This is a genomic window from Tunturiibacter gelidiferens, assembly GCF_013410115.1.
GTDB classification, from domain to species: Bacteria; Acidobacteriota; Terriglobia; order Terriglobales; family Acidobacteriaceae; genus Edaphobacter; species Edaphobacter gelidiferens.
This window is the reverse complement of sequence record NZ_JACCCV010000002.1, coordinates 2,073,889-2,131,559: the sequence shown is the minus strand read 5'-3', so window position 1 is coordinate 2,131,559 and position 57,671 is coordinate 2,073,889. Positions and strand designations below refer to the sequence as shown.

Genomic DNA, 57,671 nt, shown 5'->3' with positions numbered 1-57,671 from the left:
CACTCCGAGCGGACAGGATGTCAGGGAAGTTCTGGAGCAGTATCGAAGTGCCTATGAGACTGAAGACTTGACGGCATTGCGTAAGCTCTGGCCGAGCATAACTCCCCAAAACATTAAGAACCTTCAGATCTTCTTCCAAACAGCGAAATCAGTAACGCTAAACTGCGCCGTTGTCGGTTCTCCCCAGGTGGGCGCGGACACCGCCACCATCAACTTCTTGGAAGAGCTCAGCTATACAACCGGTGGCAGAACCAAGAAGATCCCTTCGCAGAAAGCCACAATGAAGTTGAAGAGAGGACCCGAAAGCGGAGGCAGTTGGACGATCGATTCAATTCAGTAAGTCTCTCTTAGTAAGAATTCTTTTTGCGGTCCAGTACCAAAGTAGTTTTCAGGCATCCAGGTCCATCTTTGCATTCCGCGTATTCCACGAGCAAGACAGTCCATCTCATTGAGGAGACGAACATGACAAAGTTTGGCGCAATTTTACTTGTAGCACTTATCCTGTTTTCATCTGCGGCAGTATCGTCTTTAGGACAGGGCGCTAGCCCGTGCCCCACGCAGGTGTTGACCCCGAATCCCGCGAGATCAGGGGACCTGGTGTGTCTGGTTCCGCAGGTGTACGGACCAGGTGGACTTGTCGGTGCGACGAATGGCGGTCCGCTGGACGATACTCAAGGCCATCAGGTGCACTTTCAGGCCTCCAGCGTCAGGAGCTTCGGGCCGATCAACGCAGAAATCGGTGTACAACTTAGCCAACTCCCAATTGCTGCTCCAGTCGCTGGCTTCATCTTTTCGGGTGGTGTGGTCACACCGACAAATAGTTTTGGCCCGATCTTGACGGATCGAGCTGAGACCTTGGGCAGGAACAAGATATTCGTCAGTCTTAGCTATCAGTATTTTAACTTTGACAAAGCGGACGGTGTGAACTTAAAGAATTTCGGGGCGGTGTTTACTCATGAGCCTGAACCAGGGGTCTGCTCCATCGATCCCACCGACTGCCTCGACGGAGAGCCGATCTACACCAGAGACGTTATCGCCACCCAGAACCGAATAGATCTGAAGGTGCACCAGATAACGCTGGTAGGGACTTATGGCATTACAGATAGGCTCGACTTATCGCTTGCCGTCCCGATCCTTGATGTGCGGATGGGCATTAGTTCGAATGCGACAATATTCAATTTCGAGGCACCTCCCGTCAACCATAAATTCGCCAACGCCGCTAGCCCGTTTTATGGTCAATTCTTCAACACCGGATATTCCTTCGGCATGGGTGACATCACACTGCGTACCAAATATCTCGCACGACAAGCAGAGAAGTACGCCGTAGCACTTGGAGTGGATTTTCGTATACCCACCGGCGATCCTAATAACTTCCTGGGATCGGGAACCTGGGGCTTCCGGCCATTCGCAACATACAGTGCTCGAGTAGGCAAGATCTCGCCGCATGCATCGATCGGTATTCAAGGGAACGGCTCTACTGTGCTCGCCGGTGATGTGACAAGCCAGCCAGTGACCAAAGAGCACCTGCCAAACCTGCTAACTTACTCGGTCGGCGCGGACGGTTCCGTCTCCAAGAAAATTGGCCTATCGGCTGATTTCATTGGTGGAACGTTGCTTCATGGCTCAAAGATCACCACAAGCACTTTTACAGACTTTGGAGGGAACACCCACGCTGATATTTTAACTTCATTTGACACCATCAATTTGGCCAGCCTTGCCGCAGGCGTCAAGTTCAATCCGATCGGAAATTTCCTGATCACCGCAAATGGCTTGTTCCGTCTCAATGACGCAGGGCTTCATTCCAAACCTGTCCCACTATTTGGGCTGTCGTACACGTTCTAGTGAGCGGAGCAACACTGATCTAAGGCGCAGATATGTCAATAGTCGCAATCCCGTGGGTTCCATCGCTTCCGGTCGCGACGCTCGTTGCAGTCAGACGTAACAGGAATTTCTCTCCTGTGTCAGTGGGATTGGGTGTCTGTAGGACGATTGTAAGTGCGATATTGGAAGTATTGGGAGCTAGTGTGAAGTTATCCATGTCGTTATCTCCGTGTGTGCCGCTATCATCAATGTTTGCGCAGTCTGGTATGCCTTCACTGTCCTGAAGACAAACCAGCGACCAAGTAACGCCTTGGTTCATCAAGTCGAGCGAAACCGTAGCAGTGTAGATGTACTGAGTGTTGAGCGCGACGTGGCTGGCACCGGAGATCTGGACCGTTGGAGTGGGCACAGGGGTGATTTTCACTGTCGCAACGCCGAATACCGACGGGTTGACTGAGGACGTTGCTGTGACAGTCACGAAGGGATTTGGTGTCGGTATGGATCCGGGCGCCGTGTAATTGCCACCCGTCGTAATCACTCCGCAACCGGCGCCTGAACAATTTGCTCCGGCGATGCTCCAGGTGACACTCTGATTGCTGCTGTTGCTTACGTTCGCGGTAAACTGTTGACTCTGCCCCAGGATAAGATTTGTCGTGCTCGGGGTCACGCTCACCGAGATATCAGGCTGGATAGTCACGGAAGCTAGGTCGGACATGGAGGAATCCTGGTTCGATACAGCCTTGATCTGAACCGTCGAGGGAGTAGGCACAGCAGACGGACCCGTATATACGCCAAGATTCGAAATAGTTCCCACGGTTGAGTTGCCTCCTGGGACGTCGTTGACCTGCCAGGATACAGACGTATCGCTGGCGTGATCGACGGTGGCGTTGAACTGCTGTGTCCTGCCGACCTGGACATTGGCCGTCTTGGGGGAGACAGTAACGGAGACGGGCGGCGGAGCAAGTGAAAGAGTTACCGTGGCGGTTCCGCTCACCGTTTGATCCGCCTGCGAGACTGCGGATATGACCACTGTCGCGGGGTCCGGTACGACGCTGGGAGCTGAGTAGAATCCGGAGGCCGAGATATGCCCGACGGTCCCATCGCCACCAGTCACGCCTGCCACCTTCCAGATCACCGCGGTGGTACTGGCGTTTACCACTGTGGCGCTGAACTGTTCACTGGTGCCAGTCTGCAAGGCGCTGTTTGACGGCGTCACGCTTACAACTATCGCGGGCGGAAAGGCGATGGTGACGGAGGCCGTATCAGACCTATCAGGGTCCGTGTTCGATACTGCCGTGACACTTACAGTGGATGAGGCCGGTGATGTCGGGGGAGCAGTATACAAACCCAGAATCGAAATAGTTCCGAACGTTGAATTCCCTCCTTTGATTCCATTCACGAACCAACTCACCGACTTGTCTGAGGCATTGTCTACAGTGGAAGTGAATGCAAAGGTGCTCCCTGTTAGAACAGTTACCGCTTTCGGGGTGATCGCTACCGCTACAGGAGGTCCTATGGTAAAGTTTACGACTGCGGAGGCGGATGTATCCGCGGCCGCGGCAGCCAGAACCACGACGGTTGCCGGGTTCGGCTGCTCCAGTGGAGCAGTGTAGAGGCCTGAAGTTGTAATTGTTCCCAGAGTGGAGTTTCCCCCGGAAATCCCGTTCACTTCCCAGATAACGGTAGTATTGCTGGCATTGCTTACGCTCGCCGTAAGCTGAACACTCCTGCCTGCCTGCACGGTGGTTGTAGGCGCAGTCAGGCTCACAGTGATTGAGGGCTGTGGCTGTACAGGGGAGGTTCCGCTACAACCGGCCAATCCTGCGATTAGGAAGAGAGATAGCCCCGATGAAAGCAAGTTGCTGGACATGGCGATGCTCCTGCATCATCCATTACGAGCCCACTGGCATTCCGCTTGTTATAAGCAAGAATGCCGGTATGATCCGACATTCAGCAGGCTCTGTCAAATGCTGAGCAGATAATTCGCAGCGGATTGAGTAGTTCCGGAAGTCCTCATGTGTGTTGTAAGATACTTCGCAAGGTCCCGACGAACGGTTTGCTTTACCTCGGTTCACGCGCGGATGGCACTTTGACTTCGATGCGCTCAATCAGTAGGAGAAGCGATGCGAAGCATTCAAGAGATTTTCGCAGGGGTCGGACTCGGCGCGGCGGTCGGGATCCTTGTCGGGATGTCCACCGCTCCGGTGGTGGCGATCGTGGTCTCATCACTGGTCGCGCTGGTTGCTACCTTCTTTGGACTTTCTTCCCAAACAACTGAAGGCACCAAGGTCTTGAGAATTGCGTCTTTCGGTCTTGCGTGTCCAATGGCTGTATTCATCGGTTTGGGGGCTCGCTCTCACGGTTGGCTCACCCCTTCCATACAGCACCAGATAGCCGACTGGACAAATGCAGGCTACAGCCCTGCAGAAGCTCGGTCTTTTGTTGCATTTCGCGAACTTGGGTTGATCCCGGAGGGACAAAAGACAGCCGAACCCCAACAACCTCTTGGTATTCGTGGGGATTTGCCTAGCGAAACCAGACAAGCAGAATGTGACCATCTCCTGACCTCTCGATTTGCTAGTGGAGCCGATCGCATATACGCGATGCGGAAGGAGGGTGGCGCTTGGAAGGCTTTGGCCAATTCCTTAGGTGACCTTGATAGATCTCGCCAAAATGCTGTGGTTGATGCTGCCTATGGGTTGGCGTGTCAATGAAGTCATGAGCTGAATCGGTCGGCTTGTGGCGATCAGATTTGGATAGCGCCTCTAGCGGCTTTTATAGGGCCGGGTCGCGGCAGCGATCAGCTTTGAGGGTGAGCACTCATTATTCTTCCCCCCGAACATTCGACGAGGGGAACATGCAGCCATCTAATGACCTACTTCAAGAACGCTAAACTTGTTTGTCTCACGGACTCTTGCCCTTGAGCCTACGCATTGATGGGGCGTAGCCCCAACGCATCCAGCAGGTATCGAAGGATGCATTGATGATTGGTCAGGGCCACTGTATCCGGCGCTCCACAGGGGTACAGTACAAGGCGGGGTTCTAGCGGATGGAGGCATCAGAAATAATCGCAAGAGCGAAGTACTATTTCCTCATTCCAGGGTGGATTCCGCGCGGACGCGTACTGAACAAATACTAGAACAAGGGGGTTGATTCGTCGATCATTGACGCCATAGTTGGCCGCCGCAAGGCGCGACATACCATTCTGCGCACTCTGACGTCTTTGCTATGCCGATTGGACACGTGTATTTACGAAATTCTGGGCTCTAACCTTCATGCTCAAGCGTTGCCCCAGCCATGGCTTCGAGCGGGTCTTGATTTCGGACGATGTGGACTACTATCGGGCGCTGTCGCGAAGTCTTCATCAAACCCCCCGAGATGCCCGACCGCTACAACACTCCCATCAACTTCGGTCGCCCCTACGACTGCGGCCTCTGCCCCGACCACGAGCAACACTCCTGCCTTTCGCTCCTGGAAATCTGCGACGCCTGCAATCTTTCCTGCCCCATCTGCTACGCGCAGTCCGGAACCCACCGTACCGAGTTCAAGCCTCTCGACCAGATCGAGCGCATGCTAGACTGCATCGTCGCGAACGAAGCGCAACCTGACATCGTGCAGATATCGGGCGGCGAACCCACCCTCCACCCCCAATTCTTCGAAGTTCTGGACGCAGCCAAGCGTCGACCCATCCGCCACCTCATGGTCAACACCAACGGCATCCGCATCGCGCAGGATGAGGCATTTGCCGAGCGCCTCGCAACCTACATGCCAAGCTTCGAGCTATACCTTCAGTTCGACTCTCTTCGTCGCGAACCCCTCATACAGCTGCGCGGAGCCGACCTGCGCAACATCCGCGAGCGTGCACTCGAGCGACTGAATAAACTCGGCATCTCGACAACGCTGGTGGCCACAGTGGAACGCGGCGTCAACGACGACGAACTCGGCTCCATCGTCGAGTTCGCTCTGCAACACCCCTGTGTGCGCGGCGTCACCTTCCAACACGTTCAACAGGCCGGACGCCTCGTCAATTACACCAGCGACGCCCACCGCCTCACACTATCCGAAGTTCGCCGTCTCATCCTCAACCAGACCACCCACTTCAAGCCCGAAGACCTCATTCCCGTCCCCTGCCATCCCGATTCCCTCGCGATGGGATACGCCTTGAAGCTCGCTGGAAAGGTCGTCCCTCTTACCGGCCTCGTCTCGCCCGACGTCCTCATCAATGGCGGTCGCAATACGATCATCTACGAGCAGGATCCCGCCGTCCGCGCCAGCATTGAACGCAGCCCTGACCTACGCAATCAAATCTTCAAGCTCTTCTCGACCAACCACTCCCCCCAATCGCAAGCCAACACTCTACGCGAACTTCTCTGCTGCCTCCCACAGGTTCTCGCGCCCAAGAACCTCGGATACGACAATCTGTTCCGCATCCTCATCGTCCAGTTCATCGATGCTCAAACCTTCGATCTCCGATCGATCAAGAAGACCTGCATCCACATTGCCCACCCGGACGGTGAACGTCTCATACCCTTCGACACATACAACATGTTCTATCGCGATGCACTCGAACAGACCCGCCTTGGCCCACTTCGCGAAGAGGCAATGGCCGTTCGACGAGCAATTGTTTGAATATCGCGATATGCTCACCTCGGCCTACGCAGCGTTGACAATACGGGGCTAGGTATTGGTGAAACCGTCATTCCCGAGAAAGGTGTTATCGGCAACTACGACCGAACTTGCCGAATTCGTGACCTTCGGGATGCCTGCGAGAATGGATCCCCTAGAACGGGCAAGCTGTTACGCTGACGGTCATGCAGACGAAAACTATCTATGTCCCACTGCTGAACGAAGGGACCGATGTGTGGAGGCCTGTCACTGCGGAACCTATCGCTAAGGCGATATACCGCATCGTGAGCGAACCCACCGATCCAGATAATGAGGAATGGGTTTACCGAACAGGTCAGGAGGTCGTTGTCGAAGAGCGCGTATTCGTAGAGGGAGAGTGCGGTCTTGTAGCCGTTGGAGCAGCTGCACGCGCTCGACTGGACCTCACACTTGAGGAGGTCTGTATTGTCCAGAATGCACTGAACGAGGTTTGCAACGGGCTTCACCTTCAAGACGAGTTTGAGACTCGAATCGGTGCTACTCTCGTCGCCGCCCGCACTCTCCTTGAACGTGTTGCCGGAGTGCGACGGTAATCAGGAATGCAAACGACGGTATGGGAACTACGATTACGAAAAAGCGAAAGGGGCGTTTTCTCTTTCGAGATTTCGCCCCCTGCTTTCCGATTTTCGAAGACCCGGTTCGGATCTGGATCACAACTGATTGCCACTTCAGAATAATTTGGGGACTGCGAGCGAAGCCCGGGCTCCCAATATTGCTGTCATCACATTCGTTGTGAGAGCTTTCTCATCCCATCCATAAACATCCAGTTTCCTGAGTGCTCAGCAAGTCCCGTCGCCGGTTCTCCAGATGGACTTTGTCGACCCTCTCCTACTGGAAGATTTCTCCTCCGTTGATTCGTAAGATACTCGTGATCCGTTTGAAAAGCATCGAATGTCACGCCTATTTTTTTGTGCAAATAATGCCCGTATTGTGGAAATTGGATCGGGAATGCGTGAAGTGAGTGGACTGACTGCAGGTATTGGCGACATTGCGGGCAGTTCGGCCACCAGTAGCAGACACGGACTGGCCGCATAGATGTGAACTGTTCAAAAGTTGAAGAAAGCAGAGGTCACCTCTCTGAACTAACCAGCTACTGCTGAGAGCTAAACATTTCTTTTCTACTGGCCATCCAGCGGGTTACTAGCTCGCATGATGCTTCGGGCCAGCCGGGATAATGGAACTCGAATCCAGAGTCGAGAAGACGGCCAGGAACAACTTGGCGACTCTTGAGGATAAGTTCGGATTCTGTGCGCAGAAAAAAGGTGCCGATTTCGAGCATCCACCTTGCGGTGGGCAGACCGATGCGTGTGCCCCATGCCTGGCGAAGGGTACGTAGAAAGTCGCAGTTCGGCAGCGGATGGGGAGAGGCAAGGTTGACGGCTCCGGCAATATCCTGTCGCTCGATGAGGAATTCGATAGCGCGGATGAAGTCCGCCTCATGGATCCATGACACGTATTGGTTGCCGGGCAGGGTTGTGCCTCCGAGACCACGACGAACCAGACTGAGAAAAACATCAAAGACCCCGCCCCGATCGGGACTCAGGGTCATGGCACTGCGTAGCGCGACCTTCCTCGTGCCAGGAGTTGGGGTGGAGAAGAATGCTTCTTCCCAAGCTTTCGCCACCTGAATGGAGAAGTTCCAGGTATCGGGTGCGCCTGGTTCGTCGCCGCCGAACTCGCCGGTAGCTTCGTCCATGGGACGGTCGAGCGCGTGACGGTAGATCGTGGCGGTGCTGGCGTTGAGCCAGACGGAAGGAGGGTTCTCAACCGCAGCGATAGCTTGATTGAGTATCTGCGTTGATCGAACCCGCGATTCGAAGATGGTGCGACGATTTGCCGGAGTGTAGCGGCAGTTGACGCTCCTGCCCGCGAGATTGATGCAAGCGTCGCTTCGGTCGAGTTCCTCGATCCAAGGGCCTAGGGTGACACCGTCCCAGGGGATCACACGCCAGGGGGCGGCATGAGGACTGCGGCTGAGGACGGTGACAGAATGCCCTTGGTGATGAAAGTGGCGGGCAAGGATCTGCCCAACTTGACCCGTACCTCCGGGGATGACGATCCTCATCGCGGCACATCCTCTCGTAATTCTTCAGGGGAAGGCAGGTAGTGCCGCCAGTCGGATGACTCTGCGATCTGCTTGATAACAGCATTGCGCTCACGTACCAGGGCCAGCATGTAGCCCCGCAGAAACAGGGCTTCGGCCAAAGGTCCAAGAAAGGGAAGTGGGGCGGCGATCGCAAAGATGTCCTTCATTTCGGTTTCGCCGGATGGAAGGGTTCGAAACAGATGGTCGGCTTGCATGGAGCGGAAGATGCCCTGAATCATCGTGACCCGAAAATGGGATGGCGGCTCCAGGGCAGTCGTCTCGCTGGTCAGGTTATGCCATATGCCGAAGTGTTTGGCACGCCACGTGACCTGCTGGCCGAGACCGGCGAGGCCTGAGGTAATTTCACCAACTGCAAGTGCTTGTTCCCCGGAGTGTACATTCGCGATCAAGTGGACCTCGACGCTGCGGGCGAGGTCGAAACATCGCTGGATTGGGGCATCGATGACTGTGGTCTCTTCAAGTTTGATCATGGCCTTGAGCTCAACTCTCGGTCTGTGTGCTGCGGACTCATGTCCAACTCGCAACTGATCACGCGTGGACCTAAACCAGCCGCATCCAAGAACAACTGGACGAGTTGCCAAACGCACGGAAGACGCAGTGCCGCCCCGCACAAGGCCCAGCCAAGATGTAGATGCTCAAGCGCTCTGCCCATCGCACGAACACCATCGACAGTGCCGCTTCCGTATCCGGGCTCGTACCGCATCCGTTGGATCGATCCTGCGGGTAACGTTTCCGCATCGACGATCTGCAATCCCAAAGGCGATCTCGCTTCGAGCCAGGTCCGAACCTCGCTGCAAGGGCCACAACTACGGGCAATGAAGATGAGCGCGGGAGGTCCGCTATGGTACGGTCTCCACCTTGGCCACCAATTTCTGACGGCAGACCGGTAGTCCCGCCATTCGCTCCCGAAACGACGAGCCAGATCTTCTTCCTCGTCCCAGGCGGCGATCCCTGCACTGTAGACGACCGATACACCGGCGGCCAACAGCATCCAGCCGCTCCTGAGCACGCCAGCCCATGTCGCCATAACCAACGTGCAGGACAGCTGCATTGGGTTGGCGCAATATCGGTAGATGCCGCTCGTTACCAACTGTTGGGGCGGATCGTAAGGGATAGGTGTTCCAAATCCGCGCTCTGCAAACTCCGTAACCGCACTAATACCGGGTATCGCGAGCAGCAAGATCATCTGAAGACTGATCTGCCGGGCCCAACTCGATAAACCAAACAGTGGGCCCCACCCAGTTCCAGGCCGCAGCGCGAAGATGATCTCCGGCACGAGAAACAGAAACAACATGCCGGATGTGGTGATCTGAAGCGCCGCACGACGTCGAAGGTGCGTATTCTCGTAAGTCCAGCGTCCTATGCAAAGCGCAGGGATTAGTACCAGGCCGCTGCCCGCCGCCTCTCCCACCAGCCAATGAGCTTTTAAATATATTGCCGAACTGCACATCGGCATCACGATGCAGTCAAGAGCGACCATAACGACAGCGCACCAAATTATGCCTATGCGTGGAAGCGCCAGTTGAGGAACAAGGCCCCACAGGATAATCCACCCAAAGAAAAGCTCCAACGGCATCCCGCGAAACGCAACCTCTGAGCCCGCTGCGAAGCTCCACCAACCCGCATACTCATTTAAGCGTTGAAGAAGGAGCAGCGACGGTAGCGTCCACAAGACGCTGAGCAAGCACGCAGCGAACTGGCGCGGCCGTCGGCCGTAGAGCAGCCTCGCAATAATCGCGGCGGCCAGAGGTACGTATACGGCAGCTGCTCGTTCCCAATCGGCGTGGTCCATCAGTACCTCCGCACAGGTGTCGCGTTAGCGTCGATCAAGTACGCCGCCGCTTCCTTTACTGCCGCTCTCTCCCATGGAGTGAAATACCATGACGGATCGAGCTGCCGCATGAAGTCGATGCGCCATGTCACTGTCGTGTGACCCTCGTCCAGTGCCTTCCACTCCACCTCTGAACTGGTCCACTGCACCCACTGGGTGAGTTTGCTCTGGTCACTTACCGTCTCAAAGCGGGCGTAGCCGGGGTGACGCTCCGTCACTCGCATAACAAGGTCCCCTGGAGGGTCTCCCTCTGCCCCCGCGAAATGAATGGTCCTCGTGTCCCCAACTGCGAGACCCTCGCCCCATGTGCCAAGTGGGCTGGGGAAGCCGATGCGAAGAGCCAGCGGTAGGGGAGTATTGACATTGGGGCCATCTGCTAGCGCATGTTCAATCTCATTCGCAGGAGCAGCCACAACGCCTCGGGCCTCAACCGATTGGGCTCGATTGAATGTCAGCTGCGGGATCACCCCTTCAAAGCACATCGGCAGCAATAACAACACAACGCAGCCGAGCGTCGCATCTTGCTTTCTGCGCTGCCTGTCCATTGCAAGTCCGACCACTATGCCGACGATATAGAAGAGAGGCGAAGCGAAGAGAATGCACAGGTATCCCTCGCCCAACAAGGGAGCCACCACGAGGAGCGACAGAGTAATGCCCTTTAGGATTCCTCCAGTTGCGGTCTTCGCTTTCGGTGCCAGCGCCAGCAGGATAGCAAGAACAGCCGGTATCCCGAGGAACATCGCGGCGCTATGACCAAGTCGCTCATGCATCAGCAGCTTGTAGAGAAAGGCTCCGGCCGCGAAGGCTACGATGATCGCGACTACGCTCCACTGGGCTGGCTCGATCTTCCTGCTTTGCTCGTCGATATCGCTCATTGCCTCTCCATTCAGCCTTCAGGTAACAGATCTGCCTCACGCAACAGCGAGAGAATCCTTGTTCGAACCGGTTTTAGAATTGATAGTTTCGCGAGGCTCAGCAACTTTAGAGTCAGAGCTAGCGAACCATCAGCCAGACGCCGCGTCCGGAGCTGACCCTCGGACGAGTCGTAGAGAAACATCACCAAAAGGCCCATCTGAAGGGCCCACAAAGCGACGGGAAGAAGCTCCTGGAGATCCTTAGGCAACTTCTCTGACGCAATGGCGTTCCGGAAAACCTGTGTGCTACGACGGCGGATGTCGGCTGTTCCTCGCCCGAGACAGGAGAGCGGATGTTCGGGCTCACCGGTGTAACGAAAGACCACCCCGAGCAGTCTACGGTCGTTCTTAGCAAGTTCGAATTTCGAGTGCATGGCCGCCGTTAAGCGAACCTTCAGGTCCGTACTTTGTGCAAACACCTCTTCGCAGAGACGCTCCTGCTCGGCTTGCACCGTCTCGTAGTACGCCTGGATGATCGCCTCCTTGCTTGGGAAATAGTAGTAAGCCGCGCTCTTCACTACTCGGGCATGGGCGGCGATGTCTTGCATCGTCGCGGAGTCGAATCCCTTCTCCCGAAACAATTCGAGTGCGCTTTGGAAGATATGGCTCCGTGTTTGCTCCCCTTTACCAGTTGTCGGATCATTTTTGACCATGTTCAAATAATGATCATGATCAGTTGCCAAGTCAAGAAGTATTTGAACAAGGTCAAATTACGATGAGCCGAGTGCTGTACAGAAACGAACTTTCAGCGAGTAGATGCCGTTTGCCCTGCGGGGCAGGCATCTTGGATGAAGATGTCGCTGGACATCGGGTGTGCCAGTCGTGAATCAGGCCTTTGCGAAGAAAGACTCGCGAAAGAAGAAGCAATCGGCTGCCGCATTCGGACCGGCCAAGACGGACTGGCCCGTGGGTTATCGTGGTCTGGTTGCGAAGGGCACTCAAACCTAAAAATTCTTGTTCCACAAATTCACTTTGCAGTGTAAAGTGAACAACATGAGCGAACTCCATAAGGCGCTTGGTGACATCAGCAGCATACGCAGGCAGATGGCCCACAGTACTCAGTTTCGGGGTTATGGGCCTGCAACGCTTGCTGCTACGGGGACATTCGCATTTCTGGCTGCGTCACTACAATCAATGTGCTTGAAGGATCCGGCCGACCACATTCCGGCATACCTGAGCATTTGGGTCAGCACTGCTGCACTATCAGCTGCACTGACCGGAGTACAGATGTATACGCGGACCCGCCGCATTCATTCTGGTCTATCCAATGAGATGATCCGTATGGCCGTAGAGCAGTTCCTCCCAGCGGTCGGCGCGGGAATACTTATCACCGTTGTTCTCGTACGCTTTGTCCCTGCGGTCGTCTGGATGCTGCCCGCACTCTGGCAGGTGATCTTTAGTCTGGGGATCTTTTCGTCTTGCCGCTTTCTCCCACGCCTCATGATTGCTGCCGGGACTTGGTACCTGCTTACCGGGTTGGTTTGTATTGCGTTCGGAGATAGCCGCGCACTCGCTCCGTGGACCATGGGTCTTGCTTTTGGAGCGGGCCAGTTGCTAGTGGCTGGCATCCTGTTTGTTGCCACGCAGGAGGATGCAGATGAAAACTAAAGCTCCGTCAAGCGAAGGTCGCTTTGCGTATGAAGGCCTTGATCGAGTGATTCATGAGCGTGCACGTCTCAGTGTTCTGACGTCTCTGATCACAAATCCAAAGGGCCTGATCTTCAACGATCTTAAGCAGCTTTGCTCGCTAACCGACGGAAATTTGAGTCGTCATCTGCGAGTCCTGGAGACGGAAGGGATGGTTGAGATTCTGAAAGGCCATGATCGCAATCGTCCGCAAACGATCTGCCGCATCACGCACGAAGGACGAAAGCGTTATCTTGAATATCTTTCGACGCTTGAACGTGTAGTGAAGGACGCGACGAAGGGAAGCAAAGAGGTCCCTTCCGCCAACTTATTGCGCGGTCTAACCCCGTCTCGAGCTTAACCTTTTTTTCGGAGATAACTTTACGATGCAAAGCTCCCTGGCCGCGTCCACTTGCTTTGTATTGCAAAGTCAATTCTTGAACGTATCGAAGCAGCATTGAAAGCGACAGAGATTTTAAAGAGGAGATGAGATGAACCTTAGATTGGCGTTCAAGCTGCTGGTCATCGGCGTGGTGACAGGAGTTATCTTGATTGCCCTGGCGAGGGTGAACGGTACGATCACCGATCGACAGAAGTGCCGGGACGATGCGGTAAAGAGTATAGAGGCGAGCTACGCGGGGCCACAACGGTGATCGGCCCTGTATTGGTTAGGCCTTATACGCAGACGACTGTGACGATAGAGGATGGCGAGAAGGGGGTGAAAAAGAGAGTTGAGCATGTCGCTACGCTGACCGCAACGTCGTTCCCCCATGTGCTGGATGTACGTGGAAAGCTGACGCCAACGGAACGGCGGCATGGGCTATATACGGTGACAGTCTATGAATTTGCGGAGCACCTAAAAGGATCGGTGGAGATTATGCCACCACAGACGACCGGACAGGTGGAGTGGGGTGAGCCTTATCTGGCGATGTCTGTTGAGGACGTGCGCGGTATCGTGGGGACGCCGACGGTCGTGGTAAATGGGATTCCTCAGACGATGTTTCAAGGGACTGAATCGACTATGGGTTGGCAGCCCAATCTGCGAGTGCCATTACGAGGGGTGAAGGAGCTGCAAGGTCATATGGAATTTGCTATCGATATGGACCTGGCAGGGACAGAACAGCTGAGCGTGGCGCCAGTGGGAGATTCGAATCATGTAGAGCTGAGTTCGACATGGCGTTCACCGCTGTTCGCTGGACGCTTTCTTCCGCGGACAAGGCAGGTGGGGGGAAACGGGTTTTCAGCCGTATGGGATGTCTCTTCGTTGGCAACAGGGACGCAGGTGCAGATGGAGTCGAATCCGGTGAAGCCAATCGACCTAATGAATGTAAGTCTGCTGACGCCGATCGATCCGTACAAATTGAGCGATCGGGCGACGAAGTATGGAATCTTATTTGTTGTGCTGACGTTCGGTGGGTTCTTCCTATTCGAGATGATCAAGGAGTTACCGATTCACCCAGTTCAGCATCTGCTAGTCGGATTCGGACTAGCGATCTTCTTTTTGCTGCTGGTCAGCTTCTCGGAGCATATGGCATTTGCGCTGTCCTACCTGGTTGCCAGCGCAGCTTGTATAGGGTTGCTGACGTTCTACCTATCGTATGTCTTGCGAAGCGTGACGCGCGGCGTCGGGTTTGGCGCGATGCTGACGTCCCTTTATGCGGCGGTCTACGGACTGCTCATTAGCGAGGACAATGCGCTTATTCTGGGATCCCTGATGTTGTTCGCAGTACTGGCCGTGGTGATGGTGGTGACGCGGAGGGTAGATTGGTACAAGAATGGTTCGGATTTGATGAAGGCCTCCGTCCCATCGGCGCCACCGCCTCCTATGCAAGGACTGGGACTGTAGAGGCAATAAGGCATGCCCTAACGCCAGCAGAAAGCAAATAAGCTAGAGACTACGATATGAGCAGTTCAACGACATGCAGACCGGCTTTTGGAAAGGAAGTCTAGTCTTTGGCGCATAACCATCTCCGAGCGATTCGATTCTGGCTTGTTATTTTTATGACTGGGTTGTTTCTCAGCGGAGTCACTGCCTTTCCATTACAAACCGAAATGCGTTGGCTGGTGTCTATTCTCGAAGCTCCGCTCGTGCGAAGCTTCGCTGAAGCTATTCATCTGCTGCCCTGGATCGTTCGCGTGCAAAACGCTCTCTCCGCAACGAATGCACAGTATCCATTTCTGGCATATGGGACGGACTGGCTGGCGTTTGCTCACGTTGTGCTTGCTGTCTTGTTTATAGGACCTTACCGAGATCCCGTACGCAATAAGTGGATCATCACGTTTGGCTTGATCGCATGTGGAGGAGTGATTCCGCTCGCTCTCATAGCGGGTCATATCCGTGGCATCCCGCTCCCATGGCGACTCATCGACTGCAGCTTTGGCGTCTTCGGAGCTATTCCCCTTGTGCGTTGCGGAGTGCTCGTTAAAGAACTGGAGCAAAAGGAAACAGTGGCTCAAATCTAGTGGTAATTGGTGCTATAGATCCCGCTAATTTCAGTCTGCAATTGTCGACGAGGGTATTGTCTCCTCGCCAGACGATTGACTGTTATTAGCTAGTCAACGGATGGTAGACGAAATTTCGCCCGCGCCCATCAAGATAAGTGAGCGTTGCGCGAAAGGGGAGTAGACCAGGGGCGTCACGCACGCCAGCGCCAACCCATAGTTGATGTGGTGCAAAAGCAGGAAGGGAGCGAGAGACCACAGTACATCGAAGAGCAATAGAAAGGGCCAAATCTTCAGAAACTTCTCTCGCATTCCCGGCGCACGAAAGAGCACAGCGCAAAGCAGGAAGGTTCGGACAGGAATCAGGAGCACGGCAGTCAAAATCATGACGGTGAACGCCCAACTGGCAAACGAGAGCGATGAAAAGATGTCATTAATCTCCGTCAGATTGGCGAGTGCCCCAACATAGAAGCCCAGGTACATCAACTGCAGCAAAACGAATAGTGTCTGCACTACGGAGTGCGAACTCTTAGGCAGGTCGTCTGGTGTTGCCAGTACCCGGTCGAGAAATCCAGCTCTCGTCTGCTTGTTCGGAACGATCGGTGGCTCTTCCGAAACCTGAGCAACGATAGCCATGGAGGAGGTTTGTTCTAACGCAATGCGCTCCACAGGAGCTACGAAACGATAGCCGCGACGGGCCAGCGTTTCAACAAATCTCGGATTGCTCGCCTTGTCCCCAAGAGCTTCGCGGAGGCGATTCACTGCCGAGTTCACGCCATGTTCATAGTCAACAAACGTTCCATCGGGCCACAGCTCCCGACAGATCTCTTCTCGCGTCAGCATCTCTCCGGGACGTTCCAGCAGCATGAAGAGCACCTGGAAGGGCTGCGAGTGCAACTTGACACGCACGCCCTTCCGGCGCAGCTCGCCGGTGGTCGAGTCAACTTCGAAGACTCCGAAGCGATAGCGTCTGGCTGGCCGTATGTCCGTCATGTCCGATTCCAGTGTACCGAATACAACTCACGATTCAAGACGATTGCGTCCGCGAGGAATCCTCACAAGTCTAATTTTTACTGTGACTTACACCGTGAGGAACAATATTCACTGGGTGAGGTTCCTTGCATTGCTTGTCCGGCCCGAAACAGTGCAGGATGCGGTTTATGAAGAGACGCCACTCTGCACATCTTCGAAAAATGTCCCTTATCTGCGGCCTGTTGCTCCTAATGGGCGCACCACGCCTTCTGATGGGAGAGCCCACAGCCGCCGCAGTTTTCGCCTTCAACTCTTACAGCAAGGCAGTAAAATCCCGGCTCGCTCAACAGCATCGATCACCCAGTACCTTCCTCGCTCTCGCGGCTTCCAAGCCTGAAGACATGAAAATGCGCCTGCGAGAGGGGGAGTTCATCATTGAGAAGCTCACGCCCTCCGCGGACGCCAACTTCTCCGGAGCGCTCCTACACCACTGGCGCGGAACAGCCTTTGCTCCCGGAGCCAAGGCCGCAGACTTCGAGCGGCTGGTGCGCGACTTCAACTCCTATCCGCAGCACTTCTCTCCCCAGGTGATTCAGGCAAAAGTGCTCACCGAAGGCACAGACCGCATGCAGGCATGGATGCGTGTGCGCCAGAAGCACGTCATCACCGTGGTGATGGATACAACCTACGACATCACCTTTGGCCAACTGGATGTGCAGCACGGCTACAGCATCTCGGAGAGCACGCGGATTGCCGAGATTGAAGCGGCTGGTACCGGTGCCGAGCGCACGCTAAGTGCCAATGAGGACCACGGCTTCCTATGGCGGCTGAACACTTACTGGAGCTACGCGGAGCGGGACGGAGGTCTGTACCTGCAGATCGAGGCCATCTCGCTTACTCGCTCTATCCCCCGCGGCGTCGGTTGGGCGGTTCAGCCCTACGTTGAGAGCATCCCACGCGAATCACTCGAGTTCACGCTGCGCTCTGCATGCAATGCACTCCGGAAATAACCGCAAGGATGTCGCCTCATTTTGAAAGGACACAAAGATGAATATCCAGACCGTCATAACGAACCATGATGCAAACTTTATCCCGGCGCACCGGGTCAATCAGGCGCTGACCGCGTCGGCCGAGAAGCGCGTACTGCAGTGGATGGCCTATCGCGCCCCGCGATGGCTCAGTTCCGATCAGCTCACGATGCTTGGTCTGAGTGCGCAAATCGGAGCGGGCTTCGGCTATGCCTTATCGCGCTACAACCGCTACGCTTTATTGCTGGTGATTCTCTGCCTGGTGCTCAACTGGTTTGGAGACAGCATGGACGGCACGTTAGCCCGTGTGCGCTGCCAGCAGCGCCCTCGCTATGGCTTCTACGTCGATCACATGGTGGACATATTCGGATCTGTCGCGCTGATGTGCGGCCTTGGCCTCTCCGGCTTCGTACATTGGCAAACAGCGATCGCCATGCTGATCGCGTTTCTACTCTTGTCGAGTGAAAGCTATCTGGCCACTTATACCTTGTCCCGTTTTCAACTCTCGCAGGGCATCTTCGGCCCAACGGAGATCCGCATCCTGCTTATCCTTGGTAATCTCGCGCTGCTGCGCAGTCCGTACTCAACGATATTCGGACACAGAATGCTGCTATTCGATCTAGGAGGAACGATCGCATCAGTGTGCATGTTCGCAACTGCGATCCTCCTCACCGTGCGACATATGACCCAACTATACCGTGAGGAGCCGCTGGCATGAACACGCTCCTTCGTTGGGGGAAGTTCAATCTGGTGGGTGCAATGGGCATGGGGTTGCAGCTTGCCTTGCTCGCACTCTTCAACCGCTGGACGGCTGGCCACTACTTGTATGCCTCGGCTGCGGCCATCGAGCTCACGCTACTACATAACTTCGTTTGGCATCTGCACTACACGTGGCGCGACCGCCGCGCTAGCGACACACGACTCCGTCAGTTGGCACGGTTCCATCTCTCCAGCGGTTTGGTTTCGATGTTGGGAAACCTCACCTTGATGCGGTTGCTAGTCCATGAGGCACGCCTGCCGCTACTTGTCTCGAATGTCATCGCGATTATTTGCTGCTCGGTGGCGAACTTTCGCCTGGGGAACAAGTGGGCGTTTGCAGGACCGCGTAACGCAGAGGCTGCATGTCAGCCCGTACCACCGGCTCCCATATCTATTCATTTCCTCACGCTGGCTCTGCTGGTTTTCTTTGTCAGTGACGCTATGGTTCACGCACAATCTCGCCAAATGCTCGAAAGCGAAAGTGCTCCCACTTCGTCTTCGCAGACGTCTACTCTGGTTCCGGGGCAGACACCCACATCCCAACCGGGTTCCCCATCGGCATATCCCTCCAAACCGAACGACACTTATCTCTATCATGTCGGGGCCTTCTGCGGGATCGGTGCGAGCACCTCAACTGCAGCTTCCAAACCAGCGACAGGGTGCGGAGCCGGGATGACTCTTGTGCCCTTGCCTGTCTTTATCGAAGTGGGGATTATGGCGCCCCAAGCTAACCGTAGCTATCTTTCCGGATACATCAGTCTGGATAGCAGTTTCCCGCTTATGCGATCCTCGTCCAAGTATCTGCCAATGGCCATCGTCGGTTACAGCCGTCTCTTTGAAACGGGCCATGCCCTTGACTACGGCCTCGCGCTGGCACTGCCCCGGTTCAGCAAACATAAGGACGATAGCAAGAGTCTCCGCATCGAACTGAGAGATTACTGGACGTTCGCCAATCCTAACCAGCACAACGTAGTGCTTCGAGTCGGTTGGATGGGGGAGGAGGCTGATTGATGAGGTTTTCTTTGTACATCAGACTTCATCGGTCGGCAAGCAGTTAGGGTTCCAGAAACTCCAAAGTCATTTCGGCTTTGACGAAACCCTGATTTAACTTGATGAATAATCTCCGAGGCACTCAACGATAGCCTTTGCTCCACCGCGAACGCATCAGCGAGACTCACACATGTGAAGTTAGAAATAGAAAATGGGTTCTGCTGCAAGCTATTCAAAATAGAGGGACAAATGAACGGTCGGCCTTTGATCTTCCGCTTCCCAAATTCCGGACGAATGTCGACTGAACTAACTCGAGCCCAATCAGTTTCGGTTCAGGAGCTATGGCGTTCGGGACAGCGCCAGTACCGCAATCAGCTTTGAGTGTGAGCACTTATTCTTCCCCTTGACATTCGACATGAGGCGGGGCATTCTCTTGTAGAGAGTCGAGGGGAACGTGCCGCCATCTACTGATCTACTCCAAGGAACGTTAGACTTGCTTGTCTTAAGGACTCTTGCCCTAGAGTCGATGCATGGATGGGGCATAGCCCAGCGCATTCAGCAGGTTTCCAGGGATGCACTGCAGATTGGACAGGGATCACTGTATCCGGCACTCCACAGGTTGGAGTATAAGGGCTGGGTTCTGGCGGAATGGCGGGCATCAGAAAACAATCGCAGAGCCAAGTACTACTCGTTGACCCGAACAGGTCGAAGGCAGCTAGAAGCCGAACTGAAAGATTGGGAACGAATCTCGACAGCAATCGCTCTGGTACTCAAGTAGAGGACTCTGATGCTCAAAGAATGGCTAACCCGTCTTCGCTTCCTGATGATTTCCAAGTCTCCCGATGAGATCAATGAAGAACTGCAGTTTCACCTTGAGCAGCAGACTCAGGCGAATGTCGCCGCAGGCATGACGCCGCGTGAGTCCCGACGGCAGGCGATCATAGCGTTCGGAGGAATGGAGCGGACACGACAACAATCCCATGAGCAACGGCCCGGTTATGTCGCCGAGACTCTGCTTCAAGATGCTCATTACAGCATCCGCGGTTTCCGTAGCAATCCCATCTTTGCCCTCACCATTGTCGCAACTCTCATGCTCGGCATTGGAGCGACCACTGCGGTCTTCAGCGTGGTCGACCGCATCCTGTTCCGTTCACTACCTTACGCGAATGATGGACGGATCGTTTCTCTAGGTCTTGTCCAACCGCTTGAAACCCAGGAATTCCTGCTTAGCGGGTTTTACTATGACTGGCGCAGCAGGCAGAAAGTCTTCGCGTCGATGACATCCGAAAGCGCGAGCACGGGAGAGTGTGACCTGACGGAAGGCACACCCATGCAACTCGATTGTCCGTCCGTCGAAGGAAATTTCTTGTCCACACTCGGCGTTTCGCCCATTCTCGGGCGCAGTTTCCTACCTGAAGAGGCCCGACCCGGTGGTCCCAGAGTAGTTCTTATCTCATACGGCTTGTGGAATAGTCGGTTCAACCTCGATCCGGGGATTTTGAACAGGGCTATCAGAATTGATGGTGCACCAACCCGCGTCATCGGGGTACTTCCTAAAGACTTCGAGATGCCTCGACTACAGGCAGCCGATGTTTTGTTTCCCCTCGCTGTCGACGAGGCGGCTGATCGAGTAGCCAATGGCGGATTCGGCACTCCACGCAGAGTCTTCGCCACGCTCAACCCTGGGTTTACTGTTCAGCAAGCTGATACCGCCTTGCAGCCACTCTTCCAGCAGAGTAAGAACCAGATTCCTTCAGAGATCCGTTCCGACTTCCATCTTAAAGTACGTTCACTGCGCGACCGCCAGATGCAGGATGTGCGCCTTACAGCATGGGTCCTGCTTGGTGCCGCATTTGCTGTGCTGCTCATCGCATGCGCCAACGTCGCAAGCCTGTTGATGGCACGGGGTGCCGCACGACAGCGTGAACTTGCAGTCCGCTCTGCCCTCGGGGCCAGTCGGGCCAGACTGGCGAGCCAGGCGCTGACCGAATCTCTCTTACTCTCTCTGGCCGGAGCAACTGCAGGCTGCGTGCTTGCTGAAGGACTTCTTCGTGTCTTCATCGCCATAGCACCATCAAACATCCCATATCTAAGTATGGTTCACTTGGATCTTCGGATCGTCGGGTTTACTGTCATCCTTTCAATTTTGTGCGGCGTCTTCTTCGGCCTCGCGGTTGCTCTTGAGAAGCCGGAGGGCCGAATGCTGAGTGGCCGCACCCGTACCTCTGTCTCTAGCGCCAGCGTGCGCCAGTGGCTAGTTGTCGCGCAAATCTCAGCGAGCATGGTCCTGCTCGCCGTCGCCCTTCTCTTGGTGCGAAGCTACCGCAATCTCGAAGATCAAAACCTAGGCATTCGGGCCGACAACACCATCACCGCAAGGATTACGCTGGGGGAGCACAGTTACGCCACACCGCAAAGTCAACTCGACTTTTTTCAACGTCTGACTGCTCGACTTCGGTTCAGTCCGAGCATCAGTCTGGTCTCCATCAGCGACTCCGTCCCACCAGCCGAGAATCAGTTCAGTGGGCGTTTTCAGGAGATTGCTATCGAAGGAAGGCCCCTCTATCCTCCCGGTACTGGTGGTGTTGTCGCAAAACGCAGGGTTTCACCCGAGTACTTCAGCGCACTCGATATTCCTATCGTGGAGGGTGAAGGCTTCCGCGATGAGGATATGACCTCGACTCGTCGCCCTATCATCCTGAGCAAACGCCTAGCCTCGTTGCTATTCCCGAATCAGAGTCCTATTGGCCATCGCTTGCGCTTCGACCGACTCATGGCCTCAAACCCATGGAGCACCATCGTTGGGGTCTCGGCAGACGTCAAAAACAGCGGCCTCGCCAACGAAGATGTTCCAGAGTTCTATTTGTTACGAAGGAACCTTCCGGAAGACTGGAGAGCCGGTGGCGTCTGGGGTCGAACTTCCGTCGTAATCGTTCGTAGCTCCTTGTTGCCAGAACAGACCGCGCTCTTGGTTCGCTCACAGGTCGCGGCTCTCGATCCGACCCTGCCAGTCGACATCGCCACCCTGCGCGAACGAGTTAGCAAGCTCGCCGATCAACCAAAATTTCAATCCCTTCTCATGAGCTTCTTCGCCTCGACAGGCGTTGCCCTTGCACTCATAGGGCTTTACGGTGTTATTGCTTTTCTGGTGGCACAACGAACTCACGAGATCGGCGTTCGCTTGGCACTGGGAGCAGACAAGAGTGACATTCTGCGCCTGGTGATCGCACGAAGTTTGAGGCTAGTTATCGCGGGGACAGTTCTTGGCCTTATGCTTGCCCTGCTGGCTACGCGCCTACTCGCAAATCTTTTGTTCGGCGTCCGGGCTCACGATCCAGCCACGTTTGGCGTCGCAACGCTGCTATTGGTCCTCATTGCGCTTTTAGCGACTCTACTGCCCGCTCGAACTGCGAGCAGAGTAGATCCAACAGTCGCTTTGCGGTGTGAATAATCCTTGCCGTGCGTAGTTCATTGTTTTACATCTCTACCGTCTTAAACTGCAGGCGGCCTCCGTCTTCAGCATGGCGTAAGAAGCGGCTCTTCTGTCCAGCGGATCGAAGGTTCGTCATGAAAATCAAATACGATGACCTCCTGCTCACCACGTTCCAGTTTTAATGCGGCGGCCCTACTCTTGCTGATCGTGGCAGTCAAGAGCTTTGGCTCGTCAGTCCGATAACGCGGTATAAATGGAAATTTCGCGGCGGTCTTGCGGCCCAGACTCCACGAGAAGCCGAATATGTTTTTTGGGCCACAGCCTCGGTAGATAGTAATTTGTTCAGGCAGCGCTTCAAAGGCCACGCGCTCCTCATGGTTCATCATCTCCGGGATCGCGGACTCCATGTCCGGGACCCTCTCGGCGATTGCCCAGAACAGGTCGCCACTGCAAGGGCCGATGTTGTCGAATCCCGACCACAACTGGCCTAGAAGCACGAGCCAATCCTCGTCTGCCATGTCGTCAGCAACGTCGAGGAGGGCAGGCAGCCTCTCATAAGAGTCATAGTCTTTGCAAAGCGAAGTGTGAACGTCGTCGATAGCCAACGGTTTGGGATAGTTTGTATTGCTCATCTGTTACTCCAGTCTTCGATATAGGTGCGGAGCGCGAATGCCCTCACGTCTAATACCGCTCGGTCTCCCCCAATCCTGATTATCATCAGCCAAAATTGAGTTTTAAAGACGTCCATAGCCACGTCGACGTGAAGACCCTACCAGTCAATTTCATCCTCGAGCCTCTCTCGTGACTGCGACCAGAATCTCACCACAGCGGTGACCGATTCTTTATGAAGAACTCCTTCGAGCGTAAGCACTCCCGGCTCAGTCCGCCGTTCGCCGTCGTCGGCAACGCTTTCTGCATTCTGCGCTACTTCGTTTGTCCGCAGACATCCGCTTAGAGGCTTCCAGAAACGATCCCAGTCCTCCAATGAGTCATTCTTAAGTTGATCTTCTTCCCAGTAAAGGCCCTTCGATAGAGGTACTACGGATTCAGGAGCGAAGCAGACAAGGTGCTTGAGCTCAGCGCCAGGCGCACGTCTATATATAAATACTGGGAAACAGAAACAGAGTGAGTTCGGAAGTCCTTCCGGCTCGGGGTTCGAATATCCCACCAATAGATATTGTCGAGACCGCTTGTCGTCCGAGACACAGATTCCAGACACAGCCCTTGATGCCCACTGATACGCTCCGTGACTGAGATCTTTGAGGTGTTGCACGAGTATCGAGAAATCTACACAGTATTCGCAGTTGGGCTTGCCAAAAGGATATTCTCCTCTGATCCGCTCCAGGAAAGAATGGATCGGTTTGCGTGACTTGAGAAATCCTGCCTTGGGACGACGATGATATGGGTTCATGACCTTTCCTTCTTGACTAAGCTATGTCTAGGGACTCTCGATGCGCTTTTCACATGCTTGCTCGTGCGGGCCTACTTCACCTAACATCGACAACCTACATGGCTCGACCATCCAGAGTTGAACTTCAGGGAACGTCCAGGAATTATGTAGTCGTCATACATTCGAAAACTGGTTGGCAAATCCAGGGGTAGACATCACGCATCCTGTGGAGTTGCTCAGCCACAGTTTTATCGCGCCCACCTTCGAGCACACAACGAAGATAGCTATCAGTGCTGCAAGGTTAGCCGGTCCGTCCTGCAAAAGCTCGACTTCGAGCTTCTGCACCAAGTCACTTCATCTGGGGTGGCGAACCATACCTCCGAAGGTGCCTGATTTTCCGACTCCATTTCTGCTGGCACTTCCCGGAACAATAGACAGTCGTCGATCCGGATTGTCTGGCAGCTTCGCGACGCTCCTCCTTTATCAGTTGCTTGCAACGCTGGCAGACTACTGGAAGTGATGGCGGATCTGGAGGACGACGGGCAATCTTCTGCGATTCGTCAGCGTGGCCTATGTGGAACCAAGAGCAGTCAAAGCACTGATAGGCAATGATGAGATCACCAGTCTTCTGACTTTGTTTCCGCGCTACTTTCTCAGCTTGCCGGGAGTACTGATACGACTGTTTCCCGTCGCAGCGAGCTAGAGCTGGGTTCCTCCATGTTCCTCTGATGGTCATTTGAGTTGATCCCCTCGCGATCGTCTTCGGGATTACTGCGGCAGCTCGAACCTGAAAACGGCAGTTACGAACGGATGATGCGAACCTTATAGACGACTGGGAAAGTCGCTATTGCGGCGTAGATCTCATCATCGGGAGCATCTGGGTTCTTCACGTCCAAGGCCGCTGTGACTACGCCTGGACCTCTCACCACCCAATCTCCAACGTTCGTCTCAAAGCGCACCTCACCGACGATACCGGGGAAGATGTGCTCTTGAAACCCCTGCGCACGATTAGAAACGAGAGAGTAGGTGTCCTCCGCATGCTTGCGATAGTCCTGCAACGTGGCGGGAGAGCCATCCTCCCATCCCACCGAGTACGGTTCTTTGAGGCGGGGGGCCTGTTTCATTGTCCATTTTGCGATCAGTGTCTTATGAAGCTCTTTCGTTATTGTCATTTATAAATCCTATTGCTTGACTTGACGATAAGTCAAGCATGCCGATTACACGGCCATAGATTGCTAGTCTTGGTAGGTGAAACCCAAACCTCCAAACAAGCCGAAAGATCCGAACGCGGTAGCCCTCGGTCGCCGAGGAGGCAGGCGACGGGCTGAGGTCTTGAGTCCCGAGGAGCGAAATGCGATAGCGACCCAGGGCGGACTGCGTGGAGGACGAGCCCGAGCCGACGCTCTTTCAAAAAATCGCCGTAGCGAAATCGCTAGGAAGGCTGCAGAAAGTCGCTGGGCTAAGAGTAAGAAAGGTGTAGCGCCGTCCACCGAGGATTAGCTTAGTAGATCGGCTAATTGTAAGTGTGCGGTGTCTACGGAACACGAGAGGGAAGAAATGCTCCCCGTCCGCGGATGATTCAATTCCGCGGGCAGTTGTCGCGCTGTGGTCCGCTTTCAGCAACATAAAGTTTCGACTCGACGATGCCCGGTAATATCACCGGGCATTTGCAAGTCGAGAGCCTTCACCGAGCTATGCGGCAGATTTAGGTGGCTGGAGAGCTGCAGCCAATTCAATCATGAACAGCGCCACGGACTCCGGCGACGTCAACCTACGGTTCAGCTTCGGCTTCAGCTTCCTCACCATCTGCGTGATCTCTTCGTTCGAGGGCGAAGTAAACGACTCAGTGAGCCGCTTTTCGGGCTTCGGGTCGATTGAAACCTTCCACCTCTCAACGTACCGGTTTGCCGTAGCGCGTGGAATATTCTCGCGCCGCAAGAACGCCGCCCACCTTCCGGAGCGTCCGGGCCGAGCATGCAGCTGCTTCAATTCGAAGAGACGCTCGCCCAAGGAATTGCGGAGGGTTGCTAGTTCACCGCGGTTGCGGCGGAGTGCGTTATTCTTGCGCTCATGGGACGACCAGAGTTCTGTGATCTGTGTCTCCAGTGCAGCCTCCTGTACGACTTCATCGCCTGGGGGTCCTTCAGAGGTCGACTCGCTGTCATTCTCGCTCTGTAGCATTTCTGGCTGATGCGTTTCGCTATTCTCCGTCGCCGACGCCATCGTGGCGATTGAAGCAGAGTTCAGCGAGGGAACTGGCTCAGTGTTTGTACCGACTATGTCGGCCCGTTCTCCGCGACCGCCGCTCACAGAAGACTGCTTGCACTTCTCAGAGACGAGAGGCGGTGTCTGATTCGACTGCGAGATCGTACCCCGGGAAGAACCCTTCGTTCCGACTGAGGACGGAGACACAATCTTAAAAGGAGGTAGGTGAGTGGGTTTCTGATTGGACTTGGCGTCCTGTGTGGCTGCAACCACAGGGATAGGCTTACTGGTGAGATGTACTTCCATGGACATCTGGTACTCCGGTCTTCAATCTAGGTGCAGAGCGCGAGCGCCCTCACCTCTAATACCGCCGGATCCCCATTAATCCTAGTTATTGTCAGCCAAATCAAAGATTAAAAAACGACAGCCCTTGCGGCCCATCTGATCCGGCGGAGTCGCTGTTCGCAAACATTTAAAAAAAATGGCGGCAATAATTGGTTATCGGTGCTTTGACTGGGTATTGAGTTGTGTCGGGGGCGTTGTAAGGCCTTCACAATAGGAGCGACACAATGTCCCAGGTTTCATCTGCCAACGTCGTAATCACACCTGCATACGCCCAGCGTTTGCTCGATAACACCGCCGAGATCAATAAGAACAATCTGTCGGCGAGGAGGCACCGTAACATTTGCCAGCGGACGGTCAGCCTGTATAAGCGCGATATGATCAACGGAGACTGGGCCCTCAACGGCGAAGTCATCAGCCTTGATTCCGCGGGAGCAGTGATGAATGGTATGCATCGTTTGCATGCCTGCGTCGCCGCTGATGTTTGCTTCACTACTTTTCTCGCCAAGAACGTCGACTGTGCAGCCATCGACAGGTTCGACACCGGTTTGTCGCGTACATTCAGCGACGTTCTGCGGGGGAAGGGTGAGAAACACTCGAAGCTCTTGGCAGCGACTGTCTCTTACATCTGCCGGTATGAAAGTGGAACGCTGCAGAGTCCTCACCGCATCTCCAACTCCGAGTTGCAGAGGGTTCTTGAACGGCATCCTGGTGTCCGTACTCACGTGGCATATGTATCTGGGTTTTACCGTCGCTTACGTCTCTCAGCATTTGCTGCAGTTTCATACATTGCTTCGCTTCACAATACGACCATTGCTAGCGAGTTTATGAAAAAGGTAGACACAGGCTCCGGTCTTAGGAGGGGGGACATCCATGTGGTCGCGATGCGCGACTTCTTGCGTCCCGGAAGTTTTCGCGGCAGGGCGGCGCAGTACCGTCGTTTTGTTTTGGTAGCCAATGCAATGAACGCGGAAATGTTGCCTGAGCCGCCCAGGTCGTTTGGGCCGAAGCAGAGGGAGCGCTTCTCCGGTATCGCTGGCGTCCCTTATGGCCAGATCATCCAGACAAACCTTGAAAATTATGGACCAAGTCCTCTCACAGCATTCCAGCCATAACTTGAGCAGCCTCTGCGGAAAAGAACCCCGTGACTCGATGTCGGGGTTCAATCCCAATCGATATTTCAACTTAGCTGGTAGGCTCACGACCATTTATTTTTCAATTTCAACAAACCCGAGTGGGGGTTTGTAGGTTGGTTGTGTAAAGGATTATCGGATAAACAACAACCAAAGACAGAGAGGAACGATTATGAACATTGAACGGAACGACAAAGAACCAGAACAGATGCGCTGCGCAGCTTATCTGCGCGTTGCGAGCTACTCGGCGAGCGCGTCGTCGCTCGAAGATCAGAAGCAACACTGCCGGAGGTTTGCGGAAGAGCACGGCTGGATCGTTCCAGATGAGTATGTTTACACCGATGCGGGCAAGTCCGGAACTTCAACAGCGGGACGCGACGGCTTGGCCTCGCTAATCATCGCCGCGAAGGAGCAGCCGAGCCCATTTCGGATGGTTCTGGTCGAAGAAGCGTCGCGGTTCGCCCGCAATTGCAGCGACGTGTTCGACATTGTGAATGCACTCGCGCTTCACGGTGTTCACGTCTACTTCATCAATCAGGATCTCGACTCACGCAATGAAGACTTCCACATGATTTTGATGTTAACCGCAGTGGTTGAGGGAGAGTATATTGCCCGTTTGTCGGACAAGGTGCGGCGCGCACAGATGGGACGTGTCATCAGCGGGTTCACATCGGGCGGGCGTTGCTTCGGATATCGGAGTGTTCCCGTGGACGCTACGCCAAGCGACGACGCGAAGGGACGCTTAGAGGTCTTGGGTATGCGGCTTGAAATCGTAGACGCCGAGGCCGAGACGGTACGGCGCATCTACGAGATGTTCGCCCGCGGCGTGACCATCACCGAAATCGTGAAAACCTTGAATGCCGAACATGTTGCGGACGCGAAGATTGGGAAGCCGTTCTCTCCGTGGACCCGGACGCGCATTCGCCGCATCCTCGGACAGGAACGCTACATCGGGACCGTGGTGTGGAACCGGACGAAGCGGGTCACGAACCCACGCACCGGGCGGATGGAGTTGCATACGAATCCTCCCGCAGATGTTCTGCGCGTGTCTGCACCCCAGCTTCGCATTGTCACCGACGAGTTGTGGGGCCGGGTTCAGGCCCGGCTTCACCCGAGCCTGGCAGGGTCTCGTTCCGCGTCTAGGGAAAGCTGGAACAGCACGCCGCGTCAGTGTTGCTTGCGTACATCCCTAGGATTACCGGTCCCGAAAACATGGAACCAGAATGAATCAACGACGAAAATCCATACAGCATGAAACGGAGGAGTAAATGAATCTTAATCACGGCGCCCTCGCGGGCGCCAATACCAACGGAGTCGCAACTCGCGAGCGCAAACGCCTGACCCGCGTCGAAGTGCACCTTCATATTGATACGCCAATCCTGCTCCAGCCAACGTCGGACTCGCTGTTGCAAATAATCTCTCGAGGTTTGGGAAGACTCATCGCAACCCACATCTTGGGACAGCCGAATGTGCGCGATCGCCTCATGGCCAAGACCAAGCAGTCAAGGCAGAACAAGAACTCCAATTATGGAAAGGCAAGTAAATGAATAGAATTCTCTCCGAAGGAAGCTCAATCAAACGAGCTGCGTTTTACGGCCGCTACTCATCAACGATGCAGAGACTTGCCTCGCTGGAGGACCAGAAGCGGACATGCACTAAGTATGCGGACGGATCAGGTTGGATAGTGCTCCAAGATCACTGCTATACGGATGCAGCGAAAAGCGGAACCTCGAAGCATAAGCGCGAGGGCTTCCAAGCGCTCTTGAAGACGCTCGAAAAGGAACCTAAACCCTTCGATTACGTGCTCATCGACGACACATCGCGGTGTTCGCGTAAGCCCCAAGATATTATGGACTTCATCGACATTGCGAGACACTGCAAGATCGGGGTCCGTTTTGTGGCTCAGAATCTCGACACAGTGAATCCTCAGTTCGATATGATGTTGCAGTTACACGCCATGATCGACAAACAATATGTTGACCGTCTCTCAGTGAAGTGTTTCGAGGGACAGATGGGGCGTGTCCTAAACGGCTACCATTGCGGTAGTGAGGCTTACGGGTATCGGTCAGTTCGCATAGCTGATCCAGCCTCACTCAAGGGAGGCCGTCAGTCCGGGACACTTGGCTCTAAGCTGGTCATCGACGAAGAAGAAGCTGAGGTTGTCCGTCGCATCTTTCGGCTGTTCGCGGATGGGGAAAGCATGCTGGGGATTGCGAAGGCCCTCAATCGAGACAGGATCCCCTCACCTCAAAATTCTCGGGCTCGCAAAGAGGGGAGCCAGTGGTGCACCAGCGCCATTAAGGACATCCTCCACAACGAGAAGTACAAGGGCTTGTATGTCTGGAATGCCAGCTATCAGTCGGAACATCCCAAGACAGGGGAGTTGATCAAGGTCAAGAAGGCTGAGCACGAAGTCATCCGTCTTGAGCGTCCGGAGATTCGTATCGTGCCCGACATTCTTTGGAATGCTGCCGCCGCGAGACTTGCCCGGATGCAGGACAGGCAGGTCCAGAGGGTACAGGGTGGATACAACCGTGCCACCAATCGGCCCTATCTGTACAGTGGCTTTCTGTATTGTGGGGAGTGCGGCCAGAAGCTGATCGCGAATGGGCTTCAGGGCAAGGCTCGCTATAAATGCGAGAACGCTCGCCTGCACCGAGGGTGTTACAACCGGATGAGCATTCCGGAGCAGGTCGTGGCTGAGCAGCTTACGGGCATCCTCTCGACACAACTACTCGTTCCTGAGATCTTCGACGAACTTGTCAGGGACGTCATCATCGAGGTGGAGGCGACCGTTCTGCGCGAGAAAAGCGAAGCTCGCCGTTCCGAGCTGCCAGAGCTAGAGAAACATTTGCAGGCCTGCAACTCTGCCTTGACGAACCTGACCAATTCCATTGAGCTCTCGCCGTCGCCTTCTCTTTTTGAACGCTTGCGCGAGCGTGACCGCGAACGGGTTCTTTTAATGGAGAAGATCCGGATTGCTCGTGACCGGCAGCGAGTTACCATCACGCGCGAACTGCTCCAAGACCTCGTCCAGGAGAATCTTTCCGAGCTACGAAATGTGCTTGAGAGCAACGTCCCTCTGGCGAGGGAGCTCCTATCGGGACACCTCCTGAAGCTGTACCTCCAACCTAACCCTGATTCTGGTGACAACAGCATTCATGTCGTCGGAGGATTTGACCTGTTCAGTGGTTCCAATGCCGCAAATAAGCGCGTGTTGCTGGAGGGTTCGAGTACTCGAACCCTCCAGCAACACCCTGGGTTTCTCAACTTTGTGGCGCTGTTCGATGGCTCTCATAAGGAACCCTGCCTCTTCTTCGAACCGTTGATCGAATTGCTAGGAGCTGAACCTGATCTGAGCGACGATGCCAAGAGTCCGGAGGAATGGGCGTGGTTGCTTCGTGAACATCTCGGGGAGCGTTGGGATGATAGTAAGAAGCTTGGCTACGGAGCGACGACCAGATGCTTCCGGGTTCACGCCGACCTTCTCGCCACCCGTATCCTAGTCGAGAAAGTTCCGGATCCAGCAACTCAAGGTCGCGGGCACCTGTACCGGCTGCAGTTGAAAGATGATGTGCTAGAAAAGCTCACACCGGCTGCATAGCCTGAAGAACCCTGAACTAGATGAAGTGCGTACCTGCACCGTCTTGTGGGTCAGCAATCTGGGACGCTGTCCTCCGCCCGCGGCCAGCTCCTTACCAGCGCAAGTGGTAGAAGAAAGTTTGAGACGATAATCAGGGTCCGGCCCTCCTGGCGGGTATTAGCCCTCATTCGCTCCGCACTGAAGGGCGATTCAAGGGGTGTACGGTAGTGAGGGCACTGGAGAGGCACTATAAGGCGACGGAGTTGGCGGAGCAATGGAGTTTGAGTCCGAAGGTAGTCAGGAAGATCTTTGCTGACGAGCCCGGTGTCCTGAAGGTTGACCGCCCAGAGTTGAGGAACAAGCGCGGTTACTGCTCCCTCCGCATACCGGAAAGCGTCGCCATCAACGTCCACAAAAGGATGTCGGCATAGCACCGGTAATGTGTGTCGGTCAATCAGTGTTACTGGATGCAATCGCTTCCACTAGCAATCGTTCTGAGCGAGGTTGGCGGTGAAGTGGGTGTGTGATGATGAGGTCGATTGACGGTGTTCAACTCATCGTGTTCGATGGAACGTGTGAGCCGTACATCTCCCCTTCCGGTGGACGTACTATCGCCGGAGATCATCTCGTCTCTGCAGCGCGATCCTAACCTCGTAATCGAAGCGCCACCGGGCGCGGGAAAGACGACCCGCGTGCCGCCCGCTCTCCTGGAGATCGTCAGAGGCGAAGTAATGGTCCTCGAGCCGCGGCGGATAGCGGCACGACTGGCGGCGCGGCGAGTCGCGTTCGAACTCGGCGAACAGGTCGGTGAGACTGTCGGCTACCAGGTCCGGTTTGAGGAAGCTATTGGACCGCGCACACGGCTACGGTTTGTCACCGAGGGCATCTTGACGCGACGGCTGCTTTCGGATCCCATCCTCACAGGCGTCGATGCGGTTGTGCTGGATGAGTTCCACGAGCGACACCTAGACAGCGACTTCGCGCTTGCTTTGTTGAAGCGGTTGCAGAGAACGCGACCCGATCTGCGGATCGTGGTGATGTCGGCTACGCTCGATGCCGCTCCTGTGGCTCGATATCTGAATAGCTGTCCAATACTGCGGTCCGAGGGAAGGCTGTTCGAACTCACTATCAAGCATCTACCGTACTCCCCCGCGCCGCTACACGTACAGGTGAAAGGCGCAGTGGAGTCGCTGCTCGACGACGGCCATCTTGGCCATACCCTGGTCTTCTTGCCTGGAGCCGCCGAGATACGTCGTACGATGCGAGAGTGCGACGCGGTGGCACGCCGAGCCGGGCTGGTCGTTCTGCCGCTGCATGGCGATCTGTCACCGGAGGAGCAGGACCGAGCAGTCTCCCCCAGCCCACAACAAAAGCTCATTCTTGCCACCAATGTTGCGGAGAGTTCAGTGACGGTCGAAGGCGTAACTGCCGTCATCGATAGTGGTCTGGCTCGCGTAGCGACCTACTCTCCATGGACGGGCCTGCCGACCCTGCACGTTGGTCGGGTCAGCAAGGCTTCGGCGAAGCAACGAGCAGGTCGAGCAGGGCGCACCGGTCCGGGCAAGGTGCTCCGCCTTTACCCTGAGGAAGACTATCTGTTCCGTCCAGAACACGAGACTCCAGACATATTGCGTAGCGACCTATCCCAGCTCTGCCTGGCTTTGCGGGCGATGCAGATTCACGACTCCGATACGGTGGATTGGCTGGACGCGCCGCCAGTGTCGGCCTTCCAGAACGCCGAGTCTCTGCTCGATCGCCTTGGAGCTACCGGAAAGATGGCCGAAAAACTGGCGCGGTATCCCTTGTCCCCACGTCTGTCGCGCATTTTAGTAGAGGCTATGGAGCGCGGCGTAGGTGAAGACGGATGTGTCGCCGCGGCTCTGCTTGGGTCCGGTACACGGAACGAGAAAAGCGACCTTCTCGACGCAATGGAGTCGCGGCATGACTACCGCACGGAGCAGCACATTCAGCAGCTCCGTCGCATTGCTCGCCCTTCGAAGCAGACCAGGCACGATGACGATCCGTTGCTCATATCCATCCTTGCCGGTTTCCCCGATCGAGTTGCGCGAAGGAGGGCAGGGAATCAGGTGCGGTTGTCGACAGGAGTCTCGGCGGAGATCGCAGGCGAGCCACCTGCCTATGAGTTCATGGTTGCGACCGATGCGGAGGATCGCAAAGACAAGCCGCTCCCTCTAGTACGCGTGACGTCCCGAGTCGAGCCCGAATGGCTGATCGACCTGTTTCCGGATCGTGTGCGGGAACAATCCAGCGTGACATGGAATCGTGTCGCAGAACGGGTAGAGGCAGTCAGCACTCTGCTATACGACGATCTGGTGATTCAGGAGTCGCAAGACACACTACCGGAGCCGGAGGCCGCATCCGATCTGCTCTGCAGCAGGGCGTTGGAAGTTGGTATCGAGCGTTTCGTGGATGGGGATTCGCTGGAGCAACTCCGGGCACGGGTTGAGTTCGCCGGTCTTATGCAGCCCGATATCGCACAAGCATTGCGTGAACTATGTTCTGGACTTCGAAGCTTTGCCGATCTGAAAGGCGCGGCGAAGGACTTCGTTCTCCTTTTAGAGCAAAAGACGGATTCAAAGCTTCTCAGGGAACTCGCTCCAGCGAGCGTTCGGTTGCAGAATGGGCGTCAGACCAAGATTCATTACAGTGGCGACAAGCCCCCTTGGATAGCATCTCGCCTTCAGGACTTCTTCGGGATGCGAGACACTCCGCGTGTTGGAGCCGACCGTACCCCCCTGGTAGTACATCTGCTCGCGCCGAACCAAAGGGCTGTGCAGACCACGACCGATCTTGCCGGATTCTGGGAGAGACTCTATCCGCAAGTGCGACGCGAACTGATGCGCCGATATCCCAGACATTCGTGGCCAGAGCATCCGTTAAGTTGATTTAATCACTTGCCGCATGTCTGGAGAAATCCAGCTCTGTGTATCTTGCCTAAGAGACTCTTTCTCACGCGATGGTGACAGAATGGCGAACTACCATTGTGAAAAGAGCTTCATCCTTGACCAAGGATAGGTGCCTATCTGAGATGATGTTTTACCTATGACTGAGCCAGGGAAATAACGTTATGAAATTGACGCCTAGCGCAATCCGGTTCTCGGCAACCGATCTCGGTAACAATCTTCTTTGCGGCCACTTAACTTTCCTAGATCATCAAGTAGCCATGGGTTTCAGGCAGGCACCGAAATGGGCCGCCCCCGACGCCGAGGTGATGAGGCAGCGAGGTCTCGCTCACGAGGAGGCGTACGTCGCGCATTTAGTCGCAGCGGGCTTAATAGTTCGCGATTTGCGAAACGAGTCCGAACCGTCAGCACTCCGAGAAACTGTTGCTGCAATGGAAGCTCAGGCCGACGTAATTGTTCAAGCCGCTTTGGAATATAACAATTGGTATGGCCGAGCGGACGTCCTCAGAAGGGTCACGAAACCAAGCAATTTAGGATCTTGGTCTTATGAAGTCTATGACTGTAAGCTGGCGGTTGAAACCAAGGCTTCAACGGTATTGCAACTGGCTCTTTATTCGGATTTGCTGGAAGTCGTTCAAGGTGTAAGCCCCGAGTTTATGCATGTGATCTCGCCTGGCGTTCATTTTCTCCCAGAATCGCACCGTGTTCTTGACTACTCTGCATATCACCGGACAATCCGTTCTCGCTTAGAGGCTTTCGTAACTTCAGCACGCCTATCCGAGACATACCCTGAGCCGACGGAACATTGCGATGTTTGCAGGTGGGGTTCAGACTGTCGCAAGCGACGCCGTGATGACGACCATCTCTCGCTTGTTGCTGGCATCACCAGCTTTCAGCGGAAGGAACTGGTCGATTGGAACGTCACTAAGCGGACGGCTCTAGCAGAACTTTCCCTTCCGCTAACTCAGAAACCCAAGCGTGGATCGTCCGAGGGGTTCGTGCGGATCAGAGAGCAGGCGAGAGTTCAGGTACAAGCTGAGCTTGCGGGCACATTCATTTATGAAATCTTTCCTCCTTCAGAAACGCACGGCTTCGCCATTCTACCCGAGCCCTCAATCAACGATGTTTACCTCGATTTGGAAGGAGACCCATTCGTTGGTGTAAGCGGACGCGAATACCTCTTTGGCATTGGGCTGGAGATGTCTTCCCAACAGGAATACCGTCATCGATGGGCACTCAACGATGACAGAGAAAAAGAGGCATTCGAATGGACTATTGATTTGATAGTGGAACGATGGAGACAAGATCCGTTCATGCATGTGTACCACTTCGGCGCATATGAACCGTCTGCTCTTAAGCGGCTCATGGGTAGATATGCGACTCGCGAAGAGGAAGTAGATAGTATTCTTCGAGCCAGCGTACTCATCGATCTCCACTCTGTGGTGAAGCGAGCAATGCGGGCTAGTGTGGAGCAATACTCACTCAAGTCGCTTGAACCCTTCCACGAATTCAAGAGGACGATCCCCCTGAACGAAGCCGCAACAGCTATGCGAGTTATGCAGCATGCCCTCGAACTCGCTCGTGTAGAGGGAATTGCCGATACAACACGCTGCCAAGTTTTGGCCTACAACGAAGACGATTGCTGGTCGACACGAAGCCTGAGAAATTGGCTTGAACGATTGCGAGGTGTAGAAGTGAGAAGTGGAGCAGTCTTTTCACGACCAATTTCACTAAGCGGTTCCGCGTCAACCAATGTTACTAATCAGCAGCAACGGAACCTTGACCTTGCAAACCAGCTTCGACAAGGTATCCCAATCGAGCCAGAACGAAGAGATGAAGAACAGAGTGGTCGCTGGCTCCTCTCAAACCTCTTGGATTGGCACCGGCGAGAGGCAAAAGCTGATTGGTGGGAGTTCTTCAGACTTGGAGATCTGACTGAGGAAGAACTCGTTGATGAGCGCGGAGCAATTTCTGGGCTCAACTTTCAGTCAACCTTTTCCGTGTCTAAACAAATCCCAACGGACATATACTCCTTCCCTCGACAGGACTGCGAGATTCAAGTCGGTGATACGGTTCGAACAAAGGCCAACAAATTCGGCGAGATCGTTGACATTGACTTAGCGACCCAGCTGGTTCGGATCAAAAAGACCAAAAAGACCGCCAAAGACAATCCGCGCTGTATCTATGCGGATCCGACAGGCCCCAATACCGATGTGCTCGCGGACTCCCTCTACCGTTTAGGCGAATATGTACGTGATCACGGGATTCATGATCGGGGACCATATCAGTGCGCACGCGACCTTCTTTCGCGAAAATCGCCTAGATTCACGGGGGGCAGAAATGCAATCGATTTTAACGGTGGAGATGTAGTACGGACGGCTGAATCGCTCGCACTCAACCTCCAAGATTCTGTCTTAGCAATTCAAGGGCCTCCCGGAGCCGGAAAGACATATACGGGCTCTCGAATGGTGTGCGAGTTAGTGAAGCACGGTAAGAAGGTCGGGATCACGGCAAACAGCCATAAGGTCATCTCTCACTTGCTCAAAGGAGTTCTCGAGGTTGCGCAGAAGGAAGGCATCAAGGACGTTGACTGTCATCAAAAGGTGAATGAGATCCCAGCCTCACCAACTCCAGGGCTTTCCTACAGTACGGAAAACGTAGGCCCTCTTGATGCGCTAAGGTCTGGGTGCAGAGTGGTTGCTGGAACTGCATGGATGTGGGCGCGGCCCGATTATTTCGAAGCGGTTGATGTCCTATTCATAGATGAGGCGGGTCAGATGTCTCTCGCGAATGTTCTCGCTGTCGCACAATGCGCTAAGAGCGTGGTTTTGCTGGGTGATCCTCAACAACTAGAACAGCCAATCAAAGGCAGTCATCCCGAAGGTGCCGATTCATCCGCCCTTGAACATTTGTTAGGAGGTAAGAAGACAATCTCTACTGAAGCAGGTCTTTTCCTTGAACACACATGGCGGTTACATCCCACGATCTGCAGGTTCACATCTGAAATGTTTTATGATGCTCGACTGAAGTCAATCGCAGGGCTCGACGTTCAGCGGGTCACCGGTGCAGCACCGTTCGATCACCCTGGTCTGTGGTTCGTTGAAGTCGAGCACAACGGCAACCGAAATCGGGCTATCGAAGAGGTTCGCGCAATAGAAGTGCTGTTGCGAGAGTTATTGGACGCCGACTCCACCACCACTGACAGAAACGGGGATGTGCGTCAGCTCACGGGGGATGACGTCTTGGTTGTTGCGCCGTATAACGCCCAGGTAGCAGAACTTCTCAAGGCGATGCCGACTGCGCGAGTTGGCACTGTTGACAAGTTTCAAGGCCAGGAAGCTCCCATATCTATATACTCTTTGACTTCGTCATCGAGTGATGATGCTCCACGTGGGATGGAATTTCTTTACAGCCCTAACCGCCTAAACGTCGCGACATCTCGTGCACGAGCGATCTCTATCATTGTGGGTTGTCCAGTTCTCCTCCATGGTGAATGTAGAACTCCCCGCCAAATTCGATTGGCTAATGCATTCTGCCGCTTCGTAGAACTAGCAACCGTTCTGAAGTATCCTGCCGACATCACAAAGGATGCACCTGACGATTAAGGTGGCGGCAGATACGCAGCGATCGTGGAAAAAGCATTTCTCCCTTCTAGAAACACACGTGAGACCCTCAACACCACTACGAAACGACATGGAAGAGACGTCCTGCATAATACCTAGGGCACTATGGCATTGCGGTCGAAAAGTGAACGGATGTGAGGCACTAACAAAAATGGGCATTTTGAGTTGGTTGTTGGGTAAGAAAGGCAATGCGTCGTCACTGACGATGCTAGAAGACCAGAAGAGGGTAGAGCAAGCAGTCAAACAATCGAAAACCGATTTCATCGACATTCCTTCCCGTCATTTTTTTGGCCAGAGTATTAAGTCTCCGAATGGACAATTTACTTTGGCTTGGAGAGACGCAAATGATTCCGGGACTCGAGGCGGCTCTCGTTCCGAAGGAAAAGGAAAGTACCTCCTCCTCCGCGGAAAGGACGTGATCGCACAAGGCGCAGTGGGTCGTCCTAATGATGGAAAGGTCGCCGATAACGGTAATTTCATTCTGAACGACTGGTGCCTGGGGGGCGGCTTACAGGGTGTTTTTCTAGCTTTTGATCGGTCGGGAAAGGCTCTCTTCAAACGCCGGTTCGAAGCCAATTTATTCAACAATGGGCTCTCCGCCGACGGCAGCGTTGCTGCATGCCAAACAGCGAACTCTTATGAAGGAGATGACGGATCAAAACTAACAATTTTCAATCTCCAAACCGGAGTTGAGGTCGCTTCCTGGATTCCGGTTTCGGGTTGGGCGGACTTCTATGTCTTCCCCGCTCAGGGCGTCATTCAGCTTGGCTACGCGCGTTTTGGGGTGTTCTCATACCGCTGGGACGGCGAGTTCCTCGAAATGGAGAAATGGCAGGAGGCTCGGCTCACGAAGGGCGACTATGCAACGGTGATGATGGCAGTTGAATTTGCGCTGAAGAATGGCTCAAACAAGGTCGACCCAGAGCTATCGCGACGCCTTTACGGCAGCTTAGACCGAATTTCTGGCCAGATTCCATCTGCCGATATCAAGAGAAAGGCGCTTCTGAGAAAGCTTCAAGGCCAGTGTGCTGAATTGAAAGGCGACCTACCCGCAGCCCTCGCCGCATACGATGCAGCTTTAGATATCGATCAGAAGGTCGGGATCAAACGGCGAGCGGAACAGATAAGGAAACAACTCAAAGCTGAATGAACTCAGAGATAAATTTTGCTTTGCTCGGTGTAATCGTTCGGTCATGACGCCGATGGGTCTCAGTTAGGAAGATTGGCATCTACGACCTTCGAGCACTCTTCCAAGTCGTGGTACGTGTGTCGTTTCTAGACCGCAAGCGCCGACATTCATCAAGTCATTCATCATAGGTGGTACGCACGCGTGGGGGCCGCCTGCGCACAAATCGCCTTTTATGTTTCTCTCTACAGCATATCCAGAGTAAAGTGGATGTGTTCCAAAAATTGAGGAGTTGACCGTGGATGGGTTCCGAAAGCGGACTGTAGTGCGGTTTCGTTCGGAAGAGTCCATGGCTGAGGAATGCCTTGCCAATCTTCCGACACATCGTCCAGTCGTTGTCACCTTTCCTGCGTGGCTTTGCTGCGTTTATAGTCGCGTTGTGGATAGCGTTTCTTGTCAGGATGATCTGGCAAGCAATGAAGGTTCATGCCGCCAATAGGGCAATCCTCGTTCTCCTCGCTTCCGTACCGGAGGCTAGCAGCGAGGAACGTATTGATGGCCTGCCACTCGACCGAATTAAGCAGTTGCGTTCAGCCTTTCAAAACTCAAATGATCATGCGCGATACTGGTGGAACTCCATCGAAGGGTCGCTGCTGCCGCTTGCTTCCTCCCTCTCGGAAGATCGTTGGTTCGTATCGAACGCTGCACGGGATTTGTTCAGCTCCGAGGAACTCTTCGAGGAGTATGCAGACGTTTCCCACCAAGCAGTCCCTGGAATCCTCACGGCACTAGGTCTTCTGGGCACATTCAGTGCACTGCTCTTAGGCTTGGCAGATCTCCGATACACAGATAAGGCAGTTTTGGGGCTATCGGACCTAATAAACGCCCTCTCGGGGAAATTCTTCACATCGGTACTTGCCCTTGGTTCCAGTCTTATCTTTGTCCTTGCTGAGCGCTTTTTCTTTGCGACCAGATTCGAGACTTTGTACGCGAAGATTTGCGGTCGGTTCGACAGGGTGTTTCCACGCATCACGCAAGAGCGAGTTCTCATCGACATTCGAAAGGAAGCACTAAGCCAGTCTGTCTCCCTATCGAATATCAGTAGCGATCTGGTGGGCCAACTCACGGGAGCATTTCAGCAAACGATCCTTCCGAGCCTTTCGATTGACCTCGCGGAACAGCTGACTAAGCAACTTCTCCCTGCCATTCAAAAAATGGAAGGCGCTTTGGAGCGTCTTGAATCGCAGAAGCAAGACTCAGTCGTTGGAGAGTTCCGATCCTTGGTCGCAACGTTGGAAACGTCGATCACCAGAGCTCTGTCTGATATGGGTTCGCGGTTCCATGAACAACTGACGGGATCTGCGCACTCCGAATTCGCGGCGGTTCAGGAGACTCTCTCCGGTACCTCGCAGATGCTGCTGCAAATGAATGCACAGTTCGAGCTTACCCGGTGTGCTCTTTCAAACCTAGTGGACGCAGCGAATACATCTTCTGACCATCAAGCCAAAGCGAGCCAGGAACAGGCAGACGCTTTGCGTGAACTCATGCGCGGTCTCATCGAAGAGATGGGCAAGAATGCAAGTTCCAATTTGCAGAACATCGCGGGTGCTCTGACGAACGTGATTTCAGATCTGTCTAGAAAGGTAGAAGACGTATCTGAAACGATGATTCGTACTGTAAGTGACGCCGCGCAAGGAAGCCAGAGTTCCACGGATGCGCTGATTGCTAAGAGCGGGGCCTGGACAGAGGCTACGAGCCAACAATTGACGAGTCTTCTTGAATCTATCGAGGCTCGAAGCGCAGAGTTCAAAGCGGCTGGCCAAAGCCTGCTTGATGCGAAGGGTCTGCTCGCCGATGTATTAGACCGAAATGCGTCCGCTCTTCGGTCGATGGAAGCGGCAGCGAGGCAGGTCGAAGGCTACACTACAGCCTTGACCGTTGTCGCTCGTAGCACCGACGATACGCAGCGGCGCCAGGCTGAGGTTGTGGCTCTGAGCAGACAAGTTGTCGAGGAGCTGAAACAGACAAGTGCAGGCAACCAGAGCATTCTGGATCAGTACAACCGCAGTCTGAACGAAGCGAAGACAGTGTTTGGTTCTCTCGATATGCAGATTGAAACTCTACTGACAAAAATAAACGCAGGAATGCGGGAATATGTACAGACGGTAGAAAACAACTTCGGAGTAATCGTCAAACACTCGAACGATTACCTGCCGGAAATCTCTCGTGTCCTTCAGAGTCAGATTCAAGAGCTCGAACGACAGCTTGAAGAGTTGACGTCGGTATTCAGCAATGCACTTCAATCGGGAGCGAAGTAAATGCGATCCCGTGAGAAGCACGATCATCTTTCGAGCTCATTTACAGATCTGATGTCCTCACTTGTTGTGATTTTCATTCTGCTGTTCCTGGCCTTTGTACACGAACAGGAAGGACGTCAGGAAAGTATTAAGGACAAACTGCTAGCGGAGTTGCAGCAACAACTCAAGGAAGCAAACCTTGATCAGCAGAACATCAAGAAAGACGGAGACGCGGTAGTCATAATCGTGCCGGAAGGACTCATGAATTTTGAGACAGGAAAGTCGGATTTGAAGGAGGGGGGCAAGGCATTCCTACAGAAGTACATCCCCCCCATTTCGAAAATGCTTGTGAATGACTTTCAGAACGATGTTGATTCATTGATCGTGGAGGGTTACACCGATAGACAGCGAGCGGCTGGAAGTTCCGAAGAACAAGGCGAAGCGCAAAACCTCGTTCTTAGCCAGGAGCGCTCTATGAAAGTCGTCGAGGAATCTCTAAACGATCTCACCGGCCACGACAAAGTTCGCGAGAGAGAGTTCTTTCTGGATCGCTTATCAGCCAGCGGGCGCGGAGAGCAACAGGCCATCCATGAGGCCGGGCCTGAGAATAATCCCAATCTCCGGCGCGTCATCTTCCGCATCCGGGTCCGGTCTACTGCGCTTCAGGATGCGGCACAAGAGATCAAGGCGGACCTCCATAAATGAGTCTCCTCGATGCACTCCAAAGCTTAGCGACCTTGCCCCGCGATATTAGCCTTACAAGTCTGTCCAAGGAGTGCGACGCCGCGTTTGAATTGAAACGTCTCGATGCTGCTGTGACTGTGCTGAAAGCCAAAGCAGCAGCGATTCGTCCGCCGGACCCAGCTCGGATTGAGAGGTTGATCGCTCGTTTCAAGCACGCCGACCAAGACCTGGATGGCTTCGAGCCGGGCGAGGTTCGACTGCTCGCATGGAACAATGAAATGCTTTTGAACCCGCGCTTTAGATCTCAACTTGCGGAAAGGGTTCGGTCTGGCGTCGTCAAACCAAATCTCTTGATCTTGAGCCAGGTCTATTTTGGCAATTGGGGGCAACATGCCGAACATGAGCTTTTTGAGCAAATGTTGCGGATTCTCGCGAATCAACAGGGCGGCTTTACTCCAATGCTCCAGCTCTATAAAGAGAAAGCGAACTCAATTTTCAGTTCTACCGCCGATGTATTTCTGAGTCGTTTGTCCGCTGCGGAAGATAGATCGTTGGCAGGGCTCCTTGAGAGATGGGGAGTATCAACAACCTCGCCTCTTGCCTCCGCCGTGCTAACTGCTTACATCAAACAGCAATTGACTGAGATCGATAATGGTCGCGTTGGCAATTTGGATGGATTGCTAGCGACTCTCCAACTTCCTCTTGTCATGCTAGCGACTTTCCAGCTCGCGATTGCGTCTCTGATTCTTTCTCCGCATACCGACCGTAACGATTCCTTCCGCAAGCGCGTTGAAGCGTTTGTTCTCGACCATCCTCGGCTCGGCGATCCGCGACTTCCACAGAATGTCCCTAAGTGGACCGGGATTGAGCCCGCAGCCCAACGCAAGTTCAGGACATGGCGTGCCACGAAGGATTTGGTGTTCTTCTTCAAGAGTGTGCTCCCAGACGGGAAAGATCCACACGGTCGTAAGGACTTTTGGCTTCGTTATGTTGATCAGGTGGTGGACTCTGTTGTAGCACTCTGCCCTTCCGATTTGCAGCGACTGCGCACCTCGCTGTCCTTGGAGCGAGTCCATCATTGCAGAATTCAGGAGAACCAAGCAATCAGTTGCTTTCTGATGCGTTTCAAAGGCGCAAGAGAGGATTTCATCGTGGCTGAGTTTAGTAACGTCGGTAAGGCCCGAATCTTCTATTACGATCGACTCTTGGAGCGGATTGGTGATATCAATCGGCCCGAGTTCAAACTACGTGAGCTCAAATCAGACGAGGGATTAGCGATCAGCTTCAGCCATATGAGCAATTGGCAGAGTAAAGTACGAAGCACTCTGGCCCAGATAGGGATACGAGCGTCTTGAGCATAAGGTTGGCACAATTTGGTTCACTAGAGATGTTCGCGGAGCAGGATGGCCTCCGGTTAAAGGGTCCAGGCTCAGCCGACCTGAGCACGCGTCGTGGTTGGCCGTCTGACGCTTTGGCCATTCCCGATGTAGCCCGATTGGCTCTCGAAGTAGGACAGGCCTTGGAAATGGGCTTTGCAGTCGCGTCTGAGAATGTGGTTTTCGTTCCCAACGAGTTCTTTCCGCAAATAAGGCGACGCGGACTTCGTCTCACTGAGATGGCAACCGAATGGGCACCAATCTTGTTGAAGATCGAGAGGGCCAATGACATCGGGCGGCCGGAGTTCAAATATCGTTATTCATTCCTTTTTGAATCGAGGCCAATCGATTTCACACGCTCTGGGTATTTCGGAACGATCTCAGGAGACTCAAAGATCTACCGGCTCGACGATCAGACATTCGCTCTCGTGTCGGAGATGGACAGGTTTAACGCGCTTCTTCCTGTGGAAAAGGGGCGGTCGGAGAGCTGGTTGGCATTCAGCAAGGTAAAGGAGTGCGCCATTGATGTTGGGGCTCGCTTGGACAGCTACCTTTTATCTAACGACGTCATCGTTCCTCAGCAATTGAATCTCGAGGTGCACACTTGGCCTGACGGCAGTATCAGCTTCGCTCCACAGGTGTCAGGGATCGAAGGGACTAGCTTGAAAAAAGCCTTCTTCAATAGCCCGCGAGCTCAGGATTTCTACTCCGTGGACGGTCCAAATCAATCCCGCGTCCGTGTTGTTTTTGACGAACGGCAAGCGGAAGCGCTTGGGAGGATGAAGGATGTACATCACGCTAGAGGTAGCGAGAAAGAAAGGTTTCTTGAGAACCCCGAGGCCGTTTTTGAAGGACTTCTGGACGTAGTTGAGGTCAGGTATGGACGGAGAGTTACGGGAATTGGCAGCATCGCGGTCCTCGCCCAAGGACCAATCGCTCGAAGTCGAAGTGTCTTGGAAACTGGACTGACGGATCAGGGACGCAGATCAGGTCAGAGCAACGTCCTCCTGTCCGACGCATCAGGTGAAATTATCGATGTCTCGCTGCCTACAACCGCGGAGAAGCAAGATCTGATAGGTTCCGCTTTAGACGCGTTAGATACCGGCACACCGACTTTTACATTCGAGGGCCGTGAATACAAGGTCGACGAAAATATCAAGTCCTATATCGCGGAGCAGACCACTCTCGCGAGCAAACCGGAAGGACTACCCAAATCGCAGAAGACCGACGCGTACCTACTTTCCTACCAAGACGATGAGGATCTCAAGTCTTGGGACGTAAAAGACGCGGAGGAAGCTCGCCGCGCTTGTGAGGCACCTATTGGATATGTTTTACCTTCAGCGCTGCAGCCAAACGTGATCTTGAAGACCCATCAGCTCGAGGGTCTTGCCTGGTTGCAAACTTGCCATCGGCTGAGACCCTCCCGGAGAGGGAGCCTCTTGGCGGACGATATGGGGCTTGGTAAGACCCTTCAAATCCTGTCGTACTTGGCTTGGTGCATCGAACATGATCGCGATCTCGGACTCTCGACTTCTCGACCACCATGGAGACCGATTCTCGTAGTGCTACCCTTGATCCTCCTTGAGAGCAACACGTGGGAAAACGAGATCGGCGCACGTTTCCGAGCAGGCATATTCGACCCGATCCTTATTTTGCATGGTGACAAGATAAAGGAATTGCGTAGAGGAAAGACCACAGGCAAAGAGACGAGTATCGGAAAGCCTTTGATCTCTCCGTCCGAGTTCGCAAAGTACAGGGTTGTCATAACGAACTATCAGACGCTTACGAACTATCAGCACAGCTTTGCTCAATTGATTCCGGACACTCAGCGGTCGATTTGGTCCGTGCTGATAACTGATGAAGCGCAGGAATACAAATCACCCTCAACGAAAATCTCGCATGCGTTAAAAGCCCTCCACCCTGATGTCCATATCGCATGTACTGGAACTCCTGTAGAGAACCGACTTCTTGATCTCTGGAACCTCATTGACACGGTACAGCCCGCGCTCCTTGGAACTTCGAAGGGTTTCATCACCAAGTATGAGCAAGCTGCCGGTGACTCGAGTGAACGCTTACTCGAACTGAAGCAGAGTCTCCTATTCAATACCGCCAACGCTTTCGTTCTTCGCCGGAACAAGTCCGAGGTTCTTAAGGATCTTCCGCCAAAGACATTTGAACCCCTCTACTCTGAGATGACGGAATGGGAAATCCGCATGCATCAGGAACTTTTGAATAGTGTAGATGGCGGATCACCGCTAAAAATCCTGCATAAGCTTGTTGCCTTGTACCAGCATCCATCGCTACTTCGAGAGGACGGAGGAGCGCTTGACGCCAGAAAGCTTCTCGGCGAATCGTCGAAGCTCCGAGCGGTGATTGAACTCCTAAAGAGTATTAAACGCCGAGGGGAAAAGTGTGTAATTTTCGCATACCGTATTTCGATGCAACAGATCCTATCAACAGTGATAGAGCACGAATATGGTCTACAGGTAGATATTGTCAACGGATCGACGGAGAAGAGCGGTGGCGTGGACGCGGGCAGTCTCGGAAGCCAGCAGGCTCGTCGAACTCGAAACGCGATGCTCGAAAGATTTCGCAATACGCGTGGGTTCAATGTCATCATTCTCTCGCCATTCGTGGCCAGTATCGGTTTAACGATCACGGAGGCTAACCATGTGATTCACTACGGACGATGGTGGAATCCAGCTGTGGAAGCGCAGGCCACCGACCGCGTTTACAGGATCGGACAAACGAAGGCGGTCCACGTTCACTTGCCCATCCTTCGTGACACTCAGGGTAGATTACCTAAGAGCTTCGATCAGAATCTGCACGAACTCATACAAGAAAAGCAATTACAGGCCGAGAATTTTCTCAGCCCCCTGCCGGAAGAATCTCGAATCGGAGAGGAGCTATTCGGGAAGTTGAAGGGTGAAGCGCCAACTCAGGACCTTACTGAGCCGATCATCGCCGAGACTGTCGACAAGCTTCCGCATCATCTGTTTGAGGCCCTGATCGCTCTTTTGCTTGAAAAGCAAAACTACAAGACGATCCTTACGGCTAGATCCAATGACGGCGGAGCCGATGCGATAGCGTTTCGTGAGGGTGAACTGTGGCTCGTGCAGGCAAAGCACACGAAGAAAGACGGCCTAGTCAACAGTGTTGCGATGGGCGATCTCATGGCTGCAGCGCAGACGTATGCCAAGCCTCTTTCTTACTCGCTTCATCTCCTTGCCGTCACCAATGGCAACTTCTCAGCGGACACGAGGAATGAAGCGGCCCGTAATGGGATTCGGTTGCTTGACCGTCATAAGCTGATGGCCGACCTCCGCACTAACCCTGTGACTCTCGGTGCGGTATATGCGAGGGAGGACGATCGATGTTCTTCTTTTGCCGACGGGGTAAGTGCCGCCAACCGTTGGTTCGAGTAAGCTTCCCGGCATGGCGTCGCGTGGTGTATGGCTATACCGTCCGCGCACACAGCGGGAACGGCGATCTGGTTCGACGACATTGAATTTGGGGATAGTCTAACTGGTAAACCAGTAGGCCCGGCGACGCTCATTGCGGCGCGGGCTGCTGGGAATTTGGCGGACAGCTTGGATTCAAGACCGCTGGGGGGTGATCCACTTGGAAACGTGTCATGTTGTTTCGCTGTGAGGAGGAGGCCGGGACAACGAACGTAACATAACGTCGTAGTCTCAACGATCATAGACTGGCTAATCATGGTGAATACCGTGCCGCGATCGAGGATTGAGGGCTCACCAACTTCTGTTGATTAGACGGCCCTGCGGATGCCAGTTCCAAGCTCTCGCCATGGCTTCGAGTGTGATGACAACTTGGAGCTTTCGTATCGGGTAGTACCTCTGACTATCGTTCTTATGTGCGCGTCTACCTCTCTGTGGCGACTTGCAATCCGGTCATGGATGGTCGACTCGGTATGCCAAACGTTCTCATGCCAGGTACGCTCTTTCTGTTGAAAGTCTCGCAGACTCTCAATGCAATCCGCCATTTCACGGAAACGCGTGCAAAACTTATCGCCAACGATGTACTCGTAAAGTTCAAGAGACTTCTCGTTGCTATAGGTGCTGCTCAACCGAAGTTTAGCAATCTCGACAACGCCTTCTCTAACAACTGTTGCGAGTGGAATCGCCATTTGGGTCGCCACAACTGGAATTCCCTTCACGATGCAAAACCCCTTCTGTTTAGCCGGAAATACTCTGCTAACGACGATTACGTTAGGCGTTTCGTATTGTGTTTGATACTTCTTCGCTTGAGCGATAAAGCCTTGCTGCCAAGTCGTCGTGTTCTTACTCTCGTAAACCACCCGACCAACAACTTTTGTGCCTTCGACTATTTCGTGCAGGATATCGGCACCTTTAACACCGCGAGTGATTCGCTCGATACGATCATTCGGGAACGCTTGCCGAAGGTTTGTAAAGAGATCGAGTTCCGCCTCTGATCCGTGCTGTTCTCCGCTCTGCTTTTCGAGTTTGCGGGAAAGGTCGTCCAGCTTGCCTTGGAGTCGAGCAGACTCCGCCTCATAGCGACGCCGATCACGCTCTCGATCACTTTGCAACTTCGCCAGCTTAGTTTCGTTTTGAGCACTCTTCAATTTCATGTTTTGAGTCAGCTCCTTCTTTATGCGGTTTTCAGAGTCCCGACGAACGCTCATCAACTGCTTATCGAAGTCGCGCTTTGCAGTGATTCGAGCCCGCTCTGTCGCAGCGCGGAGCTCAAGTTCGTACTGACGCTGCGCAGCACGCTGGGTCTTCTCAATCTCTGTTTGCAATCGGGATTCAAACTCCTGGTTCAGCTTCTTTTTCTCAACAGCGAGAGCTGGAGTCGCCAACTTCTGAATGCGTGCTTTCATCGCATCCTGACTGAGCGTGTGAGGAAGAGCTTGACCACATAACGGGCATCGACTGGGCATAACGTGATTCTCCTAGACTCGTGAAAGGAAAAAATGAGGCTTTCATGAACAACAGCGACTTGATGTGCTTTTTTTCCGCGCACTCCTTGGGAAGAATAATTCGCTACTCTCAACTATCCAACCGCGTTGTTCAGTTCTCAGCGCGTCACATTATTTCTGAGTCCTTTCAGGTTTAGCGTGTTCGGCACGATACAGGCTTTCGCCATAGATGTCCGATGCAAGCGAGGCAGCTTCCACCATCTGATTTTCACCTGAAGCCTTATACAAACGAATGGCCAGCTTTTGAATTTCTGCGACGCTCATAGGGATCTCCCTGATGAGACTGGAAGAGGGTGAGAAATGTGTTTGCGATTACTCTTCGGGTGATTGGACGAGGTAGCTCTTTTTGCTTGAGGTCCAGGGCGGAGTAGCGGACTCTTCGGAGTACCTGATGTTTTTTGGATAACAGGAGTCTTCGTAAATGTTGAAACAATCAGCTTCCGGTTGTCTGTTATGTTTCCGCGTAGCTGCACCTGTGTCTTCCAGTGAGCCACCTTGTGTTTCTTCTTTTTTTCCCTCTTCTTCGATTCGAGAGCTACTGGGTTGCTCGAATAGGTGTTGATTGGGGCGGACAAGCCCGAAGTAGCATCATCGGAATTGGCCCACTCAGATCCCTGCCGAGAGGCCCTATCTTCCCATCTCACGCGATCCCATTTCATCTTGCTCATAGTTTTCTCGCGCTATCCCAACCCTGCCTGCTTTGAATCAGTGCGTCTCCTGATTTGTTCCGAGTTCTGTGATTTGGATCCTTTGACCGCTCACCCTGTAATACATTCGACACTCGACCTGTTCCAACTTGAACCGAAGATGGTGTTCACCGGATGCTTTCATCTTTCCTAGGCTGAGAGCTGCGGGATCTTCGGATTGGCTCAATTCCATGAGCTTCCTTTCCAGCGAAAGGCGTTCTTTATGGCGTTTGTGAACGACCCACCGAACCGGCTGACGATCGAAAATAATACGTGGAAAATGAACGGACCAGAAATCAAGGATCCTCTTCGCCTCGCCATCCTCGAACGACGTTTGGAGAGCTCTCTTCCGAAATGCTTCGCGTTCCAGCCGATCCCGTTCAGCCGACAGAGTCGCAACCTGGGTTTTGTACTCCTCGGCGCGACGGATCTCGGTGTACGCCAACTCTTCCGCGGCTCTGCGCTCTGCTTCCAGTCGGCGAATTTCGTCGCTACCTAAAGAGAGAGAGCTAAGCCGATTGCTCGTTCCCGCAATCGTCTGCTGGGCCTTGGCCTTGGCTCTTTCGGCCTTGATAAATTGCTCAGTGATTCCGGCAAGCTCTCTGCCCGAGGTCTGTGTTGCCGCTTCGGCAGCCGTGGCAGCTTCTGCCATCGAATTAGCAGTTTCAGCCGCCTTATCTGTATCAGCTCCCTTTAGCGGGCTCGAAGGTGGAACAAACGCGGATGGAGTTGGCAGCTTGTCAGCAGCGGTTGTTATCAGTCCGGCGAAGAGAGAGCGAGACAGCTTGCGATCCGAGAAGTGCCAGGTCACTAGCATCGTCAGACCTGCGAGGAGCCATCCTACGGGGCCTGTCAACAGCGAAAGAGCTGAAGTAGCAGTAGTGTAGAAAGCGAACGGAAGCGTTATTCCCAAGACAGTGGTAGCAACTGCATGGATGATCGTGGTTAGGGCAAGATACGCTCCGAAACCCGCCGCGCTGAGGGCGGCCATACTGGCCAAAGGCCCTCCTGCTGCGAGCAGGGCCTTAGTGACAGCCTCTCCAGAAAGTGAATCAAGACGAAGATCACGTACTACCGCCTCTCTCTGCTCATGTGGAAGCTGCTGAAGCTCTTGGCTGATGGCCCTTTCGAGATCGGCCCGTTCTTCCGGAGACATCTTGGCCACCATTTTGCGAAGATTTGCCAACGATTCTTCCTGATGGCGACGGGCAACTGCTTCCGCCTTTTCAGCGGGTGTGAGCCATTCGGAAATATCATAGAAAGCCGCCGCCTCTTCAATGACCTTCACACTCAGCAAAGTATCTGAGCATTTTGATTCCAATCCGGTTCGCGATACGCACCGGTCTCGAATACCTCTCAGGAGATGTTCCGTTGATCCATTTTTGTGGCGCAAGTACGTCTGTTGGACCTTAACTTTTAGGTCCGTGGCGTCTGCATCGGCAGCGATTGTGGTTTTGCTTCCGAAGAACTTGCCAATCTTATCGACGACGGCCACGCTCTTGTTCAGCCCATCCTTCAGCTTCGGCATTAGAGCATTCGACGTGCTCACGTTTTCGAGCAGCGCCAATTGCATCGCTAAGGATTCTTGTTTCGCACAACTCAACGCAGAGAAGAGATTAGGCATTCAGGGGGACCAGAGACATAATAATTCAGCAATTTCTAAAAGCAAGTGTTTTGCCCATGGTGCGTTATTGCCGGTGTGGGTGAAGGTCTATGCGATCAAGCCTAGAGTCACCGCCGCCACTCCAGCGCCGTGCTGTGGGCCTGACTGCTGTTCCTAAGCAGAGGAGGCGACATGCTCAAAGTGATATTCGCTTGCGTACATAACGCCGGGCGGTCGCAAATGGCTGCCGCGTTCTTCAATCAACTGGCAGATTCACTGAAGGCCCAGGCTATCTCAGCTGGTACGGAGCCAGGCGAGCGCGTCCATCCCGAAGTGCTCTCCGTGATGAAGGAAGTGGGCATCGATCTTACCCATGCGAAGCCACAGAAGCTCACGGATGATCTGGCGAAGGATGCTCACCTCCTCATCACGATGGGGTGTGGTGACAAATGCCCCTACGTTCCGGGCCTACGCCGGGATGATTGGCCGCTTCCCGACCCGAAGGGGCAGCCCATCGAAGAGGTCCGGGCGATCCGTGATGAAGTCAAACGCCGTGTGCAGGAGCTTCTCGTCAACGAAGACTTGAATAAGTCCTGTTAAAGGCGCATCTGGTGATCTAGTGATCACAGTCGCGCCTAATTGTGACCGAGATCCTACAAACTGACCGAAACGCCCATTTGCACCAGCGCCTCAGCCATTCGTCGCTCAAGTGCTGCCTGTCTTTCGGGCACCCACGGCGAATAGTACTTCTCAGTAATCTTTACTGACTTATGGGCCAACATTTTGGATAAGTCCTGCATGCTGGTCCCGCTCAGAAGCTGGGTCACGGCAAAGGTGTCGCGCAATTGGTGCGAGTGGAATTTCATCGGTGTTCCATCGTCCTTCGCGATGGAGAGATAGTCGTTCAGGCGCTCTAATTTGCGTTGCCATCGACCAGTCAGGGACTTGGGTTTTGAGTTTCCGCTCCAGAAAAAATAGTCCGGATGAACATCTGCTCGAGTAGGAAGAGCATTCAAAGCGGCAATGACGTGGTCGGGAATGAGCACGGTCAAGGCCGATCTGCCCTTCTGCGTTGTGAGACTGAAACGGTTTCCCTGAATTCTCGATTTGGCACACATCAGTGCATCGCCAATCCGCAGGCCTGTCCACCGCATCAACTCGATGATCGCTCTCATTTCGGCTCCGAATTGGTCGGAGGGACGACGCGCACGCTTGTCGTATTCGAATGTGGCGGCAATCACCTTTTCATAGCGGCCACTCAATAACGGCCACGTCACGCTTGGGTCAGGCTTGATGGCCTTCAGCTCAGTGGCGGGGTTTGCCGCAAGCCAGTGCATCTTCACGCAGTAGCTAAGAAATCTCTTGACCTTCTCCAGCCTCCTGCCTGCCGTCGTCTTGCCGATACGATCATCAGGATTCTTCGCCTTGGGTGACCACGAGCTCTTCCAGTGGTCGAGGGCATCCGGCGTGATCTGGCTGAGACGGATCAGATGGTTTGAGTGTGCCCAAGCTCCGATATGTTTAGCGGCGGTCCGGTATTTGCTATGCGTATGCTCGTTGCCCGAGTCGCTGTCTGCCTTCACGGACGCAAGCCACCGTTCCAAAGCATGGGTGATCGTGACCTCGCCAAGCTCCCGGGCTTGTTTGAGCTCATCCAACTCACGGAGCTTCTGCTTGACCGGATCCCAACTGTCCCGGATCTCCTAGGCTTGTTGTTCCGCCTTTTCCCAAGAGCGGGTCTTCGCGGAGATAGTCTTGTCCTTCCCGTCTCGGAGCAGGTAGAGGTACTTCGCACACTTACAACGCCTCCACTGCGGCTCCCCCTTCTTGGAGCAATCGGAAGAATGGCGCGTATAAATGGAGACAGTTTGGGTCTTGGGCCGGAGGGAGACAGACTTCAACGGGTGCATGGCAAAAGAGTAGCATCACTCTCTTGCAATCCTCTTGCACTTTTCGGAAAGTGCCACCTAAGTCTTTTATTATGAGTGGTGGCCAGAGACGGGATCGAACCGCCGACGCCGGCCTTTTCAGGGCCGCGCTCTACCACTGAGCTATCTGGCCTTGGCATAAAACGCTTATTATCGGAGATCGCCAAGAACCGCCGTGCGCTATTGCTACATCTGTTGCCCCGAGCTTTTCAGGGAGCCCATCGCCGGTGGAGAACCAGCAACGCAAACGCATTCCAAGTATAGCAATCTCGAGCCATACCGCCAACTCGCCATCTCAAGCTATCCTTTCTCATACTCGAACCGCAAGGAAGCCAATGATCCGTCGTCTCCGAAACCTCATGGCTGCATCATTTTTTTTCTGTTTCGTCACTGCCGCACACGCACAAGTCGCAACTCCACCAACCACATCGGTCGTTGCAAAAGGAACCGCCGTGGCGACGCCGCGCGAACAGCGGGCCATCAAAACCTTCAATACCGCACGACAGAGTCCTCTCCAACTCAACGCCTTCCTCACCCTCATGCCCAAAGGTGCCGACCTCCACATGCACCTCTCCGGAGCGATCTACGCAGAAACCTTCATTAAGGATGGAGCCGCCGATCTCCTCTGCGTCGACCCTACAACACATAGCTTCACCAAGCCGGTCGGTACCACCCGCAGCATCCCGCCGCAGCCCGTCTGTGGCGAAGGAAATGTTCGCGTCGAAGACGCATTTAAAGATCAGAAGCTCTACGATGCTCTCGTCGATTCCTTCTCCATGCGCGCCTTCGTTCCTAGCGCGGGCGTCAGCGGGCACGATCAGTTCTTCGCTACCTTCGACCGCTTCCGCAGTCTCAACAAATCTCACGCGGGAGAATGGCTCGACGAAGTCGCCACCCGTGCTGCCGCACAAAATGAGCAGTACCTGGAGGTTATGGAGACTCCCATCTTCACCGACCTCTCCAAGGTCATCTCGAAAATTGATTGGCCCTCCACCCCTGCAGATCCAGCGCAAAACCGTACCGGCGACGCCACTGGCACCAGCCGTGAGGACCTCAGCCGCCTTCGCGAAACCCTCCTCAATGCAGGCCTCCGCGACGAAGTCGCCGTTGATCGCAAAGAATTAGACGACGCTCTCGACGCTCGTGACACCATCGAGAACTGCGGCCAGCCCAGCGCCCGACCGGGCTGCTCCGTCAAAATCCGCTTCCTCTATCAGGTCCTACGAGCCTTCCCTCCGCAGCATGTCTTCGCGCAGACGCTGTTGGCATTCGAGGTCGCGTCAGTGGACCCTCGTGTCGTCGGGCTCAACTTCGTGCAGCCCGAAGACGCCTACTTGTCTATGTCTGAGTATCACCGCCAGATGCTAATGCTCGACTATCTCCATGGCGTCTACCCCAAAGTTCACATCTCCCTTCACGCAGGCGAGATCGCTCCCGGCTTGGTCCCTCCCGACGGTCTTCGCTTCCACATCCGCGAAGCCGTCGATCTCGGCCATGCCGAACGCATCGGCCACGGTGTCGACGTCATGTACGAGAACGAGCCGCAGGCATTGCTGAAGGAGTTGGCCGACCGCCACATCATGGTTGAGATCAATCTCACCTCGAATGATGTCATCCTCGGCGTCACCGCTCCCTGGCATCCGCTTCCGTCCTATCGCGCTGCCGGCGTTCCCTTCGCCCTCTCCACCGACGACGAGGGCGTCTCCCGCATCGATCTCACCAACGAATACACCCGTGCCGCCATGGAGTTCGACCTCTCCTACCTCGACCTCAAGCAATCTGCCCGCACCAGCCTCGAGCACAACTTCCTTCCCGGACCCAGCCTTTGGCAGCAACCCGATGTCTTCAGCAAAACCGTTGCCGCCTGTGCGGGACAGCCTCTGGGAGGCGCAAATCCCACCCCAAACTGCCTGAGCTTTCTTCAATCCAGCGAAAAGGCCGCTGAACAGTGGGAACTCGAACACCGTTATGATCTCTTCGAGTCCAATCTGCCTTGAACTCCAGCGCACAAAGAAATTCGCGGGAGAGATGCATCATCCGGCCGATAAAACCCCTCTCTTGTGTTCTAAAAAATATGTGACATTAGTGGTTACACAACGACGGGACTTGACTCGCTCGCTTCAGAAACCTGACTCAGGACTGCCGAAAGCCTCTTGTCTCCATGGTCGCTGAAGGACTCACGAGCGACGACCACGCGGTCGCGTCCTCCGCGTTTAGCATCGTACAAAGCGTGATCCGCCATTCGCAGAAGATCGGTGGCGTCTATTGCCGGCGCAGGATACATTGCCAGGCCAATCGATACAGAGACCGGGCGCAGAACCTCTGCTTTAAATTTCATGCGCAGCCGGTTTACGTTATGCCGTATCGTATTCGCCTTCGCCAACGCAAGCTCCTCGGTGATCTCCGGAAGAAGAATGACAAACTCTTCCCCTCCATAGCGACACACAACATCCTCGCTCCGAACACTCTGCTGAAAGCACTCGGCCACTTACGCAACACCACATCGCCCGCCTCATGGCCGAAGGTATCGTTGAACGCCTTGAAGTGGTCGACGTCCAGCATTAACACTGCGAGAGACGTATGCCGCCGAACCGCGCGCTGCACCTCGCGCTCCAGCGCAATCTCCATAAAGTGGCGATTGAAAAGGCTTGTCAGGCCGTCACGAATCGACTGACTCTCCAACTTCGCTCTCAGGTTCAGCCCAGCGATCGCCATCGAAGCCAACTCCACCATCTCCTGCACTAACTGCATGCGGCCGTCGGCAAGATCTGCGATCTCCTTCGAGGGAAACGAGAGATACACAAACCCAAGTGTGTCTCCCTGTGCTGCAAGCGGAATGCAGACGTAGTTCTCCGGCCCGGAGCCAGCAAAATGGCTACAATGAAGCTCCGACTGTCCCGGCCTCCGCCAGCGCAGTCTTCCGGCGCGCAAACCGCAACAGGCGTCCATATCAAACGCGTCAGACAACGCCGAAGGATCGTTCCACGTCGCCGCCACCTCAAGCATGCTTCGTGAATTGTTAATGATCAAGGTAGCGCCGCTGCTTCCTGGCACAAGCTCCCGAAAGTGTCGCACCGCACACCCCTGAGCCTCCTTCGCGGTGACGCACAACTGCAGTTCGTCGCGCGCATTCTTCAGCAAAATCGCTTCGGCCCCGCGTCGCTCAAGCTCTTCAATCGTAGCCTCCAACTGGTCGTTCGCAAGTGAGATTCGTCTTTCGAAAGACCGTCGCCGCACCGCATCTCTCAGTAGAAATGCAAAGAGCACAATCACAACGAACAGCGAAAAACCGAGATAGCCCGCTCCCGAGAGCAGACTTCGGTCCCGGCTGTTCTGCGACTCATCCGACCGTTGCCGCAGCAGCCCTCGTTCCTCCTCCTGCACCGTGTTGATGCTGCGGCGGCAATCCTGGATCTGCCGCTCCGGAACTATTCCTGGCCTTTCGAACCCATCGATCGCCTGGGTCAGGTCGCGTACCTGAGTATCCAAATCCTGCAGGTGCCGCATCTGGGACACGTTGTCGTTCAGCAGGCTTTCAAGATTCAACACTCCAGCGTGCAACGACACCGCAGCCGTCTGCGCAGCTAGCTTCTCTGCTGCGTCTCCCGTCGCTTCGTACAACTGGATCTCGTAGCCCACGCGGTCCAGTCGCTGCGCCTCGGTCTGCAGGCTCGTTAGAACGCTGTGAGAATGATCCAGCCAGTTGCGGGTCGAGATAAGGTGTTGCGTATTTGTATAAACAATGAAGCCGCCTGCGCAGGTAAACACAATGGCGCATACAGCACAAACCACAAGAAGCGGAATCACCCTGCTCGGCTTGAGCGGTGTACTTCGAATCTGATCACCGAACGTTGCGTGCAACGATGGCATCAACAAGCAATTCTCCTAAAACATCCGTCGAATCTTCTCTGTGCACGTCGAGCACCCGCGCTAAACTCATCTCCAGAGCCCATGAAAAAAGTCGTCACCACCATCCTCCAATTCCTTCTCTTCTTGATCCTCTTCGGAGCCTTCTCGCTCTTTCCACCGTTCCACATCGAGCACGTCCTTGGCTCATCCGCATCCGGCACGCGAATCTTTATCGCCGACGGTCTTCTCCTTGCGCTTGCCGTATATCTCTTTATCGTCCTCATCGAATTTTTGATGAAGCGGCTTCGCGCGATGGCGCCCTTGACGACAATCGCCTTTGTTTTCGCGGCCATCGTCGGGTTTCTGATGAAATTCGGCTTTCTCACCCGAACAAGTTTCTAAGAATTCACTAATTTCATGTCAGACGATCTCTTCAAAATCCTTAACGCCGCCCAACAGCATCTGGATGCTGGATCCGCCGACCTCCCTCCATACTCCGCACCCCCGCTGGGAGAATCAGCCTCCGCGATCCTCCATCAGGTCGCCGATCGCCTGCAGGACAACTACCCCTACGCCCACCCGCTCTACGCCGGCCAGATGCTGAAGCCGCCCCACCCCATCGCCCGCGCCGCCTACGCCCTGGCCATGTCGATCAACCCGAACAACCACGCTCTCGACGGTGGGCGCGCCAGCTCCGCCATGGAGATCGAAGCCGTCGCCGCTCTCGCAAAGATGTTTCACTGGCCTCAGCACCTTGGCCACCTGTCAAGCGGGGGCACCTTCGCGAATCTGGAAGCCCTGTGGGTCGCCGGCCAGCTCATGCCAGGTACGGCAATCGCCGCCTCCGACCAGGCGCACTACACTCACAGCCGCATATCCAGCGTTCTCGGCCTGCCCTTCGTCACCGTCCCCTCCGACGACCGCGGTCGCATGGACCTCACCGCCCTCGAGCATCTCCTCGCAACGCAAAACATCGGCACCGTTGTCGTCACGTTAGGCACCACCGCCATCGGCTCAGTCGACCCGCTCGACCAGATCCTTCTGCTCCAGAAAAAATACGACTTCCGCATCCACGTCGATGCGGCCTACGGCGGCTACTTCACCCTCGCCTCCAACCTATCCCCCGAGACCCGCGCAGCCTTCGACGCCATTCCATACGCAGACTCCATCGTCATCGATCCTCACAAGCACGGCCTCCAACCGTACGGCTGCGGCTCCATCCTCTTCCGCGACCCAGCCGTCGGCCGCTTCTACAAACACGACTCCCCCTACACCTACTTCTCTTCGAAAGACCTTCACCTCGGCGAGATCTCCCTCGAGTGCTCCCGCGCCGGCGCATCCGCCGTAGCTCTTTGGGCGACCCAGCAACTC

At 54.5% G+C, this 57,671-nt stretch carries 42 protein-coding genes, 1 tRNA gene and 2 pseudogenes (2 of these 45 only partly in view); 29 read left to right on the top strand and 16 right to left on the bottom strand.

The window, feature by feature from the left end; all coding sequences use genetic code 11:
* Both HDF12_RS20935 and HDF12_RS20930 read left to right on the top strand, forming a co-directional pair.
* Window positions 1-340, top strand: partial view of a caspase family protein gene (locus HDF12_RS20935; RefSeq protein ID WP_179586625.1) — the 3' portion only. It extends 965 nt beyond the left edge of the window; the window shows 340 of its 1,305 coding nt (coding positions 966-1,305); its start codon lies off the left edge, out of view; it ends in the stop codon at window positions 338-340.
* 122 nt (window positions 341-462) lie between these two features.
* Entirely contained in the window at window positions 463-1,842 is a 1,380-nt protein-coding gene (locus HDF12_RS20930) for a transporter (protein ID WP_179586623.1), read from the top strand.
* Between the two features lie 19 nt (window positions 1,843-1,861).
* Here the strand turns inward: HDF12_RS20930 and HDF12_RS20925 are convergent, their stop codons facing one another.
* Window positions 1,862-3,691 carry an immunoglobulin domain-containing protein gene (locus HDF12_RS20925; protein ID WP_179586621.1) on the bottom strand — a complete coding sequence of 610 codons (1,830 nt, stop codon included), beginning with the start codon at window positions 3,689-3,691 and terminating at the stop codon, window positions 1,862-1,864.
* A 253-nt stretch (window positions 3,692-3,944) separates the two neighbouring features.
* Between HDF12_RS20925 and HDF12_RS20920 the strand changes: the two genes are divergently transcribed.
* The 3 genes from HDF12_RS20920 to HDF12_RS20910 all read left to right on the top strand — a co-directional run bounded on the left by HDF12_RS20920 (window position 3,945) and on the right by HDF12_RS20910 (window position 7,019).
* Window positions 3,945-4,535: a hypothetical protein gene (locus HDF12_RS20920; protein ID WP_179586619.1), complete on the top strand. Its 591-nt coding sequence runs from the start codon at window positions 3,945-3,947 to the stop codon at window positions 4,533-4,535.
* Window positions 4,536-5,148: 613 nt separating this feature from the next.
* Window positions 5,149-6,450 carry a radical SAM protein gene (locus HDF12_RS20915; protein ID WP_257025754.1) on the top strand — a complete coding sequence of 434 codons (1,302 nt, stop codon included), beginning with the start codon at window positions 5,149-5,151 and terminating at the stop codon, window positions 6,448-6,450.
* A 182-nt stretch (window positions 6,451-6,632) separates the two neighbouring features.
* Window positions 6,633-7,019 carry a hypothetical protein gene (locus HDF12_RS20910; RefSeq protein ID WP_179583716.1) on the top strand — a complete coding sequence of 129 codons (387 nt, stop codon included), beginning with the start codon at window positions 6,633-6,635 and terminating at the stop codon, window positions 7,017-7,019.
* Window positions 7,020-7,576: 557 nt separating this feature from the next.
* On the opposite strand, the gene HDF12_RS20905 is transcribed toward HDF12_RS20910, so the two are convergent.
* The 5 genes from HDF12_RS20905 to HDF12_RS20885 all read right to left on the bottom strand — a co-directional run bounded on the left by HDF12_RS20905 (window position 7,577) and on the right by HDF12_RS20885 (window position 11,991).
* Complete coding sequence (locus HDF12_RS20905; RefSeq protein ID WP_179586617.1) at window positions 7,577-8,551, bottom strand: TIGR01777 family oxidoreductase; 975 nt, start codon at window positions 8,549-8,551, stop codon at window positions 7,577-7,579.
* The gene (locus HDF12_RS20900; RefSeq protein ID WP_179586615.1) at window positions 8,548-9,063 is read right to left on the bottom strand and encodes an SRPBCC family protein; all 516 of its coding nucleotides are present in this window, start codon (window positions 9,061-9,063) and stop codon (window positions 8,548-8,550) included. Before HDF12_RS20900 ends, HDF12_RS20905 begins: the two co-directional genes overlap by 4 nt.
* The gene (locus HDF12_RS23000; RefSeq protein WP_373563994.1) at window positions 9,060-9,779 is read right to left on the bottom strand and encodes a methyltransferase family protein; all 720 of its coding nucleotides are present in this window, start codon (window positions 9,777-9,779) and stop codon (window positions 9,060-9,062) included. The genes HDF12_RS20900 and HDF12_RS23000 overlap by 4 nt, the downstream gene beginning before the upstream one ends.
* 605 nt (window positions 9,780-10,384) lie before the next feature.
* Entirely contained in the window at window positions 10,385-11,299 is a 915-nt protein-coding gene (locus HDF12_RS20890) for an SRPBCC family protein (protein ID WP_179586611.1), read from the bottom strand.
* An 11-nt stretch (window positions 11,300-11,310) separates the two neighbouring features.
* Window positions 11,311-11,991 carry a TetR/AcrR family transcriptional regulator gene (locus HDF12_RS20885; RefSeq protein WP_257025836.1) on the bottom strand — a complete coding sequence of 227 codons (681 nt, stop codon included), beginning with the start codon at window positions 11,989-11,991 and terminating at the stop codon, window positions 11,311-11,313.
* Window positions 11,992-12,331: 340 nt separating this feature from the next.
* Between HDF12_RS20885 and HDF12_RS20880 the strand changes: the two genes are divergently transcribed.
* From HDF12_RS20880 to HDF12_RS20865, 4 genes and pseudogenes are all read left to right on the top strand, one after another.
* Window positions 12,332-12,946 carry a hypothetical protein gene (locus HDF12_RS20880; protein WP_179586607.1) on the top strand — a complete coding sequence of 205 codons (615 nt, stop codon included), beginning with the start codon at window positions 12,332-12,334 and terminating at the stop codon, window positions 12,944-12,946.
* The gene (locus tag HDF12_RS20875; RefSeq protein WP_179586605.1) at window positions 12,936-13,325 is read left to right on the top strand and encodes a transcriptional regulator; all 390 of its coding nucleotides are present in this window, start codon (window positions 12,936-12,938) and stop codon (window positions 13,323-13,325) included. The genes HDF12_RS20880 and HDF12_RS20875 overlap by 11 nt, the downstream gene beginning before the upstream one ends.
* Before the next feature lie 130 nt (window positions 13,326-13,455).
* Window positions 13,456-14,810, top strand: a pseudogene (gene creD / locus HDF12_RS20870) (cell envelope integrity protein CreD).
* Window positions 14,811-15,016: 206 nt separating this feature from the next.
* Window positions 15,017-15,427, top strand: coding sequence for a hypothetical protein (locus HDF12_RS20865; protein ID WP_257025753.1), 411 nt, complete (start codon window positions 15,017-15,019; stop codon window positions 15,425-15,427).
* A gap of 93 nt (window positions 15,428-15,520) precedes the next feature.
* Here HDF12_RS20865 and HDF12_RS20860 read toward each other — a convergent pair whose 3' ends face one another.
* Entirely contained in the window at window positions 15,521-16,399 is an 879-nt protein-coding gene (locus tag HDF12_RS20860; RefSeq protein WP_179586603.1) for a winged helix-turn-helix domain-containing protein, read from the bottom strand.
* 380 nt (window positions 16,400-16,779) lie between these two features.
* On the opposite strand from HDF12_RS20860, the gene HDF12_RS20855 reads away from it, so the two are divergent.
* The 5 genes from HDF12_RS20855 (at window position 16,780) to HDF12_RS20835 (ending at window position 22,606) form a co-directional block, all read left to right on the top strand.
* Window positions 16,780-17,388 carry a hypothetical protein gene (locus HDF12_RS20855; protein ID WP_179586601.1) on the top strand — a complete coding sequence of 203 codons (609 nt, stop codon included), beginning with the start codon at window positions 16,780-16,782 and terminating at the stop codon, window positions 17,386-17,388.
* Between the two features lie 37 nt (window positions 17,389-17,425).
* Window positions 17,426-18,124 (top strand): CDP-alcohol phosphatidyltransferase family protein, encoded by a 699-nt coding sequence (locus HDF12_RS20850; RefSeq protein WP_179586600.1) that lies wholly within the window; start codon window positions 17,426-17,428, stop codon window positions 18,122-18,124.
* Window positions 18,121-19,176, top strand: coding sequence for a GtrA family protein (locus HDF12_RS20845; protein WP_179586598.1), 1,056 nt, complete (start codon window positions 18,121-18,123; stop codon window positions 19,174-19,176). The genes HDF12_RS20850 and HDF12_RS20845 overlap by 4 nt, the downstream gene beginning before the upstream one ends.
* A gap of 433 nt (window positions 19,177-19,609) precedes the next feature.
* Window positions 19,610-19,933, top strand: coding sequence for a PadR family transcriptional regulator (locus tag HDF12_RS20840; RefSeq protein ID WP_179586595.1), 324 nt, complete (start codon window positions 19,610-19,612; stop codon window positions 19,931-19,933).
* A 9-nt stretch (window positions 19,934-19,942) separates the two neighbouring features.
* Window positions 19,943-22,606 carry an ABC transporter permease gene (locus HDF12_RS20835; protein ID WP_179586593.1) on the top strand — a complete coding sequence of 888 codons (2,664 nt, stop codon included), beginning with the start codon at window positions 19,943-19,945 and terminating at the stop codon, window positions 22,604-22,606.
* A 65-nt stretch (window positions 22,607-22,671) separates the two neighbouring features.
* On the opposite strand, the gene HDF12_RS20830 is transcribed toward HDF12_RS20835, so the two are convergent.
* The 3 genes from HDF12_RS20830 to HDF12_RS20820 form a co-directional block, all read right to left on the bottom strand.
* Window positions 22,672-23,220, bottom strand: coding sequence for a hypothetical protein (locus HDF12_RS20830; RefSeq protein WP_179586591.1), 549 nt, complete (start codon window positions 23,218-23,220; stop codon window positions 22,672-22,674).
* Between the two features lie 1,558 nt (window positions 23,221-24,778).
* Window positions 24,779-25,150, bottom strand: coding sequence for a hypothetical protein (locus HDF12_RS20825; protein ID WP_179586589.1), 372 nt, complete (start codon window positions 25,148-25,150; stop codon window positions 24,779-24,781).
* A 520-nt stretch (window positions 25,151-25,670) separates the two neighbouring features.
* On the bottom strand, window positions 25,671-26,495 hold the full coding sequence (locus tag HDF12_RS20820; RefSeq protein WP_179586587.1) for a hypothetical protein: 825 nt from the start codon (window positions 26,493-26,495) through the stop codon (window positions 25,671-25,673).
* A gap of 311 nt (window positions 26,496-26,806) precedes the next feature.
* Here HDF12_RS20820 and HDF12_RS20815 point away from each other — a divergent pair, with 311 nt between their 5' ends.
* The 11 genes from HDF12_RS20815 (at window position 26,807) to HDF12_RS20765 (ending at window position 46,696) form a co-directional block, all read left to right on the top strand.
* The gene (locus tag HDF12_RS20815; RefSeq protein WP_218892517.1) at window positions 26,807-27,640 is read left to right on the top strand and encodes a hypothetical protein; all 834 of its coding nucleotides are present in this window, start codon (window positions 26,807-26,809) and stop codon (window positions 27,638-27,640) included.
* Window positions 27,641-27,830: 190 nt separating this feature from the next.
* The gene (locus HDF12_RS20810; protein ID WP_179586582.1) at window positions 27,831-28,913 is read left to right on the top strand and encodes a recombinase family protein; all 1,083 of its coding nucleotides are present in this window, start codon (window positions 27,831-27,833) and stop codon (window positions 28,911-28,913) included.
* A gap of 13 nt (window positions 28,914-28,926) precedes the next feature.
* Window positions 28,927-29,205: a hypothetical protein gene (locus HDF12_RS20805; RefSeq protein ID WP_179586580.1), complete on the top strand. Its 279-nt coding sequence runs from the start codon at window positions 28,927-28,929 to the stop codon at window positions 29,203-29,205.
* On the top strand, window positions 29,202-31,262 hold the full coding sequence (locus tag HDF12_RS20800) for a recombinase family protein (protein WP_179586578.1): 2,061 nt from the start codon (window positions 29,202-29,204) through the stop codon (window positions 31,260-31,262). Before HDF12_RS20805 ends, HDF12_RS20800 begins: the two co-directional genes overlap by 4 nt.
* Before the next feature lie 545 nt (window positions 31,263-31,807).
* Window positions 31,808-34,147, top strand: coding sequence for an ATP-dependent helicase HrpB (gene hrpB, locus HDF12_RS20795; protein ID WP_179587165.1), 2,340 nt, complete (start codon window positions 31,808-31,810; stop codon window positions 34,145-34,147).
* Window positions 34,148-34,329: 182 nt separating this feature from the next.
* The gene (locus HDF12_RS20790; RefSeq protein ID WP_179586576.1) at window positions 34,330-37,770 is read left to right on the top strand and encodes a TM0106 family RecB-like putative nuclease; all 3,441 of its coding nucleotides are present in this window, start codon (window positions 34,330-34,332) and stop codon (window positions 37,768-37,770) included.
* Between the two features lie 169 nt (window positions 37,771-37,939).
* Entirely contained in the window at window positions 37,940-38,938 is a 999-nt protein-coding gene (locus tag HDF12_RS20785) for a hypothetical protein (RefSeq protein ID WP_179586574.1), read from the top strand.
* A 341-nt stretch (window positions 38,939-39,279) separates the two neighbouring features.
* A complete protein-coding gene (locus tag HDF12_RS20780; RefSeq protein WP_179586572.1) occupies window positions 39,280-41,232 on the top strand; it encodes a hypothetical protein in 1,953 nt (650 codons plus the stop codon).
* The gene (locus HDF12_RS20775; protein ID WP_179586570.1) at window positions 41,233-41,916 is read left to right on the top strand and encodes an OmpA/MotB family protein; all 684 of its coding nucleotides are present in this window, start codon (window positions 41,233-41,235) and stop codon (window positions 41,914-41,916) included. It begins immediately after the preceding gene.
* Entirely contained in the window at window positions 41,913-43,250 is a 1,338-nt protein-coding gene (locus HDF12_RS20770) for an EH signature domain-containing protein (protein WP_179586568.1), read from the top strand. Before HDF12_RS20775 ends, HDF12_RS20770 begins: the two co-directional genes overlap by 4 nt.
* Window positions 43,251-43,390: 140 nt before the next feature.
* Window positions 43,391-46,696 carry an SNF2-related protein gene (locus HDF12_RS20765; protein ID WP_179586566.1) on the top strand — a complete coding sequence of 1,102 codons (3,306 nt, stop codon included), beginning with the start codon at window positions 43,391-43,393 and terminating at the stop codon, window positions 46,694-46,696.
* 344 nt (window positions 46,697-47,040) lie between these two features.
* On the opposite strand, the gene HDF12_RS20760 is transcribed toward HDF12_RS20765, so the two are convergent.
* The 3 genes from HDF12_RS20760 to HDF12_RS20750 all read right to left on the bottom strand — a co-directional run bounded on the left by HDF12_RS20760 (window position 47,041) and on the right by HDF12_RS20750 (window position 50,493).
* A complete protein-coding gene (locus HDF12_RS20760; protein WP_179586564.1) occupies window positions 47,041-48,135 on the bottom strand; it encodes a DUF2130 domain-containing protein in 1,095 nt (364 codons plus the stop codon).
* Window positions 48,136-48,345: 210 nt separating this feature from the next.
* Window positions 48,346-48,498 (bottom strand): hypothetical protein, encoded by a 153-nt coding sequence (locus HDF12_RS20755; RefSeq protein ID WP_179586562.1) that lies wholly within the window; start codon window positions 48,496-48,498, stop codon window positions 48,346-48,348.
* Between the two features lie 441 nt (window positions 48,499-48,939).
* Window positions 48,940-50,493, bottom strand: a complete 1,554-nt coding sequence (locus HDF12_RS20750; protein WP_179586560.1) for a hypothetical protein — start codon at window positions 50,491-50,493, stop codon at window positions 48,940-48,942.
* Between the two features lie 222 nt (window positions 50,494-50,715).
* On the opposite strand from HDF12_RS20750, the gene HDF12_RS20745 reads away from it, so the two are divergent.
* A complete protein-coding gene (locus HDF12_RS20745) occupies window positions 50,716-51,123 on the top strand; it encodes an arsenate reductase ArsC (RefSeq protein WP_179586558.1) in 408 nt (135 codons plus the stop codon).
* A 53-nt stretch (window positions 51,124-51,176) separates the two neighbouring features.
* On the opposite strand, the gene HDF12_RS20740 is transcribed toward HDF12_RS20745, so the two are convergent.
* Window positions 51,177-52,181: a tyrosine-type recombinase/integrase gene (locus HDF12_RS20740; RefSeq protein ID WP_179586556.1), complete on the bottom strand. Its 1,005-nt coding sequence runs from the start codon at window positions 52,179-52,181 to the stop codon at window positions 51,177-51,179.
* 328 nt (window positions 52,182-52,509) lie between these two features.
* Window positions 52,510-52,584, bottom strand: a tRNA-Phe gene (locus HDF12_RS20735).
* 202 nt (window positions 52,585-52,786) lie between these two features.
* Between HDF12_RS20735 and HDF12_RS20730 the strand changes: the two genes are divergently transcribed.
* Window positions 52,787-54,448, top strand: a complete 1,662-nt coding sequence (locus tag HDF12_RS20730) for an adenosine deaminase family protein (RefSeq protein ID WP_179586554.1) — start codon at window positions 52,787-52,789, stop codon at window positions 54,446-54,448.
* Window positions 54,449-54,540: 92 nt separating this feature from the next.
* Here the strand turns inward: HDF12_RS20730 and HDF12_RS22995 are convergent.
* Window positions 54,541-55,079 (bottom strand): annotated as a pseudogene (locus HDF12_RS22995) (GGDEF domain-containing protein).
* Window positions 55,080-56,402: 1,323 nt separating this feature from the next.
* On the opposite strand from HDF12_RS22995, the gene HDF12_RS20715 reads away from it, so the two are divergent.
* Window positions 56,403-56,702, top strand: coding sequence for a hypothetical protein (locus HDF12_RS20715; protein ID WP_179586548.1), 300 nt, complete (start codon window positions 56,403-56,405; stop codon window positions 56,700-56,702).
* A gap of 15 nt (window positions 56,703-56,717) precedes the next feature.
* On the top strand, window positions 56,718-57,671 hold the 5' portion of the coding sequence (locus HDF12_RS20710; RefSeq protein WP_179586546.1) for a pyridoxal phosphate-dependent decarboxylase family protein. The gene runs 417 nt beyond the window's last position; the window shows 954 of its 1,371 coding nt (coding positions 1-954); the start codon lies at window positions 56,718-56,720; the stop codon falls past the right edge of the window.

Excerpts from the sequence above, each read along its gene's own strand:
- HDF12_RS20930 (WP_179586623.1), top strand. The coding sequence starts at position 463 with ATGACAAAGTTTGGCGCAATTTTACTTGTAGCACTTATCCTGTTTTCA.
- HDF12_RS20925 (WP_179586621.1), bottom strand. The coding sequence starts at position 3,691 with ATGTCCAGCAACTTGCTTTCATCGGGGCTATCTCTCTTCCTAATCGCA.
- HDF12_RS20920 (WP_179586619.1), top strand. The coding sequence starts at position 3,945 with ATGCGAAGCATTCAAGAGATTTTCGCAGGGGTCGGACTCGGCGCGGCG.
- HDF12_RS20915 (WP_257025754.1), top strand. The coding sequence starts at position 5,149 with ATGTGGACTACTATCGGGCGCTGTCGCGAAGTCTTCATCAAACCCCCC.
- HDF12_RS20910 (WP_179583716.1), top strand. The coding sequence starts at position 6,633 with ATGCAGACGAAAACTATCTATGTCCCACTGCTGAACGAAGGGACCGAT.
- HDF12_RS20905 (WP_179586617.1), bottom strand. The coding sequence starts at position 8,551 with ATGAGGATCGTCATCCCCGGAGGTACGGGTCAAGTTGGGCAGATCCTT.
- HDF12_RS20900 (WP_179586615.1), bottom strand. The coding sequence starts at position 9,063 with ATGATCAAACTTGAAGAGACCACAGTCATCGATGCCCCAATCCAGCGA.
- HDF12_RS23000 (WP_373563994.1), bottom strand. The coding sequence starts at position 9,779 with ATGATCTTGCTGCTCGCGATACCCGGTATTAGTGCGGTTACGGAGTTT.
- HDF12_RS20890 (WP_179586611.1), bottom strand. The coding sequence starts at position 11,299 with ATGAGCGATATCGACGAGCAAAGCAGGAAGATCGAGCCAGCCCAGTGG.
- HDF12_RS20885 (WP_257025836.1), bottom strand. The coding sequence starts at position 11,991 with ATGGTCAAAAATGATCCGACAACTGGTAAAGGGGAGCAAACACGGAGC.
- HDF12_RS20880 (WP_179586607.1), top strand. The coding sequence starts at position 12,332 with ATGAGCGAACTCCATAAGGCGCTTGGTGACATCAGCAGCATACGCAGG.
- HDF12_RS20875 (WP_179586605.1), top strand. The coding sequence starts at position 12,936 with ATGAAAACTAAAGCTCCGTCAAGCGAAGGTCGCTTTGCGTATGAAGGC.
- HDF12_RS20865 (WP_257025753.1), top strand. The coding sequence starts at position 15,017 with ATGCGTTGGCTGGTGTCTATTCTCGAAGCTCCGCTCGTGCGAAGCTTC.
- HDF12_RS20860 (WP_179586603.1), bottom strand. The coding sequence starts at position 16,399 with ATGACGGACATACGGCCAGCCAGACGCTATCGCTTCGGAGTCTTCGAA.
- HDF12_RS20855 (WP_179586601.1), top strand. The coding sequence starts at position 16,780 with ATGAAAATGCGCCTGCGAGAGGGGGAGTTCATCATTGAGAAGCTCACG.
- HDF12_RS20850 (WP_179586600.1), top strand. The coding sequence starts at position 17,426 with ATGAATATCCAGACCGTCATAACGAACCATGATGCAAACTTTATCCCG.
- HDF12_RS20845 (WP_179586598.1), top strand. The coding sequence starts at position 18,121 with ATGAACACGCTCCTTCGTTGGGGGAAGTTCAATCTGGTGGGTGCAATG.
- HDF12_RS20835 (WP_179586593.1), top strand. The coding sequence starts at position 19,943 with ATGCTCAAAGAATGGCTAACCCGTCTTCGCTTCCTGATGATTTCCAAG.
- HDF12_RS20830 (WP_179586591.1), bottom strand. The coding sequence starts at position 23,220 with ATGAGCAATACAAACTATCCCAAACCGTTGGCTATCGACGACGTTCAC.
- HDF12_RS20825 (WP_179586589.1), bottom strand. The coding sequence starts at position 25,150 with ATGACAATAACGAAAGAGCTTCATAAGACACTGATCGCAAAATGGACA.
- HDF12_RS20820 (WP_179586587.1), bottom strand. The coding sequence starts at position 26,495 with ATGTCCATGGAAGTACATCTCACCAGTAAGCCTATCCCTGTGGTTGCA.
- HDF12_RS20810 (WP_179586582.1), top strand. The coding sequence starts at position 27,831 with ATGAACATTGAACGGAACGACAAAGAACCAGAACAGATGCGCTGCGCA.
- HDF12_RS20805 (WP_179586580.1), top strand. The coding sequence starts at position 28,927 with ATGAATCTTAATCACGGCGCCCTCGCGGGCGCCAATACCAACGGAGTC.
- HDF12_RS20800 (WP_179586578.1), top strand. The coding sequence starts at position 29,202 with ATGAATAGAATTCTCTCCGAAGGAAGCTCAATCAAACGAGCTGCGTTT.
- hrpB (WP_179587165.1), top strand. The coding sequence starts at position 31,808 with ATGGAACGTGTGAGCCGTACATCTCCCCTTCCGGTGGACGTACTATCG.
- HDF12_RS20790 (WP_179586576.1), top strand. The coding sequence starts at position 34,330 with ATGAAATTGACGCCTAGCGCAATCCGGTTCTCGGCAACCGATCTCGGT.
- HDF12_RS20785 (WP_179586574.1), top strand. The coding sequence starts at position 37,940 with ATGGGCATTTTGAGTTGGTTGTTGGGTAAGAAAGGCAATGCGTCGTCA.
- HDF12_RS20775 (WP_179586570.1), top strand. The coding sequence starts at position 41,233 with ATGCGATCCCGTGAGAAGCACGATCATCTTTCGAGCTCATTTACAGAT.
- HDF12_RS20770 (WP_179586568.1), top strand. The coding sequence starts at position 41,913 with ATGAGTCTCCTCGATGCACTCCAAAGCTTAGCGACCTTGCCCCGCGAT.
- HDF12_RS20760 (WP_179586564.1), bottom strand. The coding sequence starts at position 48,135 with ATGAAAGCACGCATTCAGAAGTTGGCGACTCCAGCTCTCGCTGTTGAG.
- HDF12_RS20755 (WP_179586562.1), bottom strand. The coding sequence starts at position 48,498 with ATGAGCGTCGCAGAAATTCAAAAGCTGGCCATTCGTTTGTATAAGGCT.
- HDF12_RS20750 (WP_179586560.1), bottom strand. The coding sequence starts at position 50,493 with ATGCAATTGGCGCTGCTCGAAAACGTGAGCACGTCGAATGCTCTAATG.
- HDF12_RS20745 (WP_179586558.1), top strand. The coding sequence starts at position 50,716 with ATGCTCAAAGTGATATTCGCTTGCGTACATAACGCCGGGCGGTCGCAA.
- HDF12_RS20730 (WP_179586554.1), top strand. The coding sequence starts at position 52,787 with ATGATCCGTCGTCTCCGAAACCTCATGGCTGCATCATTTTTTTTCTGT.
- HDF12_RS20715 (WP_179586548.1), top strand. The coding sequence starts at position 56,403 with ATGAAAAAAGTCGTCACCACCATCCTCCAATTCCTTCTCTTCTTGATC.